Raw genomic sequence first — 42,705 nt, 5'->3', positions numbered from 1 at the left:
GCGACGCGGAAATCGCGCGCTGTTGACGCGCCCCCGCAGTGCCCGCTTCCCCCAAGGACAATTATCAGTGCAGGTAGCTTACCTGGCATGTTCCGGCGTGGTCAGACTAAGCCAAAAAGTCTACTCACTTGCAAAAAAGGGCGCCTCCACAACAGCGAAGGCGCCCTCGGGTGGCAGACCATTTGACTGAATAGGAAAGAAAGGAAAAAATAGGAAAGAAAGGAAAGGAGACTTATGACTGAAACCATCTTCTCCCCCTCATTTGGAAATCGCCCATCCTATCTCGTCGGGCGCGAAACTGTAATTTCGACATTCATATCCGGCCTTGAGCAGGAACCGGGCAATCGCGACCGAGCCATGCTCATGCTTGGACAGCGAGGCAGCGGCAAGACAGTTCTTCTGTGGGAACTTGCCGACCGCGCACGCAAGCTCGGCTTTGTTGTCGCCACGCCTACCGTAGCCTCCGAGGATATGCTCGAGCGCATTGTCGAGAAAATCCAAGAAGCAGGCAAACCTTACGTCAACAAACGCCGCCTTCCCAAACTCGCGAGCGGCAGCCTAAGTGTTTTCGGGCTCTCGGCAGGCCTCGAGTTCACACGAGACGTGCAGGAGACCAAGAGCTTTCAGTTCAAGCTCACGCAGCTCGCGCGCAAACTGACCGAGCAGGGGCACGGCATCCTCATCCTCATCGACGAGCTCCAAGCAAATTCACCCGAGATCAGACAGCTCGTCACCGCCTATCAAGAGCTGGTCGGCGAACGACTCAACGTCGCGCTCGTCATGGCGGGCCTTCCGGGAGCCGTCTGCGCAACACTCAATGACCGTGTGCTGACATTTCTCAACCGCGCTCGAAAGGTCACGCTCGAGCCACTTTCGGTCGGAGATGTCGATACCTATTACCAGCGGGCTTTCGATGAGCTCGGCCTTGATATTCCAAGCGATCTTCGCCTCCGTGCCGCTCGCGCAACCCAAGGCTCGCCCTATATGCTGCAACTCATCGGCTATAACATCGCCAATCGCTGCAGGACAGGCGAACGTGCGACGCAAGGGTTAATCGACGGAGCCATCGAGGCGTCGAAAGTCGATTTCGAAAACGATGTGTGCGAAACGACGCTCGCCGCGCTGTCAGACCAAGACGTCGCGTTTCTCTCCGCAATGACTGATGACGAAGACGCTGTGTCTCGCATTTCTGATGTTGCGAAGCGCATGTCAGTCACACCCGACTATGCGCAAAAGTATCGACGGCGCCTCATCGACGCCGGCGTTATCGAGCAGGCGCGCCGCGGCTACGTGCGCTTCGCCGTCCCCTATATGGCCGATTACCTGCGCAGCCAGCTCTAGGCAACCATCGCAAAGGGGACAGGCACCTTTGTGGTGGGTTGGGCCCGCTTGTCTCGATCTGTAACAGTTAGGCCGTCAAAACCGGGCTTGGCGTTACAGATTGAGATTGTTCGGGCGGCCCCCGTGGTTCGTCTTGATCTGTAACAGATAGAGACGATTTAGCGCGCCAACTGTTACAGATTGAGACGGAAGACCCTAGTCCACGGTGATGTCGAGGTTCTTGCCGACGAGACCTACGTAGCCGCCCTCGGCAGCCTTGGGACTATCTGCGTGGCAGAGAACCCACTTGTCGGCCTTCCAGTAGCAGTAGCTATCACCGGCCGCGGGCATGTCGGCCGCAGCCTCGGGGCGCGGACCGTTGGTGCCGGCGGGCAGCGCAACCATCACCTGGAAGCCACCGTCGTCGACCATGCACGGCGTGTAGTGCAACGTGGTGGCGTAGACCTCGACGAGCGTGCCGGCGGGCGCGCGGAACGCCTTGACCTGCGCGGTGTCGAGCTTGCCGTCGACAATCTGCTCACGCTTGGCGAGCAGCAGAATAAAGTCGCGAGCACCCAGGTTGAACTCGCTCGCGCGGTGATACTCCAAGCAGTTGAGCTTCGTGTTGTGGCCGTTGCACCAGCCCAGCTGGAACGGACGGCCGCCATACATGAGCAGGCCGAGCGCATCGGCGCCCTCGACCTGCTCCAGCTCAGGCGCGGAGGCCACGTACTTGCTGCCCTCGGGGATGGGCGTTGCGGAGAGCGCCTCGACGAGCGGGGCGGTCAGGCTGGACGGGACGTCATCCCACACGCGGCCATAGGGTTTGAATTCGGGGTCGGTAACAGAGTAGATATGCATGTTCGCTCCTGTTCGTTTGTGTGATATTACGAACATTCTAGAACAATCACGCGCGGTTTTAAACGTCCGCCATGTCCGCTCAACAAAAAGGCACCCCCGCATAAGCGAAGGCGCCCAGTGAACTCATTTTGAGCGACGAAACCTTTACGCCTGCTGATAGTGCAGGTGTGCCTCATCGATATCGATCAGATCGCGGTCGAGATAGCGACGCGCGAGCCAATTTGCCATAGGGAGATTCTGGTCCAGGTAGTTACCGCACTCTTCGGGAGCGGCACCGGAGACATCGCCCTCGAAGCCAGCAACAAACTCGAACAACTCGCGCACGAGCGGCAAGATCTCCTCACTCGTCACCTCGCCAAACACAACCAGGTAAAAGCCCGTGCGGCAGCCCATAGGGCCAAAGTAGACAATACGGCTCGACCACTCGGCATGGTTGCGAAGGAACGTCGCGCCCAGATGCTCGATGGTGTGGCACTCGGCCGTGTTCATAACCGGTTCTTTGTTGGGCGTGGTCAAGCGCAGGTCAAAGGTGGTGACGGCGGCACCGGTCGCCGGATCGCGGTCGACGCGGCTCACATACACGCCGGGCTCAAGCAGCAGATGGTCAACGGAAAAACTCGCGATGCGCTCCATGGCAGATCCTCTCGGTAGTCAATTTGGGACAGGGCTCTTTTAGCTGGTCGCAACAATCCCACCCATGATAGCAGTCAAAAAAGCCCCGTCCCAAATGACTACTTTGGGACGGGGCGCCGCGCAGCCGATAATATCGACCGTTCAGCATCTAGTTTTCTGACCCCTCACCTATTGATGCTGCGTCGTCCGCAATGCAGAGCGTGCGAGCAGCTCAACAGCCAAAAACCCGGCAGCGACTGTAATCGCCACCAGACCAATAGATGGCCTGCACTTACAGCACCTGCAAACAAGTTGCGACGGCACCGTAGATATTGGCGTCGTTACCCAGCTGCGCCGGGACCACGTGCGGACGAGGCATATCTTTCAGAAAACCAGTGTAGTGCGCCATGACGTCATCCATCTTACGGTCGAGCGCCTCGAACAGCGCGGGATGGCAGCTGATGCCACCACCAATCGCGAAGACTGCCGGGTCGATGACGCACTGCAGATTCACAAGCACACGATCAAACAGCTCAGCATAGGCATCCAATCCGCGCTGCACGGCGGCGACTTCGGACGCGCTCCCGTGCTCCAGTAGCTCGAAGATCCGTCGGCCATCGAGGGCCTCCAGTCAGCTTCATCCGAAATGCCAAGTTCGACTGCCACGAGATTCTGCAGGCCGTGCCATCCGCTCGAAGTCGCGAACGTATCACGATGATCAAGCGGTTCGCTTACGTTGTTGGACAGGAAGCTGAACTCGCCCGCGAAGCCGCCCGCACCTGTCAGCACCCGGCCGTCAACCACGATGCCTCCGCCGATGCCCGTACCGATTACCGCCACGCAACCCACGTCCACGCCGCGCAACGCGCCGGCAGCGTACTCGCCAAGCGCACAGCTTTTGCCGTCGTTGACAACGGTCACGGGCAGCCCCAGCCGTTCGCGCAGCGCTCGGCCAAGCGGAAACCCGTCCATGTACGGCAGCGCACCACCGCGATGGATCGTCCCGTCTGGATCGACCTCGTAACCGAAGATGCCACCTGGGGCCGAGATGCCCACGCCTACAACCTGTCCGCGATACGGCCCTACGAGTGCCGCGAGCGCGTCGACCAGCTGATCGGCCGAGACGAACGCCGTCGGAATCGAACCACGGTCACCAAACTCGTAGTTCTCATTCACAATCGCCCATTTGACGCTCGTTCCGCCGATATCAATTCCAAACAGCTGCCTCATGGCCGCTCCCCTCTCGCTCAATGCGTCTACATGCTCGCAGGCTCTTCCATAAAGGCCATGAGCCTGCGGTTGAGCAGACGACCCCAAAACGTGCAGATACCGCCCGCCAGGAGCGCGGCGGCTACGGTGCCGATACCGATGCCCACCGCAGCACCCGTACGCACAAGCCCGTAGACCAGCGAGATGCCCACACAGCTCCCGTCAAAGAAATACTTCGCCTTACCAAATTCACAGTGAAACACCTGGGAGAGCGTCTGCACCATGCCGTCGGGCGCAACGGGAACGAGCCGCGCGGAGACGATCGGCGTCACGCCGAGCGCTGTGAACGATACGGCGATGACCAGCATGACCAGGCCATCGATGAGTCCCGTTGCGGTAAATGGAAACAGCCAGATATCCAGCACGTCGATGAAAACGCTAAACAGCAGACTGACGGGTATCTGCAAGAGAATCTTGACATCCGGGTAGCGCACCAGGAGAAGCTGGGCAACCACGAATACGCAATACACGATAAACGATGCCGTACCGAGGCTCAAACCCTCGATGATATACATCAGGTACGGCACCGTACTCATGGGCGCTACACCAAGCCCCGTGCGTGCATTCATTACAACGCCGCAGCTCAGGAATAGAATCCCACATACGTAGACCATCATTCGACGCGTTGGACTCTACCGCATCACATCACTCTCTCGTTCGCATCTTCACCTATCGGCACGAATAGCGCTCCGTAACATCGCCCCAAGGCGTCACTCGTACGCAATCGTCGCCTCGACGGCATGGCGCCAGCCGGCGATCTTTTTGGCTCGCTCGTCAGCGGGCATCGACGGCTCCACGATGCCACGGGCGCCGTAGACGTCGACGACATCGCGCGTATACATGCCCAGCGCGATACCGCAGGCCCAAGCCGCGCCCAGACCGCTCATCTCGTCGTTGCTCGCAATGCGGATGGGCGAGCCGACCAAATCGCTCTCAAACTGCATCAGGTACGCGTCGCGCGTGGGGCCGCCGTCAACACGAAGCTCGGCAAGCGCCGCGCCCGAATCCTCGACCATCGCATCAATGACGTCAAAAATCTGATAGGCGATCGACTCGTCGGCAGCCTTTACGAACTCCGCGCGGCCCGTGGTGCGTGTCATACCAAAAACGCATCCCTCGGCATCACTTGCCCAGTGCGGCGCACCCAGGCCGGTAAACGCCGGCACAAAGTAAACATGGCTCGCCGGGTTGGCGGCGTAGCACAGGTCGGTGACCTCCTCGGGGTTGTTGATGAGCTCCAGGTCGTCGCGCAGCCAGGTCTTGACGGCGCCGGCGTAGCTCACGTTGCCCTCGAGTACATACTCGGTCACGCCATCCATACGCCACGCAAGCGAGCTCGAAAGCCCGTGCGAGCTGGCGACAAACTCGTTGCCGACGTTCATCATGACCGAGCTACCGGTGCCATAGGTCGCTTTGGCCATGCCGCGGCTGTGGCAACCCTGCGCAAACAGGGCCGCATGGCTGTCGCCCAGCACGCCGTGTACCGGCACGGGTGCGGGCAAAAAGCCATCCAGGTCCGTTGTGCCAAACAGACCGTCGGAATCGGTCACCTGCGGCAGGCAGGCCGGATCGATGCCAAAGGCCTCGCACACCGGCTCGCTCCAGCAGCCACGGCGCAGGTCGAAGAGCTGCGTGCGGCTGGCATTGGACCAGTCACAGCGAAACTCCGCGCCGCCCGTGAGCGTCCAGACCACCCAGGCATCGATGGTGCCCAGACACAGCTCACCCGACGCCGCGGCCTCGGCAGCCGCCGGAACGTTCGCGAGAATCCAAGCCATCTTGCCCGCCGGATAGTAGGGCGAGAGCACCAGGCCCGTTGTGTCACGCACCAGCTCTGCCACGCCTTCGCGCGCCGCAAGCTCGTCACACAGCTCACGGGCGCGGGCACACTGCCACACCACGGCGTCGCACAGCGGCTCGCCCGTCGCACGGTTCCAGGCAACGGTGGTCTCACGCTGGTTGGAAATGCCAATGCCGGCGACGTCGGCCGGGTCGACCCCGGTCTCCTCCACCACGGCGCGCGCCACGGCCAGAACGTTGGCCGCGATCTCGGCCGGATCATGGCTCACCCAGCCGGCCTCGTTGACGATCTGGCGATGCGCGCGGTCGGCACGATGAATCAGATGGCCGCCCTCGTCCACCAGCAGCGCCTTGGTGCCCTGCGTGGATTGATCGATTCCGATGATGTAGCGGCCCATGGCCACCCCTTTCAAAATGAATGTGACAAAGGGACTGTCCCTTTGTCACATTCCAATTACTCTGCGGGAAGGAACTCGGCGACCGTCTTGGCAATGCCTTCGCCGGTGAGGCCGTAGTGTGCAAAGACCTCGGGGCTCGTGCCGGTGATGACCGGCGCGTCGGGCAGGCTCAGGCACTTGACCGGACGCGGGCAATGCTCGCCCACGACCTGCGCGACCATGGAACCCAGGCCACCGAAGGGGCTGTGCTCCTCGACGGTCACGACGGCGCGCGTGGCACTGGCGGCCTCGATCACGGCCTCGGCATCGAGCGGCTTGACGCAGTACATGTCGAGCACGGTGGCGGAGATGCCCTGCTCGGCGAGCAGATCAGCGGCGTCCACGGCATGGCGGACCATCTCACCGGTGGCGACAATCGTCACATCGGTGCCGCGACGCACCCAGGTGGCACGGTCCATCTGGAACGGACAGTTATCCTCGGTGTACACGTCCTCGACCGGGTTGCGACCCACGCGGATATAGGCCGGCTTGTTGTCGGCAACCAGGGCGCGCACGAGCTCGGCGGTCTGAAAACGATCGCTCGGCAGATACACGCGCATGTTCGGGATAGCGCTCATGGCGGCGATATCCTGCGCGGAGTGATGGCTCATGCCCAGAGCGCCGTAGGACACGCCGCCCGAGATGCCGATGAGCTTGACGTTGGTGTTGGAGTACGAGACGTCGACCTTGCACTGCTCATACGAGCGCGTGGTCACAAAGGACGCCGGCGAGGCGGCCCAGGCCTTCTTGCCGCACGAAGCCATGCCGGCGGCGATACTCACCAGGTCCTGCTCGGCGATGCCGACCTCGACGGACTGCTGGGGGTACTGATCGAAGAACGGCGTGAGCGATGCGGAGCCGCGGGAGTCGGAGCACAGGACGACGATGTCCTTATCGGTCTCGGCGGCCTCGAGCAGCGTGTCGCAGATAACCTTGCGGTTGGCGATCTTGTTAGCCATTGATGGCCTCCTTATGGGCAGCGAAATCGGCGATGATCTGGGCATATTCCTCATCGTTGGGCAGGTGATGATGCCAGGCGGCCTTGTCCTCCATGACGGGCGAGCCATAGCCCTTCACCGTGTTGAGGATGATGACCGTGGGCTTTCCGCTGGTCTCGGCCGCAAGCGTCAGCGCAGCGTCGATGGCCTGGACGTCGTTGCCCGGAATGGAGAGCACGTTCCAGCCGAAGGCGGCCCAGCGCTCCTCCTGCGAATCCTGCTTCATGACGTCCTCGGTGCTGCCGCTGATCTGCAGGCGGTTGCGGTCCACGAGCGCGCACAGGTTATCGAGCTGGTAGTTGCCGCCGCTCATGGCGCCTTCCCAGACCGAGCCCTCGGCAAGCTCGCCGTCGCCCATGATGGTGTAGACGCGGTAGTCGCGGCCGTCCATCTTGCCTGCAAGCGCCATGCCGACGGCCACGGGCAGGCCATGGCCCAGCGAACCGGAGTTCATCTCGATGCCCTTGAGCTTGTTGTTGGGGTGGCCGATGTAGGGGCTGCCGAACTTGGAGAAGCGGGCCTTGACGTCGTCGAGGTCCAGGTAGCCCTCGTGACACAGCACCGCGTAGTAGGCCTCCATGGCGTGGCCCTTGGAGAGCACGAAGCGATCGCGGTTGGGGTCGTCGACGGTCTCGGGCGAAATGTTGAGGTGGTTGGCATAGAGGGTCATGAGGGCGTCGATCACCGACATGTCGCCGCCAATATGGCCGCCGGCGCCGGCCATGATGATGTCGACGCAATCGCGGCGGAGGTCCCAGCGCAGGGACTCAAGCTCTTCGATAGTTGCCATTTCTACTCTCCTCGCAGGTAGGCTTTGACGTCTTCTTCAATGGGGTCGTACAGGTCGGGCTGGATGCCAAGGTACTTGCACGCCTCATAGAGCACCGGTACCACGTTGGCGTGAATAGCGACGCAGTGATGAATGTAGGGGCCCTCGACGATCTTGGCCTCGAGGCGCTTGAGGTTGTCGACCTCGACCCACAGGTAGGTGCCCATGCCGGCCGGGCCGTCGATGCCGCGGGCGTTGCCCAGCAGCAGCGAATACTCGCCGTTGCCGCCGTCAAAGCGGGCAAGGGTGAGATCGCCGTGCTTGGCCTCGGCCGTCAGCGCGCCGGGGTGGTCGAAAGCCAGCGGGTAGGTGAGCTTGGGCTTGACGGCCGCGCAGCTGCAGGGCCAGGGGCCGCAGTGCTGCAGCAGCTCGCCGTTCTCGTTATCGGGATGGCGCACGGTCCAGTCGGCGAACATGCCGCGGTGACGGCCCAGGTCGGCGGCCTCGACCATCAGCGCGGTGATGGCGCCGTGGATATCGGTCTCGCAGACGACGGGAATGCCCATCTCGTTGAGGATGGCGTTGGCGGCGCAGGGCATAATGCCCAGCTCGTCCTGCAGGGCGTTCCAGCACTGGATGGCGCCGGCGTTGCAGCCGTACTTCTCGACCAGGCGCTTCATGGCGATGGCAAGACCGGCGACCGCGGGGACCTTGTCCTCGGGGATGCAGATCTCAAAGCTGTCGTTGATGTGGGCAAGCATGGCGGCCATGGCCTGCTCGTCGGCCTGGGCGTCGCGCACGGCCTGGACAAGTTCGGTCATGGGGATAGGCGAAAGCTGGATGTTGAACTTCTCGAGCAGCTCGCCCTCGTTGCACATGGTCGACCAGAAGTCGAATGGACGGGTGGCCATCTGCAGGATGCGGGTGTGCTTGAAGGTCTTGACCACGTTGCAAACGGCCAAAAAGTCCCAAACGCCGCGCTCGAACTCGGGGTCGGTCAGGCGGCAGTTGGTCATGTAGGTGAAGGGAACCTGGAAGCGGCGCAGGACCTTGCCGGTGGCGAACAGACCGCACTGGCTATCGCGCAGGCGCGTGCCGTCGGGCTCGGGGCGCTCGTCGCGCGGGCCCCACAGCAGCACGGGCAGGCCGAGCTCGCGGGCAAGGCGAGCGCAAACGTGCTCGGTGCCAAAGTTGGCGTGGCACAGCATGATGCCGTCGACGCCCTCGGCGCGGAACTTCTTGACGATAGGCTCGATATGGCTGTCGTCAAACAGCAGGCCCTCGTCATTAATGTCGTCGATGTCCACGATGTCGACACCGATCTCGCGCAGGCGATCAGCCGTCAGGCCGCGATACTTGATTGCGTCCGGCGCGCTAAAGATACTGCGGCGCGTGGGCACAAAGCCGAGCTTGATCTTGTCCATGTACGTCCTCCCCTAATCACATGTTCAGTAAACAGACGCATGTTTCGTTTTGTTCTGTTTACTAAATGTTTTACTCTACTGTTTAGAAGTTTAACGCGAAATACCCGTAGACGGTAGAGAAATCAGCCTAAACGGTATGTAAACAAACTGAACATACAAGGGCATCAAAAAGAGGGCCCAAAGGACCCTCTCTTAGTAGCGTTATGTATGGCTGCCTTAGCGAGCTTTGCCTCCCTACGGCCCAGCGTTGCCTTTGCCTAGATCTCACGCACGCTTTGGCGCTCGACAAAAACGGTCGACACGGCCGTCTTGCAGGTATAGCTCTTGGGATTGCGGATGTTGCCCACCAGGCGGCGCACCGCGATCTCGCCCACCTCGTGCTTGGGAACATGCACCGTGGTGAGCGGCGGGTTGGAGAAGGCGCCCAAAGACAGGTCGTCAAAGCCGATGATCGAGACATCCTCGGGCACGCGAATACCGTGCTCGTTGAACGCGCGCATGGCGCCCACGGCGAGCACGTCGTTCTCGGCAAAGAAAGCCGTCGGCAGATCGTCGCGCGAGACGCTGTCGAGCCACACGCCCATGTCGCGATAGGCACCCTCGAGCGTGGTGCCCAACGTGACACGCCATGCCGGATTGGCCTCGAGGCCCGCGTCCTCAAGCGCTTGGCGATAGCCGCGCTCGCGGTCCTTAAAGTTGCGGATCCGAAGGTCGCCCGCCAGATAGCCGATTTGCCTGTGGCCTTTCTCGATAAGGTAATCCACGGCACGCAGCACCGAATCGGTGTTGGCGATGACTACGGCATCGAAGTACTGGCGATCGCTCCAGCCGTCGAGCACAATCAGGTGGGCGGCAGCGTCGGCGAACAGGGCGTAGTCCTCCTCGCCCAGCTCGGTACCCATCAGCACGATGGCGGCCGACGGGTCGGCGATCAGGCCCTCGACCTGCGGGCGCACGGCGTCCAGGTCGCTAAAGTCGAGCGAGACAAAGCTCGTGCTCATGCCGTGGCGACGCGCCTGGCGCTCCACGCCCTCGATGACCGCGGGATGGAAGGTGCTCTCGTCCAGGATGGCGCCCGTCTTGCGCGCAAGCACAAACTGGATGCTCTCGAGCTGCGTCGACTGCTGATAGCCAAGCGACTGCGCGCACTCCAGGATGACCTTGGCGGTCTCCTCGCTCACGCTGCGCTTGCGGTTGAGCGCGTTGGACACGGTTGCGGGCGAAAAGCCGGTAATGCGGCTGATCTCGCGGACGCTTGCTTTAGCCATCGTTCCCCCTAGCATCGGTCGCGGCCGAGCATCGTGGCTTGACCGCCCCGTGGCTCGGCAACTAAACGACCGCAAATTCAATCTAAACAGAATAGTAAATGTTTAATAGCTAGTTTAGCCTGTTGTCAAGCGAAGTGGCACGACTATTCCCCCAACGGGCGCATTTGTCCATCTTAACGTTATTACGCAAGGTCTTCGCCATTGCTTGCTATTACGCGTCGGTACCATTCGAAGCTTTTCTTTTTACGTCTCTCAAACGAGCCCGCACCGCTATCGTCTCGATCGACATAGATAAACCCGTAGCGCTTACGCATCTGTCCTGTGGCGACCGAAACCAAATCGATCGGGCCCCAACAGGTATATCCCATGAGTTCCACCCCGTCGAGCTCGACGGTCTCCCTCATCGCCTCGATGTGGGTCCGCAGGTATTCAACTCGATAGTCGTCTTCTATTTCACCCGAATCTTCCGGCACATCAGGAGCACCCAAACCGTTTTCGACGATGAACAGCGGCTTTTGATAGCGATCCCAGATTTCATTCATGGTGACGCGCAGCCCTTTGGGGTCGATAAACCTCCCCCAAGGCTCCTGTTTTAGATACGGATTAGGCGCCGAGCGAAGAAGGTTCGAATCGAACTGACCTTCCGCATGCGCTTTTGCGACGCGCGTCGAGTAATACGAAAACGAGACGAAATCGACCAGGTTTGCAGCCAGTACTTCGCGGTCATCATCCCGATAGGGCACCTCAAAACCATGGCGGGCGTATTCCTTGAGAACATAGCTCGGGTACGCACCGCGCACCTGGACGTCGGTAAACATGTAATGGCTGCGATTCTCAGCCTGCGCAGCCAGCACATCGTCCGGATCACATGTAGCCGGATAGAAGACACCTGCGTTGAGCATGCAACCGATCTTCGCCCCAGGGCACAGTTCATGACACGCCCCGACCGCACGGGCGCTCGCAACCAATACATGGTGCACGGCCGTGTGAACCGTTGCATAGCGATTCTCCCCTTGCTCGAAGATGATCCCCGCCGCCATAAAGCACGCCTGCGTCATGATGTTGATCTCGTTAAAGGTCAGCCAATAATTGACCAATCCCCGATAGCGCTCGAACACGGTACGCGAATATCGCTCGAACAGGTCGACCAACCTGCGATCGCGCCATCCGCCATACGCATCGACGAGATGCATGGGGACATCATAGTGGTTGAGCGTCACCAAAGGCTCAATGTCATGCGCGCGACACGTCCTAAAAACATCCTCGTAAAAGGCAAGGCCTTCTTCATTGGGCTCGGCTTCGTCTCCTTTGGGAAAAATGCGGCTCCAGGCGATTGATAAGCGCAGGCATTTAAAACCCATCTGGGCAAACAGTTCAATATCCTGCTTGTACCTATGGTAAAAATCAATGCCCTTGCGAGCGGGATAGAAGCTGTCGGGTGCCAACGCACGCGGATCAAGGTCTCCCCGCATGACGTCCATGCGTTGATCGCCAAACGGCAGCATGTCGGAATTGGCTAAACCGCGACCGCCTTCGTTCCATCCTCCCTCGCACTGGTTTGCAGCCAGAGCCCCGCCCCATAAAAAATCTTCTCTAAACATTATGGTGTCGTCCTTTCTATCAAATTCCCGGCCCACACTGTCGAACGCAACGGACTCGGCAAGTGCCGCGCAACAGCACAGTACCGTTGCGCGGCCAAGGGGTCGGACCGCGCAACGGCTGGGGAGCATATTTGTGTAGTAGCCTCTTATGCCTCGACGGATTCAACGGCCTCAGAATCGCCGCTCTTGGACTTCAACGGCATCTTCTCCTGTCCTTCAAATCCAAAAATCATCGCCAACGCAAACGTCACGGCACCGCCAGCAAGACACCCGATGGTGCCAGGGATGATATCCTGAGCAAACATGAGCACGTTCATCCATGGGAAACCAACGCCAGTGAAGATATAGACGTTGGCATGAAGAAGGCTTACCAGCAGACCACCAACAGCACCACCAATCATGTTCCAGGCAAGAGCCTTCTTGTCGCGAAACAGGATGCCGTAGATGATGGGCTCACTCATGCGACCGAAGGCATAGGTGATGAACAAGTTCCAGCCCGTGGCTCGACTCTCCTTGCCCTTAGCGCGCAGGCCATAGGCGAGCGCGATGGCAAGCGTGGTGTAGGCTACAACCGCGGTGCCGGGGTATAAGATGGCGTCGTAACCGTTCTGGAGCGCGGCGGGCAATATGGCGGTATAGATCGGCACGTGCATGCCGGTGGCGATGATCAGATTCCAGAATGCGCCGATAACCGCGGTCGCAGCGGGACCGGCAACAGAGGCGAGCCAAATGATGAAATCGGCCACAAGGCCCATGACAAATTGGACGGCAGGGCCGCAGAGGCACAGCGCGACCGGCAACATCACGAGCACCGTACCCACGGGTACGATCAGAATGCGCAACATATCAGGCGAGATCTTCTTAAAGAAGCGCTCAACATAGGACTGGGCCCAGGTGATCAAGATGACCGGAAGAACAGCCTGGGTGTAGTTGACGAGCTGCATGGGGATGCCGAAGACGCTGAAAGGCTTTCCGTCCTCAACAATAGCGAGCATGTCGGGATAAATCATCACAACAGCGATGAGCAGTGCCAGCACAGGACTCGTTTTGAACTTCTTAGCCGAGCTATAGGCGGCAAACACCGGGAAGTAGTAATACGCCGCATCGCCCACCAGGGAAAGGATCCGATACAGGTCGCTCGTTTCGGACATAAAACCGGCGCCTTCGGGCCCAAACAGAATAACGAGCATCTTGAAGATACCGGCGACACAAAAGATCGGAAGGATCGGGGTGATAGCGCCGCTCACGGCATCGAGCAGCTGATTGAAGAGGTGCTTGGGCGCCAAGCGCTCCTTCCAGCTAAGCTGAGGGCCATCGAGTTCCTCGTCAATCGATACCGTGACCTCGAATCCGCCCTGCTTACAAACCTCGTCGTAGACCTTGTCGACCGTGGGCCCGACCACCAGCTGCACCTGCCCTCCGGCGTGCACGACGCTGATGATAGACGAGATGTCCTCAAGCTTCTCATCATTCGAGAGGCTTTCATCCTTGAGGTTGAAGCGCAGGCGCGTCATGCAATGCGTAACCGAAGCCACGTTTTCCGCCCCGCCCACAGTGGAGAGAATCTGCTCTGCCACCTTTTTGTAATTTGCCATCATTGGCTCCTTTGCACAATCTTGGCTTACTGTTCGAATCGGCAAAGGTCATGCCCCGAATGGCTACGGGTTACAATCCTTTTTTGGAGATGATCCGGTTGAGATGGATCATCAGATAGAGTTCCTCCTCCTCGGAGAGCGTGGCGTCCCACGTTTCACGACAATAGGAACCGATATGCTTCACGCACTCTGCCAACTGCGGAAACTCCTCACGAAAGTTCTTGTACATCTGCATGTTGGCGCTGTTCAGCGACTCGCCGGCTTGAATGCGCTTGAACAGGTACCGCAGATGCGTGGCGAAGCGGGTGAAATCAAAGGAATCGCGGTCGACAATAATGCGGAAATCGCTTTCGAGAATCTCGATAACGTCCTCGAGCATATCGTCGAACTGCTTTGCGGGCTCGGCCGTGGCTTTGACGGCTTCAACAACCCGTGCGTTCACGAGATTCATCGCAATACTGGCAATCTCATCCTTGGGAAGCCGCTCTCCGAGCTCCTTCTCGAGTCGCATGACGATAAACTGGGCAGCCTTGTATTCCTTCGGATACGTCTCCCGCACTTCATAGGCAAGAGGCATCGCGATGCGGACCCCCTTTTGGGCTCGCGCAACGGCAAACGACAGGTGATCAGCCATGAACAGCGTCGCATTGGTCGAGAGGTCGTAGGGCAGTTCGTTGGCAACGATGTCCATAACTTTCGCCGCAAACATCACGATATCCGAGGGAAGATCCCTCATGACATCTTGTCCTTTAGGATCAATGTCGTAAAACGTATGCTCGATTTTAGAAAGAGGGAGCTCTCGAGGAAAATCTCCGCCGAAACCGACGCCCCTGCCCATGGCGATGACATCTCGCCCCTGTCCGTCACGGCAAAGAACCGCGTTGTTGTTAAGCTTTTTAATTGCAAGCATGGTGAACCTCCTTTCAAGAACACTCACAGAAAAAGGCATGATAGCCAATAGCAGTGCTATTGCGGTCATGCCTTACGTAACAATCCGTGTTGTATTGCTCTTGGGCATGCCTCCACACAGGAGTAACAATCCAAGATGCAGAATGCATTATAGCGCTCTCCCCGCCCCGAGGACCATCGGGCTGGCGAACGGTAGATGTCGGCCCGCCAGCGGCCACATCGAGCAGATGGGCGTGCTTCGATCCCGAGCCTAGCCTAGGATGCGGGCCATGCGCGCCTTGAACTCGGACAGAAAGCGCGGGGCGTCCACGGTGAGCGCCACAAGCGCACTCTTGTCCGGATCGGACAGGCGGTGCTCATCGCAAATGGTGCGGCCGCGATACTCGCCCAACAGGTCGACGCGCAAATTGCAGCCGAGCGCGCCCACGAGCGTGGGGTCAATCGCCACGGCAACGGCCAACGGGTCGTGCAGCGCGCAGCCGCCCAGGTAGGGCGCGTTCATCTCGTACGAACCGATATAGTGCTCGACCATGCCCGCAAACGCGCAGCCCGCCATGGTGCCCGACCCCGTCCAGCCCGCGATATCGCGGCGCGTGAGCACCACGCGGTGCGTCACGTCCAGCCCCACCATGGTGAGCTTGCGGCCCGAGCGCAGCACCGCGTCCGCGGCCTCGGGGTCGCTTGCCATGTTGGCCTCGGCGCCCGCGCTCACGTTGCCGGGCACGGTAAGGGCGCCCCCCATCACGACCACGCGGCCAACGGACATCATCGCCGCCGCATCGCGCTCCAGGGCGAGCGCCATGTTGGTGAGCGGGCCGGTTGCCACATAGACCAGGTCGGGGCCATAGGTGCGCGCGGCATCGATGAGGTAATCGACCGCAGCGTTGCCCTCGGCCGTCGTAGCGCCCACCGGCTCGTAAGGCGAATCGGGCACGCTCGCACCGCCAATGCCGTTTTTGCCGTGAATGAGCGTTGTGGACGCCGGCGGCGTATAGGGCTCGGTCGCCCGCAGAGGACGATCGGCGCCCAGGTACACCGGCACCTCGGGGCGGCCGAGCAAGTCGAGCACCGCCAAGCAATTGTGCGCCGACTGCTCGACGCGCACATTGCCAAAGCACGTCGTAATACCCACGAGCTCCACCTCGGGGCTCGCGATGGCGTAAGCGAGCGCCATAGCGTCGTCTACACCCATATCCAGATCAAGGATCAGCTTCTTGGTTGCCATCGTTCTACTCCGCTTCTCCGTCTTTATCGTTTAACCAAACCAATGTTCAACTTCGGCGCGCGTGGGAATCGACTGCTGAGCACCCAGGCGCGATACCGTCACGGCCGAGGCACGAGCGCCCGCGGCCATGCACTCAAAAAGCGGCAAGCCCTGCAGACGAGCCGCCGCAAGTGCACCGATAAACGTATCGCCCGCGGCGGTCGTATCGACCACCTCGCTCGACAGCGCCGGCACGCGCAACAGCTCACCGTCGTCGCCAAGCGTGACCGAACCGGCACCTCCCAGCGTGATAACCGCAGCGCCGGCTCCTTTGCCGAGCAACGCCTTGAGCGCGGCGGCGCAGCTCGCATCGTCCGTAGGCAGAATGCCCGTCAGCACCTGGCACTCGGTCTCGTTTGGGCACACCAGGTCCACCGCGGGCCACGCCCCAGCCGGCAAATCGTAGGCAGGAGCCGGGTTAAAGACCGTATAGAACCCCAGGCCGTGAGCGCAGGCGAGCGCCGCGGCCGTCGCCATCAGGTCGCACTCGCCCTGGGCGATAAAGACGCCGCCAGCCGCTGGGGCGAGGTCGCAGACGTCCGCGCCGAGCTCATCGGCCACCAGACAACGCAGGGCACCGGCAACATCCTCGCCCGTAAGTGCATGGTTGGCGCCCGGCGACAGTACGATACGATTGTCGCCCTCGCAGCGAATGATGGTCGCCGTGCCGGTCTCCACGTCGTCGCGACGCGCCACGAACTCAACGCCCACGCCGGCATTCTGGAGTCCCGCCACGAGTGCTTCGCCAAACGCATCGCGTCCGACAGCGCCAATCATGCATGTGCGCGCGCCCATAAGCGCAGCGGCCACAGCTTGGTTGGCGCCCTTGCCGCCGGCGTTGGTGATAAAGCCGCTGCCGCCGACGGTCTCGCCCGCGCGCGGCATGTGCTCGCACGCCACCGAAAGGTCCATGTTCATGCTGCCGAACACCGCAACGATGCCGCGATCTGCCATGGAAACCTCCTTGCCCAGGGTGCCTTATGCCCCCTTCTCGACCGTCGATCACGCGCTTACGCGCTTTCTATAACTTTAGTTCAACTTGATGTGGACGCGCGCTTGAGCTTGTGCCAGCAGCAAGCATTCACAGGAGCGGGCAGCTACAATAAATATGTGCTGATTATTCTCGTCATTGGATGATGTTTTATGGAACAATTCCCGCAATCGAGCTCGCGCGACCCGCGCCGTACGGGCAACGAGCCGGCGCCGCACGAACGCCCGCGCGCCGAGCGCCGCACCGGCGAGTCGCGACGCGCCCCGAGCCCCCATCGTTCGCCCGCCAACAAAGCGAACCATGCCAGCGCCGCCACCGCAGACCAGACGCCCGCTCGTCCCAAATCCCGCTACATTCCCGCCCTCGACGGCCTGCGCACGCTCGCCGTTGTCGCGGTGGTGCTCTACCACCTCAACCTCACATGGGCGCAAGGCGGCTTGCTCGGCGTCACGATCTTCTTTGTGCTTTCGGGCTATCTGATCACGCGCCTGCTGCTCAACGAAGTCGCCAAGACCGGACGCATCGACCTCAAGAGCTTCTGGATTCGCCGCATCCGCCGCCTGTTCCCCGCCGTAGTGACCGTCGTGGTGGTGACCTGCGCGCTGTGCACGATCTTTAACCACGTGATGCTCACCAAGATGCGTCCCGACATCCTGCCGTCGCTGCTGTTCTTCAACAACTGGTGGCAGATTGCGCAGGACGTCTCGTACTTCAACGCCTTGGGCGACCCCTCGCCGCTCACGCACTTTTGGTCGCTCGCCATCGAGGAGCAGTTCTACCTGGTTTGGCCGCCGCTGCTGCTTGCCATGGTATCCATGCACATGAGCAAGCCCAGCACGCGCCGCGTGGTTCTGGGCTTGGCTGCGGTTTCCGCCATCGCCATGATGGTGCTCTACAACCCTGCCGCCGACCCCAGCCGCGTGTACTACGGCACCGACACCCGCGTGTTCTCACTGCTGCTGGGCGCCTGGATGGCCTTTATCCCCGATCGCGACCTGGCGCCCGTGCGCCTCGCGCATCGTCTGGGGCTCGACCGCCTGGTTGGCGCCGCCAGGCACGGAAAGAATGCCGAGAACAAACAGGGTACGAAGGCCGACAACGCAGCCGAGACTGCCCCAGCCCAGCCGAGCGCGCTCGTACGCTTTTGGTCCTCACCCGCATCCATCGATGTGTTGGGCGTCGTGGGCCTGGTTGGCCTTGCCGCCATGGTCGCGCTCACCAACGGCTACACGGCATTCCAGTATCGCGGAGGCACGCTGCTGTGCTCCATCCTTACGCTCATGGTCATCGCGGCCTGCGTGCAGCCCCAGGGAATGGTGGCCCGCGCGCTATCCGCCGAGCCGCTCGTATGGGTTGGCAAGCGCTCCTACAGCATCTACCTGTGGCACTATCCGCTGTTGCTGCTCATGAACCCGGTCGCCAACATCAACGATACGCCCTGGTGGCAGTACATTTTGCAGGTACTGCTGGTGGTCGCCGTGGCCGAGTGCTCCTACCGCTTTATCGAGACGCCGTTTAGGAAGGGCGTCTTCGGACGCACCGTCTCCGAGTTCCGCAATGGCACCACCACGCCTGCCAATTGGGTGCGCGCGCATATTCCCGTTTGCGCCGCCTGCGCTGTCGTACTGGTCGTTGCACTGGGCGGCTTGATCTTTGTGCCCGAGACGTCTGCACTCAGCGGCGAAGGTGCCGAAGTCCTCAACAAAGAAGCCAAAAACGCCACGCCTAAGGACCAGCAAGCGGCAGACGACACTGACAAGGACAACGACGGCTTCGCGGACGGCTCCTACGACCTGCTGATGATCGGCGACTCCGTATCGCTGCGCGCCGTGGATTCCTTTGATGGCGTGTTCCCGCACAGTCATATCGATGCCGAAAAGGGCCGCCAATTCGATGCGGGCCGTGCGACATTTGAGGGCTATATCCAGCAGAACCTTGCCGGCAAAATCGTGGTCTTTGCCCTGGGCACCAACGGCTTGGTGACCGACGACCAGATCGATGCCATCATGTCCCATGCCGGAGACAAGCGCATCGTGGTGTTTGTAAACACGCGCAGCCCGCAGCCGTGGGTTGGTTCGACCAACCAGGCCATTGCCAACGCTGCCACGCGCTACAAGAACGTGCGCGTTGTCGACTGGTACGGATACAGCGCTAACCGAAATGACCTGTTCGACGGCGATGGCACGCATCTATCGACCACCGGCGTGACCGAGTATCTCAACTTGATCCACGACGCGGTCAAGAAGGACCTGCCCGTGCACCCCGAGGACCACGTCAACGACCCGCAGCCGGCGGCCGTCAAGTCTGCCACCGACGCACTCGTCAACGCGCTCGCCTTCAAGCCGCACAAGCTAGGCACCGACAAGTAATCTGGCAGTTAGGGACACTCCTTCTATGCCGGCCCCTTGGGACACTCCCGCGACAAGTGAAAGCCGCCCCCGGGCTGTCAATTCCAGTCCGGGGGCGGCTTCGCAACAACATGCCAAGGGGTCGTGGGCAAAAAAGGGCAAATATGAGTACTGTTACCATTTTAGTAGCAGGCAAAACCGCCCAAAATGGCGTCCGTGCGACCCCCTGCAAACCACTAAAGCGGCCAACCTAGCTGGATTAGAGCCTGTTGTGGCAAATTTTAATGTACACACTCTAGATTGTGTACATTATCTTTTTGCACATAAATACCATCGCCTTAGCAACAGTACTCATTTTTGGCATTTTTTGCCCATTGCCATATAACTAACCCCCTATAGCAAGCAAAAAAACAAGCCGCAACCCATTGCTGCGGCCTGCTCGAAACCCAAAAGGGACGTTAAGCGCTGTAACCCATCGCCTGCAGCACAAACATGACGACCGTCAGCACCGTAATCACGCCGATGGTCGCCCACGTGAGCACGTTCCACACGCGGCCGTTGCGGTTGGCGCCCATAATGTGGCGGTCGGCGGCGATAACCACCTGGAACACCAGAACCACGGGCAGCAGCACGCCGTTGATGACCTGCGAGGTCATCATAATCTGGAACAGATCGACACCGGGCATGAGCACCAGCACGGCAGAGATACCGATAATAGCCGTAATGATGCCACGGTAGACCGGAGCCTCGTCCCAGCTGCGGTCGGCGCCGCGCTCCCAACCAAAAGCCTCGCAGATGGCGCTGGACGTAACGCCCGGCAGCACGCAGGCAGCCAAGAAGCTCGCGGCGACCAGGCCCGAGGCGAACAGCACCGTGGACCACTGACCCGCGATAGGTTCCAGCGCACGGGCGGCGTCGGCAGCGTCGCTAATCTGGATACCCGCCGGGAACAGCACCGTGCCGGTCGTGATGATAATGAAGCCGGCGATGATATCGGCAGCGATCGAGCCGCTTACGGTATCGATACGCTGCAGCACGATATCGTCCTCGCCCGCATTCTTATCGACCACGTTATTCTGCGCCAGGAAGATCATCCACGGCGCAATGGTAGTACCAATCGTTGCAACCACGAGCGACACGTAGTTGGGATCATTTTGAATGTTGGGGACGACCAAGTCGACCGCGACCTCGCCCCAATTGGGGCCAGCCATAAACGCGGCGACAATGTAGGTCACAAACACGCAGCTCACCAGCAGCAAAATCTTCTCGATACGCTGGAAACTGCCCGACATGGTAAGCATCCACACCAGCAGCGCCACGAGCGGCACCGAGATGCTCGCCGGAACGCCAAAGAGGGCAAGGCCGCTCGCAATTCCCGCAAACTCCGAGATAGTCACGGCCGTGTTGGCGATCAACAGCGCCGCCATGGCCAGCACGCTCTTGCGCACGCCGAAGCGCTCGCGGATGAGCGAAGCCAGGCCCTTACCCGTGACACAACCGCAGCGCGCCGCGGTCTCCTGCGTCACGATAAGCAGCACGGTCATGACGGGGAGCATCCAGAGCATCTTGTAGCCATAGCTGGCGCCCGCGCTGGAATACGTGGCGATGCCGCCAGCGTCATTGCCCGAAAGCGCCGCCAGCAGACCAGGGCCCATAGCGCCAAAGATGGCGGCAATGGTCAGCTTTTGCTTGGTGCTCGGCTTTTGCTTCGTGTTTTGCACGCGACCACCTATCCCATGACCGACATGGTGAGCAACACCGCAGCGGTGCAGTACGCCACACACGAGATCATGACGGCAATAACGTTCATGGCGGTACCCGACGTATTGAGGTCGTGCTCATCGCGCCAGAACAGCACCATCAGATAGATCACGGCGCTCATGTTGCCAACCAGGCAAATGATGGCAGCGATGTTAAAGCACCCGGTAAAGAGCTGCTCCTCGAACATGGGGGCATCGGGGAACGCGGCAGTACGCACCAGCTGGGCGCACAGGTAAGTCACGAGCGACAAGATCAGGCCCATGCCCGTGCTCTGGAAGAAGAATCCCAGGTACGGTTTGGGCTCGTCGTCGTGCCCGTCGTACTCCAGGAAGTAGTTCTTGACGAACGACACCATGCGCGAGGCCGCCAGCAGCACGAGCGGCATGGCGCACATGGGGAACACCACCAGATGCGCGGAGCCGAGCGCCGTTCCCAGCACGGTCGCCATGATGCACGACGCGATGCCCCATACAACAACCCAGTACTGGCGATGCACGAACCAGCTGAGCACGTTCGTCGAGTCGTCCGACGCGCTATCGCCCGAGCCGACACCGGCGATCTGCAGGTCCTCCTGATGCTCCTCAGCGATAACGTCCATGGCGTCGTCGAAGGTTACGATACCCAGGATATGACGGTTCTCATCGCAGACAGGGATGGCAACCAGGTCGTACTTGGTCATCTCGTCCGTCACGTCTTCCTGGTCCTCGTCGGGCGACACATAGACCAGGTCGCGATAGGCCAGCTGACCCAGCGTGGCGTCGCGGTCGGCTACGATCAGCGTGCGCAGCGAAAGCACGCCGGTGAGCATGCCGCTCGGATCCTCGGTATAGACGTAGTAGACGCTCTCGAAGTCCTCGTCGAGCTCGCGAATCGCCTCGATGGCGTCACCGACCGTTGCCGTGGCGGGCAGGGAGACAAACTCCGAGGTCATGATGCGGCCGGCGGTGTTGTCCTCATACCCCAGCAGGTTACGAATCGCCTTCTCCTCCTTGACGCCCATCAGGCGTAGGAGCTTCTCGGCCTTCTCGTAATCGAGCTCGTCGATCAGATCGGCGGCGTCGTCCGGGTCCATCATGGCCAGCATCGACGATGCGTCGGTGTCGGACAGGCCCTCGAGCATCTCGGTCATAAGCTCGTCGTCATCGAACTCCGAGATGGCCTCGGCGGCCTGGGCAGTATCGAGCTGCGCAAACACCTGCGCACGCAGGCGCGGGTCGAGCTGCTCGATAATGTCGGCGATGTCGGCAGGGTGCAGCTCGCCGAGCGTCTTGTGCGACACCGAGAGTTGAATGTTCTTGGTCGAGCGGTCGAGCAGGTCCATGTAGGACCAAGCGATGATGTCCTCGCTGAGCGGCTTGCCCAGGTGCTTCATAAAGCCTTCGACGATATGCTCGAGCGCGGGGCTGATGGCACGTAGCAGACCGCGGGCACCGACCTCGGCGCCCAGCAGGCGCAGCTGATTTTCGCCCGACATGGAAAACTTGATGTCGTTGACGCGCACGACCTTCATGCCCTGCGTGTCGACAATCTGCTTGTTGAGCACGTCGCGGGCAAGCAGGAGCTCGGTCGGCTGCAGGTACGAAAAACGGATTTCGGTGGCCGGCGACTTAAGGTGTACGCCCGTCTCGTCGATACGGTCGACCCATTTGCGCCAGCTGATCATAAACGGCGTCTTGCCGGGTCCGCGGAACGCGAGCGACGTCACGTGCGGAAAGACTTCGCCGGTAGCAATGCCAAAATCGTTCACAACGCCGAGCTTTTCGCCGTCGACGTCCAAGACCGGCAATTTGAGCATCTCACTCAGATAATTCAATGGTGCTCCCCATCATTATTCCTCCGGACGCGGCCGCGCGTGCGGCGTCCGGGGGCTTCTGGATATGTATACGCATGCGCGGGCGGCACGCCGCTCGACGCTTACACCCCGTGCATGCGCAGAAAGCACCTGCATGGGGTCATCGACTGTATGGTCGAGGTTTGGATTTCACCTGTAACCTTTCTCTTAACCCTCATTAACCGCAGTAACTATAGCATCAGCATCGCCCTGCGGCATCGAATTTATGCGCTGCACATTGCAGGCATACCAAACGCTGACGCATCCGCGACATAGTCATTGGGGACGTTCTTAAACGACTACCCAATGACTACTCTGTGGTGTCGTCGTCCTCGGCAAGTTGGGGAAACACGGCGTCCTTGGGCATGGTGACCTTCGTCAGCGAGGTGAGCTTTTTGCTCAGCGACGTGTCCGTCTTGACCAGGTCGCTGAGCGTCACGATCTTGTAGCCGTCGGCAATGAGGCCGTCGATAATCTGCGGCAGCGCCTCGAGTGTCTGCTCGGCGCATTCGTCTCTATCGGTGAGCAGCACGATATTGCCCGGCGTCACCGAATCGAGCACCGTCGAGACCTGTTCGTCGGCACCGTTTAGCAGCCAGTCGCCCGAGTCGATATTCCACGAGACCACGGCGGAGACCAGGTCCATCGCATCAATCCAGTTTTGCTCGTCAAAGGCAGCGTAGGGAGCACGCAGCAGCATCGTCTCGACGCCGGTCGCCGACTTAATCGCGTCGGTGCCTTTCGTGATCTGTTCGCGTACCGCCTCACGGTCCTGACCCTTGAGCGAATCGTCGCTATAGCTGTTGGATCCGATCTCGCACCCAGCATCGACAATCGCCTTGGCCGTGGCAGGCGAGGCCTCGACCGCATCGCCCGAAAGGAAGAACGTCGCGGTGACGCCCTTTTCCTTGAGCACCTGCAAGATCTGCTTGGTAGCGCCGCTCGGACCCTCGTCAAACGTCAGCGCCACATACTTTTCGTTACCCTTGGGCGCCACGCTGGCGCACGCAACGACGCAATCGGTGGCGGGCACAACCTCGCCGCGGTCTTGCGTCTTGCCCGACTGCTCACCAACCCACACCTCGGAGCGGCCCTGGACACCCCACGTCTGCACATACTCGATAGCGCCCGTACCCTCGACCTTGAGCTTGGGCTCGATAACCGTAGCCTGAACCTCGTGCTTCTCGTAGGTGTTACGGCCATCCTTGACCGTCACCTTCTCGCCGCCCTCAAGCTCGCGGCTGTCCCATTTGCCCTGCTTCACGCGCTTGCCGTCGACCTTCACCGACAGCTTTTCGCCCCCATGGCGCTTGAGCACGCTGTCATCGACGGCCAGCAGGTCGCCTGCGTCGTAGGTGTCAGTCAACTCCTGGTCGTCGATGAGATTCTGCAGCGTAGAGCCCACGCGCACCGCGGTCTTCTGGCCGTTGAGCTCCACGTCCACACTGCGGTTGACGTAGCCCACGACGGCAGCGATAAACAGCACGAGCGCGCAACCCACGGCGATGAGCGCGTAGGGCAGGCGAGACGAACGACGGGGCGTACGGCTGTTGCCGATGCGCGCACTGCGATCGCTAAACCCACGGCTATGGTTGAGGTACATCGCGCCGGGCTTACGGTGACGCTTGCGCTGACCGCTGGGCAGCTGCCCCAGATCGCGGCGCGCCGTCGGACGCGCACCCGAACGCCCGTTTAAGTTGGATCCGTTTTGGCGCATGTGCCCTCCCCCATAAACACAGCAAGCCGGAGCAACAGGTCTCCGGCTTGCCTCCCATCATTTGGTACGTCGCTATTTTGTAGCTTTTGACGAGCCTCCGCTCGCCTTTTGGTATTCGTCCTTAAAGGCCTTGAACATGCCGCGCGTCTTGCCGAGCTGCTTGCCCAGTGCGCGACTGCCCTTGTCCACGGCAACCGATCCCTTGTCGTCGAGCACCTTGGCGCCCTTTTTGACCTTGTCGCCCACCACGACGCTGGCCTCGGCGGCCTTGGCAGCCGCACCGCCCGAATACCCGAGCGACTTGACCTCGTCCGAAACAATCATCGCGCCGTCCGCATAGCCGCGCAGCATCGTCGGCGGCACCTGCGTGTCACCAACCAAAACACTCGAAGCAGCACCGGCGGTCACATAGAATGCCTGCACGATGCCCGAGCGTGGCTTGAACTCAACGTCCGAGCAATAGCCCACGACGTCGCCTGATTCCGTGCGCACGTCCATACCGACCCAGATGATGCAATCGTCCAGGTTGATGTCGAGGCGCTTGGCAGCGGCGGCATCGTACGTGTCCTTGACGTCATCGACCGCAATGGCGCCCTCGTAGACACCAATGGCGTCGAGCGCTACGAATCGGTCGGGGCGCTCGATCATGCCCGCGATATCAGACTGGCGGACCATAAAGCCGACCACGCGCGTACCGCCCGGGGTAAAGACCGGAAAGTGAATCTTTCCGAGCTTTTTAGGGCTGCGCGGCGTGCCGTCCTTTTTGATGCGCTTGTCCTCGGTAGGCTTGCGATAGATCTTGGCGCCGACAAAATCCCCAGCGCGCATTATGCCTCGGTCGAGGGCTCCGCAGCCTCGGTGTCGGCCTCGGCGGCGTTCTCGACCACGACGTCGGCAGCGGGCGTCACGTTGCCGCCCGAGATGGCGTCGTTGAGCTGCTCACGCAACTGGTCCATACGCTCGCGGGCCAGGTCGACCTTGGCGCGCAGGTCATCGGTCTTAGCATCGACCATCGGGCCAAAGTCGTTGACCGCGGCGCGGGCTTCCTCGGCACCGTGCTCGCAGGTATCGCGCATGTTATCCCAAGCGTCGTTGGCGATATCGGCAGCCATGGCGCGGGTCTCGGCGCCCGAGCGCGGGGCCAGAGCAACGCCGATGATAGCGCCGGCGGCAGCACCAAAAAGCGCACCGGAGACAAAGCTGAAAGTCTTTCCCATGATCATTCCTCTCCTGCGGGCACCTCGATGCCCGCCGTTTGAATGCTGTCCATTATACCCGCAGCGCAACACTTGCCGTCGCGCTCATCTGCGTACGGTAAAAGCGCAGGTACATGATGATGATAAGCGAGTGAGCCTACTCCTGCGGCATAGCCGGCATGGCGACCGTGGCGGCCGGATTCTCGCCGGCGCCATCGACGAGCGGCAGGTTGCCCTCGTGCGCCGAACCGGACGGAGCCGTTGCCGCACCGCCAAAGACGGCCGCGGGGGCCTCGTGGTTCTCGGCGACCGCACCCTCGGTATCGATTGGCATCTGCGGCTCGTCGTCAAAGCTCGGGACGCCTTGGGGCTCCGCAGACTCGGGCTCAGCAGGTGCTTCGGCAACGGGCTCGGTGTCGGCATCGGCAGGAGCGTCGCCCTCGGGCGCATCCTCGGCCACGTCCTCGCCGTTCGCAGCGGCAACGGCCTCGTGCGGGTCCTTGCCCTCGGCCTCGGCACGCATGCCCAGCACCAGGTTGCGCAGGCCCGCGACCGTGCCTTCCACGTCGGGGGCCGGCTGGTCGGCGTGCAGGTACGCCCAGTCCATCATAAAGGTGGCCGAAGACAGCGCGCCAATGGCCAACGCGTCATCGGGACACGAAAGCTCGACCTCAAAGACACGCTCGTCATGCTCGCTCACGCGCGTGCGGCCGCACGAGATGTTGCCGGCAAGACCGGTCTCGTTCATGAGCTCAACCGTCACGTGCTCCAGCAGGTGGCAGAGCTCGGTCTGGCCCATGCAGTCCTGGAACTCGCGACCGGAATCACCCAGGCACAGGTGCTTGGCAATCGCCGGCACCAGGTAATACACGCGCGCCGTGGCCTCGATATCCTCCGAGGTCATGAGCGGCATGCCGGGGTTCACCAGCACATGCGCGCAGATCTTGTCCTCGCTGACGGTGACCTTAAGGATGTTGAACAGGCCTGCCATAACTCTCCCCTACTCTTCCTTGCCCTACTCGTCGCCGTCGTGCGGATTCGCGGAACCCGCACCCGACGTCGTCGGCTCGTTTACCGAAGACTCGGAATCCTTCTTATCGGTTTCGGCCGGAGCGATCACGCGAATGAGCGAGATGCGCTGGCCACGCATCGACTGCACTTTAAACTTGTACCCCGCGACCTCAAACACCTCTCCGATGTCGGGCACCGAGTCACAAAGCTCCAAGATCCAGCCGGCGATGGTCTCATAATCATCGCTTTCCTCGAGTGGCCAACCAAGCTCAATCGCGTCATCGCACGAAAAACGCCCATCGACGAGCCACTCGCGGCGCGAAAGGCGCGTGAGGTACTTGTTGTCGGGGTCGAACTCGTCCTCGATCTCGCCGACGATCTCCTCGACGATATCTTCGATGGTGATGATGCCGGCCGTGCCGCCGTACTCGTCCACGACGACCACGATCTGGTCGTGCGAGGTCTGCATCTCGGACAGCAGCGGCAGGATGTCCTTGGTGTCGGGCGCAAAGGTGGCGTCGCGCAAAAAGCCGGCGATGGGCTGGTCGCCCTTGCCGTCGAGCGCGGGCTGGATCAGGTCCTTGATGTGCGCGATTCCCGCGACGTTGTCGGGGTCCTCGTGATAGACGGGGATGCGGCTGAAGCCGGTCTGGCGCATAGTGGACAGCACGTCGGCGACCGTCTCGTCGTCCTCGCACATGGTGGTGTCCACGCGCGGCACCATGACCTCGCGAGCCACGGTGTCGCCCAGGTCGAAGATCTCGTGGATCATGCGCTTTTCCTCGTCGAGCAGATCGTCCTGCTCCGAGACCATGTACTTAATCTCTTCCTCCGAGACGTTCTGGCGGTCATCGGCGCTCTTGATGCGCAGGATACGGGCCAGGCCGTCGGAGCAGGCACCGGTCAGCCACACGAGCGGGCGGGCGATCTTTTGGAACACGGAGAGCGGCCCCACGACCTGCTTGGATACGCCCTCGGCGTTAGCGAGGCCGATGCGCTTGGGCACGAGCTCGCCGATCACAATGGACACAAAGGCGACGGCGACGGTGATGATGACCGGCGCCAGGCCGCGCGCGATGGCGGAAAGCGGCGCGATGCCAAAGCCCATGAGCCACGTGGCAAGCGGGTCGGACAGGCTCGTCGAGGCGACGGCGGACGAGGCGAAGCCCACGAGCGTGATGGCGACCTGGATGGTGGCCAACAGCTGATCGGAGTCGGCGGCGAGCTGGACGGCGCGCTCGGCGCGCTTATCGCCCTCCTCGGCATCGTGCTCCAACACGGCGCGCTTTGCCGTGGTGAGCGCCATCTCGGACATGGAGAAGTAGCCGTTGATGAGGGTCAAAACGAGGGTGGTGATAAGGGAGATGGTTATGTCCATCGGGAGTTTCTCGAACCTCCAAGATTCGGGACGTTAGGGTAAAACGTTGGTGGCGGATACGGCAATTGCGCCGGCGCCCAAACGAGGACGAGGACGCGGGCGCGGTCGCTAGATTACGAAGAGGATCACCGCCATGAACTGGAAGATGCTGCCGGCGAGCACCCACAAGTGGAAAACACTGTGCAGATAGCGCACGTTTTTGGCGATATAGAACGGCACGCCCACGGTATAGCACACGCCGCCGACGGCGAGCAGGGCAAGTGCCACGGGGTTGAGCAGCGACACGAGCTCGGGCAGTTTAAAGACGACAAGCCAGCCCATCAGCAGGTAGACCAAGCCGCTTACCCAGTGCGGCTGACGCTCGCGCATAAAGCACTCGAGGGCGATGCCGATAATGGCGATGGCCCATACGGCAAAGAACAGCACGGCGCCGCCGTCATTTGCAAGCGTGATGAGGCAAAACGGCGTATAGCTGCCGGCTATGAGCAGGTAGATGCAGCTGTGATCGATGATGCGAAACACGCGCTTGGCGCGAGCGGGCTGAATCGCGTGGTAGAGCGTGGAGGCCAGATATTCGAGAATAATGCTGACGCCATAGACAATTGCCGCGGCCATGTGGGCTGGGCCTCCGCCGCGCAGGGCAGCGAATACGATCAGGAGCACCAGGCCCGCGATACCCAGCAGGCAGCCGACACCATGGGTGACGGAGTTCATGATCTCCTCGCCCACCGTGTAGTGTGGAACGGCCGCGGTCTTGGGTCGCGGCTTAGAACTGTCGCTCGAATCGGACATGCCGGTTACATCCTCCAACGTAAAGAGTTCTCAACACTATATCAAAGCGTCTGGGTGCGTGCGAAATTTGCACCTTACGTGACCCTTTGTTTACCCATTCTTTGCCTGTTGACGCATCAACGGCGAACGTCCATAATGCGCTTGCATTAAATGTTAATGTATTAACATCTTATAGGAAAGCTTCTTATGTCTCAAAATGCACGTTCCCATCGAAAGCTCAAGATAGCCGGCGTCGTTGCGTTGGCGCTCGTTGTCACGTTGCTCGGATTTGCCGGCAACTTTTTGTTTGACTTTGCCCTGAACCCCCAAGCGCCGTACACCATGAAGATGATGCAGGATAGCAAGAACGACAAAGAAGGTGAGCAGCCGGATGCCGAGGACACCGAGGCGCGGGCATGGTTTAAAGAGAATCGCGAGAGCAGCAGCCTCACCGCAGATGACGGAACCGAGCTTGCCGCTTGGTATTTTGCTGCGTCGGAGAGCACGCACGACTACGCCGTCTGCCTGCATGGATATACCAACGAGCCCATCGGTATGGCCCGATACGCCAAACGATTCCATGACCGCGGCATGAACGTACTCGCACCCGCCGCCCGTGCCCACGAGCGCTCCGGCGGCGACTATATCGGCATGGGCTGGCCCGAGCGCCTCGACATCGTCGCATGGATCAATCAAATCGTTCAGGCTGACCCCGAGGCGCGCATCCTGGTCTTTGGCGAGTCGATGGGCGCGGCAACCGCCATGAACGTCGCGGGGGAATCTCTGCCCGCAAACGTGAAATGCATTATCGAGGACTGCGGCTATACGAGTGTTTGGGACGAGTTTTCTCTGCAGCTCAAGGACGTGTTCGGCCTGCCCAGCTTTCCCTTGCTCGATGTAGCAAACTTGGTGTGCAACGTGCGCGCAGGCTACGACTTTCATAAGGCGAGCAGTGTGGAGCAACTCAAACACGCGACGGTTCCCATGCTGTTTATCCACGGCGACCAGGACACCTTTGTGCCGTACAGTATGCTCGACCAAAACTACGACGCGTGCGCCAGCAAGGTCAAGCAAAAGCTCACCATCCATGGCGCCACCCACGCCAAGAGTGCGCAAGTTGACCCCGAGCTCTACTGGAACACAGTCGACAACTTCCTCGACGAGTATTTTTAGGTAAAAAGCAACGTCTGGGGCTTTATCTGGCCCCCTATTTTCGGAAGTATGCGGCAAAATCTGGAACTGCCGACCAGACCGCGATAGCGCGCAGAGATGTGGTGTAAGAGGCGGGGCATGCCCCGCCTCTTCTCTTTCTTGAAAGGGAGGGGACACCGCCTAGAATTCGTCGTTGGAGTAATGAAGGTGACGAATGGAAGGAAAGGCGATGCCCCAAGAAGAGAGTGTACTGCGCCTCGGCCGCGACGAGGCCCTCGAGGCGGCGAGGCTTTGGCAGGAGTGCGGCGACGCGCGCGAGTTCGCGTGCAGGGTGCTGGGCGGCGTGATGAACGCGCTGATGGACTCCGAGGCCCAGCAGATGTGCGGCGCGAGCCGCAACGAGCGCAGCGACGGCAGGGAGAACAGCCGCAACGGCTACCGCCCCAGGTCGCTCAAGACCGCCGTGGGCGACGTGGAGCTCGAGATACCCAAGCTCAGGCACGGCACCTACTACCCCGAGGGCATGCTCGCGCGATGGTCGCGCGTCGACACCTCGGTGGCCTCCATCGTGCAGGAGATGTACGTGTGCGGCGTGTCCACCCGCAAGGTCGAGCGCGTGGCGTCCAAGCTGGGCATATCCTCGCTGTCGAGCTCGGAGGTCTCGAGCCTCTGCTCCGACCTCGACGCCGAGGTGGAGGAGTTCCGCCGCCGCGACCTTTCGGGCACGCCGTGCTGCTACCTGTGGCTCGACGCCACCTACATGAGCTGCAGGGTCGGCTCGTCGGTCGTCTCGCAGGGCGTCGTGACCGCGATCGGGCTGGGCGCCGACGGGCGCAAGCACTTCCTGGGCTGCGACGTGGTCGACACCGAGAGCGAGGACTCCTGGGCGGCATTCCTCGGCGGGCTGCGCGAGCGCGGGCTGGCCGGCGTTCGCCTCGTGGTCTCCGACAGCCACGCCGGGCTCGTGGCCGCCGTCTCGCGCCTGTTCCAGGGCTGCGCCTGGCAGCGCTGCGTGACGCACCTGCAGCGCAACCTCCAGAGCGCCTGCTCGGGCAGGCCCGAGGACTCCAAGGCGGCCGTCAGGGACCTCGTGCGCGCCGCGGTCTACCAGGACGACCCCGACCTCGCGCGCTGCGTGTGGGCCGAGGCGGCGCCCTGGGTGGCGTCGGTGTCCGCCAGGGCCGGCGAGGTCTTCGAGCAGGCCGAGGACTCCGCGCTGGCGTTCACGGCCTTCCCCAGGGCGCACTGGGCCAAGCTCCGCACCAACAACGTCCAGGAGCGCGCCAACCGCGAGATCAAGCGCCGCTACAGGGTCGTGCAGTCCTTCCCCTCGAGGGAGTCGATGCTGCGCCTGACGTGCGCGAGCCTCATGGAGACCGAGGGGCAGTGGTCCCAGCAGCGCGTGTTCTCCGAGGCCTCGGCCGCCGAGGGCTTCGCCGAGCCCGCGGACAGGCCGGCCCCGACAGAGGGGAGGCGCCGCGCGCTCGGGCGGCGCGCCAGGGAGATAGTGGACGAGATAGTCGAGAAGCGCGGTCTCAAGAAGGAGTAACATCGGGACTTGCAGCGACGGACCTCAGGACACTCTTACACCACGTCTGCGCGCGCGACCCAGACCGCAGTTTTACCAACAATTTATCAGGTGTTTTGTTGCCAAAAAATGTCGTGTGCTCGGCGATCTCGAAATTTGCCGCATACTTCCGAAAAGCCGCCCGTGGACACTGTGCTCACGGGCGGCTTTTGCTAACGTTGCGCCACAAAAGCGCTTGATATGTCCAATAGACAGGTGCTACTTGACCTCGATGAGCTCGTACTCGCTCGTGCCCAGGCCGATCTTCTCGGCATGCGCGATGCACGCGCGCCAGTCGGTATCGGGATGCGTGATGCAGAAGGGATCCTTGGCCTGCTCGCCCTCCAGGTGCTCGTGGTTATGCTCCATCTTGGCCGCGCTATCGGTGAGCTCGGTGTTGGGCAGCGGCTCGGATGCCATGACGGCATCGGCACAGGCCTGGTCGATGGCGACCGGGTCGAAGCTCGCGAACATGCCGATGTCGTTGACGATAGGCGTATCGTTTTCGGGATGGCAATCGCAGTTGGGGCTGATATCCATGGCAAGCGAGATATGGAAGCTCGGGCGGCCGTCGACAACGGCCTTGGTATACTCGGCGATCTTGCAGTTGAGTACATCGGCCGCGGCGTCATAGCCGGGCTTAATGCAGTCCTGGTTGCATGCCGCAATGCAGCGTCCGCAGCCCACGCAGCGATCGTGGTCGATGGCAGCCACGTGCACCGTGCGGGTGTTGCCGTTGGCAAGCTCGCGCTCGCGGGTGTCGTCGAACGAGATAGCGTTGTGTGCGCAGATCTTTTCGCAGGCACGGCAGCCAATGCAGTGCTCGGTCGCGACGTTCGGTTTGCCGGCGGCATGCTGCTCCATCTTGCCGGCACGGCTGCCGCCTCCCATGCCCAGGTTCTTCATGGCACCGCCAAAGCCGGCCTGCTCATGGCCCTTAAAGTGGGTGAGGCTGATCACGATATCGGCATCCATGAGTGCCTGGCCGATCTTGGCCTCGCGCACGTACTCGCCGCCCTCGACCGGGACGAGCGCCTCGTCGGTACCCTTGAGGCCGTCGGCGATGATAATCTGGCAGCCCGTGGCATACGGGGTAAAGCCGTTCTGATAAGCGGTATCGATGTGCTCGAGCGCGTTTTTGCGGCTACCGACGTAGAGCGTATTGCAGTCGGTGAGGAAGGGCTTGCCGCCCAGCTCCTTCACGACATCCGCGACGGCGCGAGCGTAGTTGGGGCGCAAAAAGCTCAGATTGCCCAGCTCGCCAAAGTGAATCTTAATGGCGACGAACTTGTTCTCAAAGTCGATCTGCTCAATACCGGCGCGACGGATGAGGCGCTTGAGCTTGTCGAGCTGGCTCTCGCGAGCATGCGTGCGCAGGTTGGTGAAGTACACCTTAGCGGGTGCTGCGGGTGCAGTTGCGGTCATAGATCTATCCCCTCGGTCTATATGGCGTTACAGACATAAGGGATGGTACCAGTTAAAGCAGAGTTAATGTCAAGCGCGGCACCTAGTCATTGGGAACAGACTTAAATGACTGAAACCACTCATTGGGGACGGACTTAAATGAGTGCCTCGCCACCTGGCAGCTAGGGACGTTCCTTTCCTGCCGGCAGTTGGGGACAGTCCTTGCCAGCACGGCCGGCGAACCGGCGAATCGGCAAAGACTGTCCCCGATGACTACTCCTGCACCTTGAGAGCTTCGGCCAGGCTCACGCGCTTGATGGAGCGCGTGTGCAGCAGCGCCACGACCAGGTAGGTTGCAAAGCCGATGCCAACACATGCCGCCATGGACCAAGCGGGCACGTAGATCTCGATATTGCCGTTGTAGGCAAGCAGCATCGATCGGAAGACAGCCGTGAGCGAGCCGATGATCACGGGCAGGCTCAGCACGAGCGACACCGCCACGCACAACGTGATCGAGCGGATGTACAGATGCGAGATCTCGCTATCGCGATAGCCAAAGACTTTCATGTAGCTGATCGAACGGGCACTGTGGTCGATCACAGCCTTGGTCAGCAGGTACATAAACAGCAGGAAGATAAACACCGCGAGCCCGACCATCATGCCGATCATTTTGCTCATCATGCCGATGAACTGGTCACCCACGGCGCGCATGTCGTCGGGCGTGGTGTCGCCGGCAAAGTAACGGGCATCGAGGTCGAGCTTCTCGTCGCTCACATAGCCGTTAAAGTAGGCGGCATCGTTGCCGAACAGCTCGTTAAAGTCATCGATGCTCATATAGATATTCATGTCCGACTTGGAGCCCCAGGCACAGTCCTTGCCCGCGTACTCAAGGGAATAATGCTCCCCCTCGTACTTGTCGATGAGCGTGACCTTCTGGCCCTCGCTCCAGCCAAACTTGTCGAGCAGGCCGCTGCCAAAGACGACGCGCCCATCGCCAACGTTGAGGTCTTTCCAATAGCGCGAATCGGGCGAGATGCCGTAGACGGAAATCGTCTCCTCGCCATTACCATCGCCGCGGTCGTATTGCAGCTGGTAGACGGCGTATTTCTCGGCCTGCGCGATTGTACCCGCGCCGTTGTCGGTCGTATTGATCGGGTGGATATCGTCGTTGTCAGTGTCGATCTTAGAGGCCTTGTCGATCAGGTCGATAGCCTCGTCGCGGTTGCAGCCGAGGGCATCGGCAAGATCGTCGAGGCGCGCATAGAGGACGTCCTTCTTGTCCTGAACCGTTGCGAGCGCGTCCTGCGCTGCGGCTAAACCCTCGGCAGACGGAGAGCTTGTCGCGGCATTGGCGGCCGTCTGCGCGGCATCGACCGCGTCATCAAGCTCGTCATCCGCATCCTGGGCGGCAGTGAGGAGCGCACCGTCGACCGACTGCAAGCGCTCGAGCGCCGACCACTGCTCGCGCTCCTCGGCGGTACCCTCAAGCTCTAGCGGAGCCTTGAGCGTGTACTGATGCTCGGCGACCAAACTCGTCTCCAGGTTGTCCGCGTAGTGCGTCATCGTGGGCAGGATCGCCAGGCCAAAGAGCAGCAGCAGCGACGCAAAGGCGATGCCCACAAAGAGCGTGGCGAAGTTGCCCAGGTTGCGCAGGAAGATGCGCAGGCGGAAGCGCGAGACGAAACCCATGCGCTCCGGCAGCTGAAAGCCGCGCTTGGTGCCCGACTTGCCGCCCGCCTCGTGACGAAGGAACTGCAGCGGGGTCTTTCCCATCTTGCGGAGCAGGCCCACCAACGTAATGAGAATGAGCGCGGAGGCGGGAACCACGGCACACTTCACAAAGATCTCCCAGCTCCAGTACACCTGGAAGGGCGGCAGGCTGTACGAGCCGTAATAGAGGCCGCGCATGGGCTCGGTAAAGAACGCAACGCCGAGCGCGGTGCCCAAAAGCGCTGCGAACACGCCCACGATGGCGGGAAGCGCAAGGTAGTGCAGCACGATCTCGCGACGGCGATAGCCGCTGGCGAGCAGCGTACCGATGATGGCGCTCTCCTCCTCGATGGTGGCATCGGTGAGCACCACAAAGACAAACGCCATGATCACGATGATGATGTCGAGCAGCGTCGTCCACATCATAGAGTCGCCGTCCACATCGTCGCGCGCATAGCCAATGCCCTGGTTGGAATCGGCATCGGTCAGGTCGTCCACGCGCGCATCGGCGTCGGTCAGCGCCTCGACCATATCTTGCTCGGCGTCAATGCGGTCCGCGGTGGGGAGGTCGCGATCGGTAAAGGTGAAGGAGTAGGTGTAGGCGGGTGCGCCACCGGCATCCTCGAGCGCGGCAAAGCCGCCATCGGTGACCTCGGCCACGCCGTACGTGATGGTGTTCACCGTAAAGTCCGAATTGTTGAGGAACAGCGCCTGGCTATCGGGCTGGGTCATGATGCCGCAGATGGTATAGGTGCGGCCCTCGAGCTTGACCTTGTCGCCCACGGCGAGGTCGTTGTTGGTGGCAAAGACACGGTCGATGGCCACCTCATCGTCCGTCTTGGGCTCCTTGCCCTCACAGTAGGACGCGATATCGACCTTGGTGCGGTGCGCATAGGTGCGCAGCGTGCGCTTGGTGCCATCGTCGCCGGCGGTCTTTTTGATGACGGCGTCAATGGAGAAATTCTTATAGAGCGTGACGCCGCCGACGTCACTGGCGGCATCCTCGGCGGCCTTGAGCTGGTCGTCGGTAGCCTCGAAGGAGGTGGTCACGCGGCCGTCCTCAATCGTGTACGCATCGCGCATGTCGTCGATAAGGCAGCCGATGGAATGCGCTGCGAGCAAAAAGCCCGAGGTGAGAGCGATGCTTCCGCACATAAGCAAAAAGATGCCCAGGTACTTGCCGATATTGCGGCGCAGCTCGCGCGGGAGACGTTTTGCGAGAGGTGTCATGGCGCCGCCTACCAATCGAGCTCGGCAGCCGCAACGGGCGACTCGTTGAGCTCGTCCTCGACGATGCGCCCGTCGCGCAGGCGCAGCACGCGATTGGCCATGCGGGCGATGGCGGCATTGTGGGTGACAATGATGATGGTGCAGCCGTAGGTGCGGTTGACATCTTCCATGAGCTGCAAGATTTCCTTGGACGTCTTATAGTCAAGCGCACCCGTGGGCTCGTCGCACAGCAGCAGGCCCGGGTTTTTGACGAGCGCGCGACCGATGGCGCAACGCTGCTGCTGGCCGCCCGAGACCTGGCGCGGGAACTTGTTGCGATGTTCATAGAGGCCCAGCGAGCGCAGCAGCTCGTCAATGTTGAGCGGGTTTTTGGACAGGTGCGCCGTGACCTCGATGTTTTCCTTGATGGTGAGATCGGGCACCAGGTTGTAGAACTGGAAGACAAAGCCCAGCTCACGGCGGCGATACTCACCCAGGTCGGCGGCGTTGAGCGTGGTGAGGTCGCAGCCGTCCACCAGAATAGAGCCGGCGTCGGCATCCTCCAGGCCGCCGATCAGGTTGAGAAAGGTCGACTTGCCCGAGCCCGAGGGCCCCAGCATGACGCAGATCTCGCCTCGGTTGATGGACGTGTCGATGCCATCGAGTACCGTCAGGCGCGCATCACCGTCGCCGTAGTGCTTTTTGAGATCCTTGACCTGGACGTAGGCTTTCTTCGTCGCCATACTACCCCCCCCCATTGTTAGCCTCATACTACTTTATGAACGTAATAGTAAACCTTGGCGAACTATTTTTGGGCGAGAGTGGGGATTTGTTTCAAGACTAGTCGTTGGGGACGTTCTTGAATGACCAGGTGGTTAAGACTAGTCATTGGGGACGTTCTTAAATGACCAGTCACAAGGGACGCTCTTTCGCCACCCGGCAGTTGGGGACGCTCCTTATCTGCCCCCGATGGCTAGTCATTTAAGTCTGTCCCCAATGAATACTTTTGGTCGTTTAAGCCTGTCCCCAATGAGTAGGTGTCTAGGCGTGGGATTTGTTGTGGGCGAGGGCTAGGCCTACGGCGGCGATGGCGGCGGCGAAGAGCACGGTGACGCCCAGATCGCAGGCGATGTCGCCCAGCACGGTGGACGTCAGGTCCGCAGCGAGCGCCTTGCCGATCGCGTCGTTCACCCAATATGTCGGCACAAAGTGCGCCACGGTCTGCACGGCCGGGCCCATCAGCGACAGCGGCATCCAAGCGCCGCCCAAAAACGTCATGAGCATGCCGAGCAGGTTGCCCACGCCATTGAGCAGCTCCTCGCGCGCACCCAGGCCCGAAAGGGCAAAGCCAACGGCCAGCGGCGTGCACGCCAGGGCAAACGTCGCCGCCAGTGCCAGGCACACACGGCCCACGCCGACCTCGGCGACCGCGCCGGCAAAGCCCACGACGCCCATCATGCTCGACACAAACCAGATGCAGACGGTGAGCACGGCGGCGGCGGCAAACACGGCAAGCGAACGTTGGCGCTCGGAGATTGGGCCGGCATCCATACGACGCACGCGCTCGGGCTCGTTCATGCCCGAGAACACCAACCCCACCGATACGATGACCGACGAGATAATCGCGTACGCGCCAAAGTTGAAGTACGACTCGAGCGTGGCGGCAGCAGCCGAGTCGACCTTGACCCGCTCGATCTGGACCTCCGCGCGCTTTGCAGCGGCATGTTCGGCGGCCTTGGCAACGTCGCCGTTGGAGGCAGTGGGCTCAAGTGCGGCTGCAGCGCCCGCGAGCGAGATCCAGCGCGAAGCCTCGGCAGACGAAAGCGCCGCCGCCATGGTGCCGGCACCGTAGGTCACATCGAGCTTGGGCAGGGACTCCCCCGCGCGGGCAGCCGCGACCAGGTCGTCCTCGAACCCCTCCGGGATAAAGAACACGCAGTCGGCGCTGCCCTTGGCGCTGTTGCTCTTGGAGAGCGCGTCCGCAAGGTCGTACGTGTCATCGCCGACGCCCGTGACCAGGTCAAACCGCGAACCTAGGTGCTTGGTGAGCGCAAGTGAAAGATCACTGCCATCGCGGTCGACCACGATCACGTTGGCGTCGTAGGGCTTGTACTCGGTGAGCTGCGACGAGTTCCAGCTCACAGATGCCGCGATGAATACGCCCATCAGCGAAATGAACACCGTATAGATGAGCAGGTAGAACGGGTGCGCCAGCGCCATGCGAAGCGCGGTCTTAAAGGTGCTCATAGCGGCTCCTTCCAAAAATCAGCGTGGCGGCGGCAACAAACACCAGCGTCATGAGGACCAGCGCGCCCGCGCGAACGGCAAAAGGCCCCAAGTCTTCAAAGAAATACAGGCGGTTGAACATGTCGCAGATAAGCTTGACGGGGTTGAGCCAGCACTCAGCCGGGCAGGCGCGGGCGACGTCGTCGGCAAGCGCCATCGCTGGCTCGCCGTAGAGGCCGGCGAACAGGGCGCACGTAGTGGCAAAGCCCGTGAGGATGCCAGACTTGGACGCCTTGCCGCCCTTAACGGGAAGCGTGCCCACAAAGAGTCCCAAGCCCGTGGCGGCAAGCGCGGAAGCGGCGCCGCCCACCAAACACAGCCCCTCGCGCCCGCCAAAGTCGACGCCCACGACCAGACGCACGTAGCCGATCGCGATCGCCATCGAGGCAAAGGAGACCAGCCACGAGCCCACAAAGATACCGGCCAGCGACGCCGTTTTGGAAAGACCGCCCACGCAGCGACGCGCGCCAAGACCCGACAGATTGGGCTGCAGGTCGATGACGCTCAAGGCGGCAAACTCGGCAGACATCATCGCGACCAGGCCAAAGAGCGCGTAATAGTAGATGACCGTGCCGTCGGGTGTGGTGCGTGTCAGGCTTACGCGGCGGGTGCCGCCCTCGAGCGACAGGGCGCGCGCAACCGCCTCGGGGTCGGCGAGCGCCGCCGGGTTGTCCTGGGCAATCTGGGACATGAGCTCGGCATTTTGTGTATACGAGCTTGCCACCGTCTCCAGGATGCTGCGATCGGTGAGCACCGATGATGCGCGCGAGCTGTCGTAGCTCGATAGCAGTGTGAGCTTGGGCGTGCCCGCAGCGTCGACCGTATAGATACCCGCGACCTCACCGGCCTTGAGCGCACGGTTCGCATCGGCTGCGTCGTCGAGCTCGTGGATCTCGAGCAGCTGGTCGTCGCCTTCCTTGGCAAGCGACGTCGCCACGCCCTTAAAGGTCGAAGCGTCCCAGACCTTGTCCGCCACGACGGCAACCGGCACCGGGTCGACCGTGCCGTCGGAGCTCAGGTTCGCAAACATAAACATGAACATCGTGGAAAGCGCGATGGGAAAGAGGGCGCCCCAGACCCACGTGCTCGGCCGGCGCAGCAGCGTTTTGACCGTGATGATGATGGTGTTGAACATGGCCGCCCCCTAGTCGCGCAGCTCGCGGCCGGTGATCTCGAGGAACACGTCGTTGAGGGTCGGCGGTTCGGAATAGATGCGGCCGAGCGGCACGTCATGCGAGCGCAGCGCATCGAGAATGTCCGTCAGGTTGTGCGGGCTCGCTTCGCACGAAAACGTGAGCTGTCCCGCCGTTGCCGAAAGGTCCAGAACGTGCGGCAGGCTTGCGACGGCACCGAGCGCCGCACTCGGAACCTCGCCGACCTCGATTACAATCTTCTCGCCCATCTGAATCATGCGCTTGAGCTCGTCGTTAGTGCCCTGCGCCAGCACGCGCCCACCGTCCATGATCATGATGCGGCTGCAGATCTGCTCGACTTCCTCCATGTAATGGCTGGTATACACCACCGTGGCGCCCTCGTCGCGCAGGCGGCAGATGCCCTCCAGGATGGCGTTGCGGCTTTGCGGGTCGACCGCCACCGTGGGTTCGTCAAAAAAGATGAGCTCGGGCTTGTGCGCGATGCCGCAGGCAATGTTGAGACGACGCGCCAGGCCGCCCGAGAGCTTGCCGGGGCGGAACTTGGTAAAGTCGCCCAGGCCGACAAAGTCGATCGCCTCGTCCACCAGCGCGCGGCGGCGCTTGCGGTCGTTGACGTAGAGACTGCAGAAATAGTCGATGTTCTCGCGCACGGTGAGCTCGTCGAACACCGCCACCTGCTGCGGCACCACACCGATGCGGCGCTTGAGATCGTAGCGGGCGGGCGTCATGCGCTCGCCGAACAGCTCGATGGTGCCCTTGTCGTAGGCGACCAGCTGCAGGATGCAGTTGATGGACGTGGTCTTGCCCGAGCCGTTGGGGCCCAGCAGGCCAAAGATCTCGCCGGGGGCGATACTCAGGTTAAAGTGGTCGAGCGCAATAAGGTCGTCGTAGCGCTTAACGAGGTTTTCGACGTGGACGATGTCTGTCATGAGGCGGCCCTTCTGTTGATTGCGGCCCGGTACGATTGCATCATCGCAGGAGCTGGCGGCGCGCACCAGTGAGCTTTGTCACGAGTGCGGGGCGGTCGCGTGGCCTGCTGACGCGACCGCCCCGCCGCGTGGGAGGAATGTCACGCTTGCTCTGAGTGGCGCCTCCCCCGTGCGCGGCATCGCGTACAATACCCGTATGAACAGGCTATTCGACAAATCGATCGTGCTGGCGTGCTGCATCGCAGCCGCCACGGGCCTTGCTGTGGATGCTCGCCTGGTCGCGGCGTTTTGTCTTGGCGTTATTACCGCCTCACTGGCCGAGGTCGCACGGGGAAACCGTGACCGCCGTGCGAGCGAGGCCGCGAGCTACGTCTACATCATCGCGGCCGTCTTCGTGCCGCCGTTTGTGCCGTTCGCACCTCTCGCCCTCTATGACATCGCGCGACGCGTGCGCCGCGAACGCATCTGGCCTGCGCTGGCAATTGGCTCCGTGTTTGCCTGCGCACTTGCCACGGACCTTCGCTGCGGCGCGCTCACCACCCGAACGCTGTTGCTAACCGCCATCCTTTCGGTCGCCGCCACGTTGCTGTCGCTGCGCACCGCGCAGCTGGAGCGCGAACAGGAACGCATGCGTCGCATCCGCGACAAGCTGCAAGAACGCGCCCTGGCACTCGAGGCACGCAACCGCGACCTCGCCGACCGCCAGGACTACGAAGTCGAGCTCGCGACGCTCGCCGAACGCGCCCGCATCGCGCGCGAGATCCACGATAACGTGGGCCACCAGCTCACGCGCGCTTCGCTTCAAACCGAAGCCCTGCGCGTGGTCCATGCCAACGAGCCCGGCGTTGCCGCCGATTTCGCCGACGTCAAATACACCGTTGACGAGGCGCTCCAGCTCGTGCGCGCCAGCGTCCACGCGCTCAACGACAATGCGACCAACCTCTCCGTGCAGCTCGAACGCATCGTTGAAGGCGCGCGCTCGGACAGCGGTCCGCAGATTGAGCTTGAGGTTTTGGCCGAGCATGCGCCCGCAAACGTCGCCAACTGCTTTGCGGCGGTGCTGCGCGAGGCGCTTTCCAACGCCATGCGCCACGCCCATGCCAAAACCATTACCGTGCGGTGCATGGAGCATCCGTCGTTTTACCAGCTCATCGTTACCGATGATGGCGCGGACGCGACCCCGGCGAGCAGCAGCAACGTCGCAGAAGGCATGGGGCTCGTCTCCATGCGTGAGCGCGTCGAGGCGCTTGGCGGAACCTTCACCGCCGGTCTGCGCGCCGGCGCCCCCGGCTGGCGCGTGTTTGCCACCGTCCCCAAACAACAAGGAGATGAGGGCCGATGAGGCTCATCGTTGTCGACGACGACCGCTTGGTGGTCGATTCGCTCAAGATTATCCTGGGCGCCCAGCCGCAGATCGAAGTGGTGGGCACCGGAGCCGACGGCAACGACGCGGTGACACTCTACGCCGAACTCGCACCCGATATCGCGCTGCTCGACATTCAGATGCCGGGGCGCGACGGCCTTTCGGCGGCGCGCGAGATCCTTGAGCGCGACCCTTCGGCGCGCGTGGTGTTTCTGACGACATTCTCGGATGACGAGTACATTGTATCGGCGCTCAAGCTGGGCGCCCGCGGTTACCTGATCAAGACCGATGTCGCCGCCATTCCGCCAGCGTTGGCACAGGTCATGGATGGCAAACGCGTGCTCGAGGGCAAGGCGATCGAAGATGTTGACTTTGACGGGATGGGCGACAAGACGGGCACGCCCCGCCGGCCCGCAGCCTTCGCCAGCCTAACCGACCGCGAGTTCGAAGTCGCCGAGCTCATCGCCCGCGGCCTCGACAACAAGGAGATTGCCGCCACCGCCTATATGGGCGAAGGCACCGTACGCAACCACATCAGCTCGATCCTGGCAAAGATGGGCCTGCGCAACCGCACGCAGATCGCCATCGCCTACCTGCGGGGGTAATTGACCAGTGGCCGATCGCTCCGGCATAGCAAAATGACTGCCATCGATTTAATGCCATTTCAAAACTATGCCGGTTTCCGGGGCTGAGTCACGAGTCCCCAACCATGCCGATATTCGTGAAAATAAAACCGACGCTCCTATAAGTTGTCAATAGGCAGTTTGCGGGAGCGCTCCCTTCAATTCGCACAGGAGCTC

At 61.4% G+C, this 42,705-nt stretch carries 35 protein-coding genes; 6 read left to right on the top strand and 29 right to left on the bottom strand.

Annotation, left to right across the window (positions count from 1 at the left end):
* The first annotated feature begins 234 nt into the window (after positions 1-234).
* Complete coding sequence (locus AB5750_RS08315) at positions 235-1,341, top strand: ATP-binding protein (protein ID WP_117747030.1); 1,107 nt, start codon at positions 235-237, stop codon at positions 1,339-1,341.
* A gap of 195 nt (positions 1,342-1,536) precedes the next feature.
* On the opposite strand, the gene AB5750_RS08310 is transcribed toward AB5750_RS08315, so the two are convergent.
* The 15 genes from AB5750_RS08310 to AB5750_RS08240 all read right to left on the bottom strand — a co-directional run bounded on the left by AB5750_RS08310 (position 1,537) and on the right by AB5750_RS08240 (position 17,081).
* Positions 1,537-2,181 carry a DUF4867 family protein gene (locus tag AB5750_RS08310; protein ID WP_346963377.1) on the bottom strand — a complete coding sequence of 215 codons (645 nt, stop codon included), beginning with the start codon at positions 2,179-2,181 and terminating at the stop codon, positions 1,537-1,539.
* Positions 2,182-2,325: 144 nt separating this feature from the next.
* Entirely contained in the window at positions 2,326-2,814 is a 489-nt protein-coding gene (locus tag AB5750_RS08305) for an S-ribosylhomocysteine lyase (protein ID WP_368146171.1), read from the bottom strand.
* Positions 2,815-3,085: 271 nt separating this feature from the next.
* Positions 3,086-3,388, bottom strand: coding sequence for an ROK family protein (locus AB5750_RS08300; RefSeq protein WP_368146173.1), 303 nt, complete (start codon positions 3,386-3,388; stop codon positions 3,086-3,088).
* Positions 3,304-4,023: an ROK family protein gene (locus tag AB5750_RS08295; protein ID WP_368146169.1), complete on the bottom strand. Its 720-nt coding sequence runs from the start codon at positions 4,021-4,023 to the stop codon at positions 3,304-3,306. Before AB5750_RS08295 ends, AB5750_RS08300 begins: the two co-directional genes overlap by 85 nt.
* A 26-nt stretch (positions 4,024-4,049) precedes the next feature.
* Complete coding sequence (locus AB5750_RS08290) at positions 4,050-4,676, bottom strand: YczE/YyaS/YitT family protein (RefSeq protein WP_294121706.1); 627 nt, start codon at positions 4,674-4,676, stop codon at positions 4,050-4,052.
* A 96-nt stretch (positions 4,677-4,772) separates the two neighbouring features.
* On the bottom strand, positions 4,773-6,260 hold the full coding sequence (locus tag AB5750_RS08285; protein WP_368146168.1) for an FGGY family carbohydrate kinase: 1,488 nt from the start codon (positions 6,258-6,260) through the stop codon (positions 4,773-4,775).
* A gap of 56 nt (positions 6,261-6,316) precedes the next feature.
* The gene (locus AB5750_RS08280; protein ID WP_368146167.1) at positions 6,317-7,258 is read right to left on the bottom strand and encodes a transketolase family protein; all 942 of its coding nucleotides are present in this window, start codon (positions 7,256-7,258) and stop codon (positions 6,317-6,319) included.
* A complete protein-coding gene (locus AB5750_RS08275; RefSeq protein ID WP_199588805.1) occupies positions 7,251-8,087 on the bottom strand; it encodes a transketolase in 837 nt (278 codons plus the stop codon). Before AB5750_RS08275 ends, AB5750_RS08280 begins: the two co-directional genes overlap by 8 nt.
* 2 nt (positions 8,088-8,089) lie before the next feature.
* Entirely contained in the window at positions 8,090-9,490 is a 1,401-nt protein-coding gene (locus AB5750_RS08270) for an L-fucose/L-arabinose isomerase family protein (RefSeq protein WP_368146165.1), read from the bottom strand.
* A 257-nt stretch (positions 9,491-9,747) separates the two neighbouring features.
* The gene (locus tag AB5750_RS08265) at positions 9,748-10,758 is read right to left on the bottom strand and encodes a LacI family DNA-binding transcriptional regulator (RefSeq protein WP_368146163.1); all 1,011 of its coding nucleotides are present in this window, start codon (positions 10,756-10,758) and stop codon (positions 9,748-9,750) included.
* Between the two features lie 182 nt (positions 10,759-10,940).
* On the bottom strand, positions 10,941-12,359 hold the full coding sequence (locus AB5750_RS08260; RefSeq protein WP_368154979.1) for a 6-phospho-beta-glucosidase: 1,419 nt from the start codon (positions 12,357-12,359) through the stop codon (positions 10,941-10,943).
* Between the two features lie 146 nt (positions 12,360-12,505).
* Positions 12,506-13,954 (bottom strand): PTS transporter subunit EIIC, encoded by a 1,449-nt coding sequence (locus AB5750_RS08255; protein WP_368146162.1) that lies wholly within the window; start codon positions 13,952-13,954, stop codon positions 12,506-12,508.
* 70 nt (positions 13,955-14,024) lie between these two features.
* The gene (locus tag AB5750_RS08250) at positions 14,025-14,864 is read right to left on the bottom strand and encodes a PRD domain-containing protein (protein ID WP_229030469.1); all 840 of its coding nucleotides are present in this window, start codon (positions 14,862-14,864) and stop codon (positions 14,025-14,027) included.
* 249 nt (positions 14,865-15,113) lie between these two features.
* Positions 15,114-16,088 carry a nucleoside hydrolase gene (locus tag AB5750_RS08245; protein ID WP_368146161.1) on the bottom strand — a complete coding sequence of 325 codons (975 nt, stop codon included), beginning with the start codon at positions 16,086-16,088 and terminating at the stop codon, positions 15,114-15,116.
* A 30-nt stretch (positions 16,089-16,118) separates the two neighbouring features.
* Positions 16,119-17,081, bottom strand: a complete 963-nt coding sequence (locus AB5750_RS08240; protein WP_368146160.1) for a ribokinase — start codon at positions 17,079-17,081, stop codon at positions 16,119-16,121.
* Between the two features lie 189 nt (positions 17,082-17,270).
* On the opposite strand from AB5750_RS08240, the gene AB5750_RS08235 reads away from it, so the two are divergent.
* Positions 17,271-19,487, top strand: coding sequence for an acyltransferase family protein (locus AB5750_RS08235; RefSeq protein ID WP_368146158.1), 2,217 nt, complete (start codon positions 17,271-17,273; stop codon positions 19,485-19,487).
* A gap of 437 nt (positions 19,488-19,924) precedes the next feature.
* On the opposite strand, the gene AB5750_RS08230 is transcribed toward AB5750_RS08235, so the two are convergent.
* The 8 genes from AB5750_RS08230 to trhA all read right to left on the bottom strand — a co-directional run bounded on the left by AB5750_RS08230 (position 19,925) and on the right by trhA (position 29,152).
* Complete coding sequence (locus AB5750_RS08230) at positions 19,925-21,121, bottom strand: Nramp family divalent metal transporter (protein ID WP_195535982.1); 1,197 nt, start codon at positions 21,119-21,121, stop codon at positions 19,925-19,927.
* A gap of 74 nt (positions 21,122-21,195) precedes the next feature.
* On the bottom strand, positions 21,196-23,040 hold the full coding sequence (locus tag AB5750_RS08225) for a magnesium transporter (protein ID WP_368146157.1): 1,845 nt from the start codon (positions 23,038-23,040) through the stop codon (positions 21,196-21,198).
* A gap of 328 nt (positions 23,041-23,368) precedes the next feature.
* Positions 23,369-24,775: a polysaccharide deacetylase family protein gene (locus AB5750_RS08220; RefSeq protein WP_368146155.1), complete on the bottom strand. Its 1,407-nt coding sequence runs from the start codon at positions 24,773-24,775 to the stop codon at positions 23,369-23,371.
* A 72-nt stretch (positions 24,776-24,847) separates the two neighbouring features.
* Complete coding sequence (locus AB5750_RS08215) at positions 24,848-25,603, bottom strand: PRC-barrel domain-containing protein (protein ID WP_055310650.1); 756 nt, start codon at positions 25,601-25,603, stop codon at positions 24,848-24,850.
* Positions 25,603-25,992, bottom strand: coding sequence for a YtxH domain-containing protein (locus AB5750_RS08210; protein ID WP_368146153.1), 390 nt, complete (start codon positions 25,990-25,992; stop codon positions 25,603-25,605). Before AB5750_RS08210 ends, AB5750_RS08215 begins: the two co-directional genes overlap by 1 nt.
* Positions 25,993-26,128: 136 nt before the next feature.
* Positions 26,129-26,962 (bottom strand): cyanophycin synthetase family protein, encoded by an 834-nt coding sequence (locus AB5750_RS08205; RefSeq protein WP_368146152.1) that lies wholly within the window; start codon positions 26,960-26,962, stop codon positions 26,129-26,131.
* A gap of 24 nt (positions 26,963-26,986) precedes the next feature.
* Positions 26,987-28,360 carry a hemolysin family protein gene (locus AB5750_RS08200; RefSeq protein WP_368146151.1) on the bottom strand — a complete coding sequence of 458 codons (1,374 nt, stop codon included), beginning with the start codon at positions 28,358-28,360 and terminating at the stop codon, positions 26,987-26,989.
* A 108-nt stretch (positions 28,361-28,468) separates the two neighbouring features.
* On the bottom strand, positions 28,469-29,152 hold the full coding sequence (trhA, locus tag AB5750_RS08195; RefSeq protein WP_368146149.1) for a PAQR family membrane homeostasis protein TrhA: 684 nt from the start codon (positions 29,150-29,152) through the stop codon (positions 28,469-28,471).
* A 186-nt stretch (positions 29,153-29,338) separates the two neighbouring features.
* Here trhA and AB5750_RS08190 point away from each other — a divergent pair, with 186 nt between their 5' ends.
* Positions 29,339-30,304 (top strand): alpha/beta hydrolase, encoded by a 966-nt coding sequence (locus tag AB5750_RS08190; protein WP_368146148.1) that lies wholly within the window; start codon positions 29,339-29,341, stop codon positions 30,302-30,304.
* A 208-nt stretch (positions 30,305-30,512) separates the two neighbouring features.
* Positions 30,513-31,832, top strand: a complete 1,320-nt coding sequence (locus AB5750_RS08185; RefSeq protein ID WP_368146280.1) for an IS256 family transposase — start codon at positions 30,513-30,515, stop codon at positions 31,830-31,832.
* A gap of 237 nt (positions 31,833-32,069) precedes the next feature.
* Here AB5750_RS08185 and AB5750_RS08180 read toward each other — a convergent pair whose 3' ends face one another.
* From AB5750_RS08180 to AB5750_RS08155, 6 genes are all read right to left on the bottom strand, one after another.
* Positions 32,070-33,275, bottom strand: a complete 1,206-nt coding sequence (locus AB5750_RS08180; RefSeq protein ID WP_368146249.1) for a DUF362 domain-containing protein — start codon at positions 33,273-33,275, stop codon at positions 32,070-32,072.
* A 252-nt stretch (positions 33,276-33,527) separates the two neighbouring features.
* The gene (locus AB5750_RS08175) at positions 33,528-36,194 is read right to left on the bottom strand and encodes an ABC transporter permease (protein WP_368146250.1); all 2,667 of its coding nucleotides are present in this window, start codon (positions 36,192-36,194) and stop codon (positions 33,528-33,530) included.
* Between the two features lie 8 nt (positions 36,195-36,202).
* Positions 36,203-36,916: an ABC transporter ATP-binding protein gene (locus tag AB5750_RS08170; RefSeq protein ID WP_368146251.1), complete on the bottom strand. Its 714-nt coding sequence runs from the start codon at positions 36,914-36,916 to the stop codon at positions 36,203-36,205.
* A gap of 298 nt (positions 36,917-37,214) precedes the next feature.
* The gene (locus AB5750_RS08165) at positions 37,215-38,420 is read right to left on the bottom strand and encodes an ABC transporter permease (protein WP_368146253.1); all 1,206 of its coding nucleotides are present in this window, start codon (positions 38,418-38,420) and stop codon (positions 37,215-37,217) included.
* Positions 38,407-39,594, bottom strand: a complete 1,188-nt coding sequence (locus AB5750_RS08160; protein WP_368146255.1) for an ABC transporter permease — start codon at positions 39,592-39,594, stop codon at positions 38,407-38,409. The genes AB5750_RS08165 and AB5750_RS08160 overlap by 14 nt, the downstream gene beginning before the upstream one ends.
* Positions 39,595-39,603: 9 nt before the next feature.
* On the bottom strand, positions 39,604-40,542 hold the full coding sequence (locus AB5750_RS08155; RefSeq protein ID WP_368146256.1) for an ABC transporter ATP-binding protein: 939 nt from the start codon (positions 40,540-40,542) through the stop codon (positions 39,604-39,606).
* Between the two features lie 196 nt (positions 40,543-40,738).
* Here AB5750_RS08155 and AB5750_RS08150 point away from each other — a divergent pair, with 196 nt between their 5' ends.
* The gene (locus AB5750_RS08150) at positions 40,739-41,884 is read left to right on the top strand and encodes a histidine kinase (RefSeq protein ID WP_368146258.1); all 1,146 of its coding nucleotides are present in this window, start codon (positions 40,739-40,741) and stop codon (positions 41,882-41,884) included.
* Positions 41,881-42,510 (top strand): response regulator, encoded by a 630-nt coding sequence (locus tag AB5750_RS08145; RefSeq protein WP_368146259.1) that lies wholly within the window; start codon positions 41,881-41,883, stop codon positions 42,508-42,510. The genes AB5750_RS08150 and AB5750_RS08145 overlap by 4 nt, the downstream gene beginning before the upstream one ends.
* Positions 42,511-42,705: the final 195 nt, after the last annotated feature.

The organism is Collinsella aerofaciens (genome assembly GCF_040926185.1).
GTDB classification, from domain to species: Bacteria; Actinomycetota; Coriobacteriia; order Coriobacteriales; family Coriobacteriaceae; genus Collinsella; species Collinsella aerofaciens_BC.
The sequence above is the reverse complement of the archived record's forward strand: the minus strand, read 5'-3'. Positions and strand labels throughout refer to the sequence as shown.

Coding starts and splice junctions, on each gene's coding strand:
- AB5750_RS08230 (WP_195535982.1), bottom strand. CDS start 21,121: ATGGGCCCTGGTCTGCTGGCGGCGCTTTCGGGCAATGACGCTGGCGGC.
- AB5750_RS08220 (WP_368146155.1), bottom strand. CDS start 24,775: ATGCGCCAAAACGGATCCAACTTAAACGGGCGTTCGGGTGCGCGTCCG.
- AB5750_RS08305 (WP_368146171.1), bottom strand. CDS start 2,814: ATGGAGCGCATCGCGAGTTTTTCCGTTGACCATCTGCTGCTTGAGCCC.
- AB5750_RS08205 (WP_368146152.1), bottom strand. CDS start 26,962: ATGGCAGGCCTGTTCAACATCCTTAAGGTCACCGTCAGCGAGGACAAG.
- AB5750_RS08275 (WP_199588805.1), bottom strand. CDS start 8,087: ATGGCAACTATCGAAGAGCTTGAGTCCCTGCGCTGGGACCTCCGCCGC.
- AB5750_RS08245 (WP_368146161.1), bottom strand. CDS start 16,088: ATGGCAACCAAGAAGCTGATCCTTGATCTGGATATGGGTGTAGACGAC.
- AB5750_RS08255 (WP_368146162.1), bottom strand. CDS start 13,954: ATGGCAAATTACAAAAAGGTGGCAGAGCAGATTCTCTCCACTGTGGGC.
- AB5750_RS08235 (WP_368146158.1), top strand. CDS start 17,271: ATGGAACAATTCCCGCAATCGAGCTCGCGCGACCCGCGCCGTACGGGC.
- AB5750_RS08290 (WP_294121706.1), bottom strand. CDS start 4,676: ATGGTCTACGTATGTGGGATTCTATTCCTGAGCTGCGGCGTTGTAATG.
- AB5750_RS08185 (WP_368146280.1), top strand. CDS start 30,513: ATGCCCCAAGAAGAGAGTGTACTGCGCCTCGGCCGCGACGAGGCCCTC.
- AB5750_RS08265 (WP_368146163.1), bottom strand. CDS start 10,758: ATGGCTAAAGCAAGCGTCCGCGAGATCAGCCGCATTACCGGCTTTTCG.
- AB5750_RS08215 (WP_055310650.1), bottom strand. CDS start 25,603: ATGCGCGCTGGGGATTTTGTCGGCGCCAAGATCTATCGCAAGCCTACC.
- AB5750_RS08260 (WP_368154979.1), bottom strand. CDS start 12,359: ATGTTTAGAGAAGATTTTTTATGGGGCGGGGCTCTGGCTGCAAACCAG.
- AB5750_RS08280 (WP_368146167.1), bottom strand. CDS start 7,258: ATGGCTAACAAGATCGCCAACCGCAAGGTTATCTGCGACACGCTGCTC.
- AB5750_RS08285 (WP_368146168.1), bottom strand. CDS start 6,260: ATGGGCCGCTACATCATCGGAATCGATCAATCCACGCAGGGCACCAAG.
- AB5750_RS08145 (WP_368146259.1), top strand. CDS start 41,881: ATGAGGCTCATCGTTGTCGACGACGACCGCTTGGTGGTCGATTCGCTC.
- AB5750_RS08315 (WP_117747030.1), top strand. CDS start 235: ATGACTGAAACCATCTTCTCCCCCTCATTTGGAAATCGCCCATCCTAT.
- AB5750_RS08210 (WP_368146153.1), bottom strand. CDS start 25,992: ATGGGAAAGACTTTCAGCTTTGTCTCCGGTGCGCTTTTTGGTGCTGCC.
- AB5750_RS08240 (WP_368146160.1), bottom strand. CDS start 17,081: ATGGCAGATCGCGGCATCGTTGCGGTGTTCGGCAGCATGAACATGGAC.
- AB5750_RS08200 (WP_368146151.1), bottom strand. CDS start 28,360: ATGGACATAACCATCTCCCTTATCACCACCCTCGTTTTGACCCTCATC.
- AB5750_RS08250 (WP_229030469.1), bottom strand. CDS start 14,864: ATGCTTGCAATTAAAAAGCTTAACAACAACGCGGTTCTTTGCCGTGAC.
- AB5750_RS08180 (WP_368146249.1), bottom strand. CDS start 33,275: ATGACCGCAACTGCACCCGCAGCACCCGCTAAGGTGTACTTCACCAAC.
- AB5750_RS08170 (WP_368146251.1), bottom strand. CDS start 36,916: ATGGCGACGAAGAAAGCCTACGTCCAGGTCAAGGATCTCAAAAAGCAC.
- AB5750_RS08155 (WP_368146256.1), bottom strand. CDS start 40,542: ATGACAGACATCGTCCACGTCGAAAACCTCGTTAAGCGCTACGACGAC.
- AB5750_RS08175 (WP_368146250.1), bottom strand. CDS start 36,194: ATGACACCTCTCGCAAAACGTCTCCCGCGCGAGCTGCGCCGCAATATC.
- AB5750_RS08150 (WP_368146258.1), top strand. CDS start 40,739: ATGAACAGGCTATTCGACAAATCGATCGTGCTGGCGTGCTGCATCGCA.
- AB5750_RS08190 (WP_368146148.1), top strand. CDS start 29,339: ATGTCTCAAAATGCACGTTCCCATCGAAAGCTCAAGATAGCCGGCGTC.
- AB5750_RS08165 (WP_368146253.1), bottom strand. CDS start 38,420: ATGAGCACCTTTAAGACCGCGCTTCGCATGGCGCTGGCGCACCCGTTC.
- AB5750_RS08160 (WP_368146255.1), bottom strand. CDS start 39,594: ATGTTCAACACCATCATCATCACGGTCAAAACGCTGCTGCGCCGGCCG.
- AB5750_RS08310 (WP_346963377.1), bottom strand. CDS start 2,181: ATGCATATCTACTCTGTTACCGACCCCGAATTCAAACCCTATGGCCGC.
- AB5750_RS08270 (WP_368146165.1), bottom strand. CDS start 9,490: ATGGACAAGATCAAGCTCGGCTTTGTGCCCACGCGCCGCAGTATCTTT.
- trhA (WP_368146149.1), bottom strand. CDS start 29,152: ATGTCCGATTCGAGCGACAGTTCTAAGCCGCGACCCAAGACCGCGGCC.
- AB5750_RS08295 (WP_368146169.1), bottom strand. CDS start 4,023: ATGAGGCAGCTGTTTGGAATTGATATCGGCGGAACGAGCGTCAAATGG.